This is a genomic window from Paraburkholderia sp. CNPSo 3076 (assembly GCF_026343935.1).
In the GTDB taxonomy this organism is placed as follows: Bacteria; Pseudomonadota; Gammaproteobacteria; order Burkholderiales; family Burkholderiaceae; genus Paraburkholderia; species Paraburkholderia nodosa.
Window position 1 is genome coordinate 115,344 of the sequence record NZ_JAPMAL010000021.1, and the last position, 46,024, is coordinate 161,367.

The 46,024-nt window shown below is 67.7% G+C and carries 38 protein-coding genes and 1 pseudogene (1 of these 39 running past the window's edge); 23 read left to right on the top strand and 16 right to left on the bottom strand.

What is annotated here, in order from left to right:
• Both M3A49_RS24570 and M3A49_RS24575 read left to right on the top strand, forming a co-directional pair.
• Nucleotides 1–745 carry the 3' portion of an MmgE/PrpD family protein gene (locus tag M3A49_RS24570; RefSeq protein WP_266231403.1) on the top strand. Its footprint begins 635 nt before the window's first position, so 745 of the gene's 1,380 nt are visible here — the last part of the coding sequence; its start codon lies off the left edge, out of view; its stop codon occupies nt 743–745.
• The gene (locus M3A49_RS24575) at nt 742–1,545 is read left to right on the top strand and encodes an HpcH/HpaI aldolase/citrate lyase family protein (RefSeq protein ID WP_266231404.1); all 804 of its coding nucleotides are present in this window, start codon (nt 742–744) and stop codon (nt 1,543–1,545) included. The genes M3A49_RS24570 and M3A49_RS24575 overlap by 4 nt, the downstream gene beginning before the upstream one ends.
• Nucleotides 1,546–1,649: 104 nt before the next feature.
• Here M3A49_RS24575 and M3A49_RS24580 read toward each other — a convergent pair whose 3' ends face one another.
• The 3 genes from M3A49_RS24580 to M3A49_RS24590 form a co-directional block, all read right to left on the bottom strand.
• The gene (locus M3A49_RS24580; RefSeq protein WP_266231405.1) at nt 1,650–2,585 is read right to left on the bottom strand and encodes an electron transfer flavoprotein subunit alpha/FixB family protein; all 936 of its coding nucleotides are present in this window, start codon (nt 2,583–2,585) and stop codon (nt 1,650–1,652) included.
• Between the two features lie 15 nt (nt 2,586–2,600).
• Nucleotides 2,601–3,350 (bottom strand): electron transfer flavoprotein subunit beta/FixA family protein, encoded by a 750-nt coding sequence (locus M3A49_RS24585; protein WP_266231406.1) that lies wholly within the window; start codon nt 3,348–3,350, stop codon nt 2,601–2,603.
• 224 nt (nt 3,351–3,574) lie between these two features.
• The gene (locus M3A49_RS24590; protein ID WP_266231407.1) at nt 3,575–4,567 is read right to left on the bottom strand and encodes a ferritin-like domain-containing protein; all 993 of its coding nucleotides are present in this window, start codon (nt 4,565–4,567) and stop codon (nt 3,575–3,577) included.
• A 467-nt stretch (nt 4,568–5,034) separates the two neighbouring features.
• On the opposite strand from M3A49_RS24590, the gene wecB reads away from it, so the two are divergent.
• From wecB to M3A49_RS24615, 5 genes are all read left to right on the top strand, one after another.
• Complete coding sequence (wecB, locus tag M3A49_RS24595; RefSeq protein WP_416339002.1) at nt 5,035–6,258, top strand: non-hydrolyzing UDP-N-acetylglucosamine 2-epimerase; 1,224 nt, start codon at nt 5,035–5,037, stop codon at nt 6,256–6,258.
• 127 nt (nt 6,259–6,385) lie between these two features.
• Nucleotides 6,386–8,689, top strand: coding sequence for a cellulose biosynthesis cyclic di-GMP-binding regulatory protein BcsB (locus M3A49_RS24600; RefSeq protein WP_266231408.1), 2,304 nt, complete (start codon nt 6,386–6,388; stop codon nt 8,687–8,689).
• On the top strand, nt 8,686–10,839 hold the full coding sequence (locus M3A49_RS24605) for a glycosyl transferase family protein (RefSeq protein WP_266231409.1): 2,154 nt from the start codon (nt 8,686–8,688) through the stop codon (nt 10,837–10,839). Before M3A49_RS24600 ends, M3A49_RS24605 begins: the two co-directional genes overlap by 4 nt.
• A 74-nt stretch (nt 10,840–10,913) precedes the next feature.
• Nucleotides 10,914–13,412, top strand: coding sequence for an NfrA family protein (locus tag M3A49_RS24610; RefSeq protein WP_266231410.1), 2,499 nt, complete (start codon nt 10,914–10,916; stop codon nt 13,410–13,412).
• 9 nt (nt 13,413–13,421) lie between these two features.
• Complete coding sequence (locus M3A49_RS24615) at nt 13,422–14,354, top strand: hypothetical protein (protein WP_266231411.1); 933 nt, start codon at nt 13,422–13,424, stop codon at nt 14,352–14,354.
• A 66-nt stretch (nt 14,355–14,420) separates the two neighbouring features.
• On the opposite strand, the gene M3A49_RS24620 is transcribed toward M3A49_RS24615, so the two are convergent.
• Nucleotides 14,421–15,038, bottom strand: a complete 618-nt coding sequence (locus M3A49_RS24620; protein ID WP_266231412.1) for a LysE/ArgO family amino acid transporter — start codon at nt 15,036–15,038, stop codon at nt 14,421–14,423.
• Nucleotides 15,039–15,181: 143 nt separating this feature from the next.
• On the opposite strand from M3A49_RS24620, the gene M3A49_RS24625 reads away from it, so the two are divergent.
• Both M3A49_RS24625 and M3A49_RS24630 read left to right on the top strand, forming a co-directional pair.
• Nucleotides 15,182–16,090: a LysR family transcriptional regulator ArgP gene (locus M3A49_RS24625; RefSeq protein ID WP_028208323.1), complete on the top strand. Its 909-nt coding sequence runs from the start codon at nt 15,182–15,184 to the stop codon at nt 16,088–16,090.
• A 761-nt stretch (nt 16,091–16,851) separates the two neighbouring features.
• Nucleotides 16,852–17,325 (top strand): DUF3331 domain-containing protein, encoded by a 474-nt coding sequence (locus M3A49_RS24630; RefSeq protein WP_051482004.1) that lies wholly within the window; start codon nt 16,852–16,854, stop codon nt 17,323–17,325.
• 214 nt (nt 17,326–17,539) lie between these two features.
• Here the strand turns inward: M3A49_RS24630 and M3A49_RS24635 are convergent, their stop codons facing one another.
• Together M3A49_RS24635 and M3A49_RS24640 are read right to left on the bottom strand one after the other, a co-directional pair.
• Nucleotides 17,540–18,793 (bottom strand): MFS transporter, encoded by a 1,254-nt coding sequence (locus tag M3A49_RS24635; protein ID WP_266231413.1) that lies wholly within the window; start codon nt 18,791–18,793, stop codon nt 17,540–17,542.
• A gap of 11 nt (nt 18,794–18,804) precedes the next feature.
• Nucleotides 18,805–19,836 carry a PRC-barrel domain-containing protein gene (locus M3A49_RS24640; RefSeq protein ID WP_266231414.1) on the bottom strand — a complete coding sequence of 344 codons (1,032 nt, stop codon included), beginning with the start codon at nt 19,834–19,836 and terminating at the stop codon, nt 18,805–18,807.
• 558 nt (nt 19,837–20,394) lie between these two features.
• Between M3A49_RS24640 and M3A49_RS24645 the strand changes: the two genes are divergently transcribed.
• Complete coding sequence (locus M3A49_RS24645; RefSeq protein WP_266231415.1) at nt 20,395–21,798, top strand: NCS2 family permease; 1,404 nt, start codon at nt 20,395–20,397, stop codon at nt 21,796–21,798.
• 119 nt (nt 21,799–21,917) lie between these two features.
• Here M3A49_RS24645 and M3A49_RS24650 read toward each other — a convergent pair whose 3' ends face one another.
• Nucleotides 21,918–22,313 (bottom strand): hypothetical protein, encoded by a 396-nt coding sequence (locus tag M3A49_RS24650; RefSeq protein WP_266231416.1) that lies wholly within the window; start codon nt 22,311–22,313, stop codon nt 21,918–21,920.
• A 140-nt stretch (nt 22,314–22,453) separates the two neighbouring features.
• Between M3A49_RS24650 and M3A49_RS24655 the strand changes: the two genes are divergently transcribed.
• Genes M3A49_RS24655 through M3A49_RS24665 form a run of 3 tightly spaced genes read left to right on the top strand, consistent with a single transcriptional unit; the run spans nt 22,454 to nt 24,020 of the window.
• Nucleotides 22,454–22,906: an ArsR/SmtB family transcription factor gene (locus M3A49_RS24655; protein WP_266231417.1), complete on the top strand. Its 453-nt coding sequence runs from the start codon at nt 22,454–22,456 to the stop codon at nt 22,904–22,906.
• Nucleotides 22,789–23,244: an SRPBCC family protein gene (locus tag M3A49_RS24660; RefSeq protein ID WP_266231433.1), complete on the top strand. Its 456-nt coding sequence runs from the start codon at nt 22,789–22,791 to the stop codon at nt 23,242–23,244. The genes M3A49_RS24655 and M3A49_RS24660 overlap by 118 nt, the downstream gene beginning before the upstream one ends.
• A gap of 35 nt (nt 23,245–23,279) precedes the next feature.
• The gene (locus M3A49_RS24665; RefSeq protein WP_266231418.1) at nt 23,280–24,020 is read left to right on the top strand and encodes a DUF899 domain-containing protein; all 741 of its coding nucleotides are present in this window, start codon (nt 23,280–23,282) and stop codon (nt 24,018–24,020) included.
• A gap of 75 nt (nt 24,021–24,095) precedes the next feature.
• On the opposite strand, the gene M3A49_RS24670 is transcribed toward M3A49_RS24665, so the two are convergent.
• Both M3A49_RS24670 and M3A49_RS24675 read right to left on the bottom strand, forming a co-directional pair.
• On the bottom strand, nt 24,096–24,278 hold the full coding sequence (locus tag M3A49_RS24670) for a hypothetical protein (protein ID WP_028208331.1): 183 nt from the start codon (nt 24,276–24,278) through the stop codon (nt 24,096–24,098).
• A 106-nt stretch (nt 24,279–24,384) separates the two neighbouring features.
• Complete coding sequence (locus M3A49_RS24675; protein WP_266231419.1) at nt 24,385–25,299, bottom strand: NAD-dependent epimerase/dehydratase family protein; 915 nt, start codon at nt 25,297–25,299, stop codon at nt 24,385–24,387.
• 115 nt (nt 25,300–25,414) lie between these two features.
• On the opposite strand from M3A49_RS24675, the gene M3A49_RS24680 reads away from it, so the two are divergent.
• From M3A49_RS24680 to M3A49_RS24695, 4 genes are all read left to right on the top strand, one after another.
• The gene (locus tag M3A49_RS24680; protein ID WP_254356143.1) at nt 25,415–26,347 is read left to right on the top strand and encodes a LysR family transcriptional regulator; all 933 of its coding nucleotides are present in this window, start codon (nt 25,415–25,417) and stop codon (nt 26,345–26,347) included.
• Nucleotides 26,348–26,471: 124 nt separating this feature from the next.
• A complete protein-coding gene (gene hutH, locus M3A49_RS24685; protein WP_266231420.1) occupies nt 26,472–28,007 on the top strand; it encodes a histidine ammonia-lyase in 1,536 nt (511 codons plus the stop codon).
• A gap of 60 nt (nt 28,008–28,067) precedes the next feature.
• Complete coding sequence (gene hutC, locus M3A49_RS24690) at nt 28,068–28,763, top strand: histidine utilization repressor (protein ID WP_028206866.1); 696 nt, start codon at nt 28,068–28,070, stop codon at nt 28,761–28,763.
• Between the two features lie 247 nt (nt 28,764–29,010).
• Nucleotides 29,011–29,661, top strand: coding sequence for a hypothetical protein (locus M3A49_RS24695; protein WP_028206865.1), 651 nt, complete (start codon nt 29,011–29,013; stop codon nt 29,659–29,661).
• Nucleotides 29,662–29,703: 42 nt separating this feature from the next.
• Here M3A49_RS24695 and M3A49_RS24700 read toward each other — a convergent pair whose 3' ends face one another.
• A complete protein-coding gene (locus M3A49_RS24700) occupies nt 29,704–30,582 on the bottom strand; it encodes a LysR substrate-binding domain-containing protein (RefSeq protein WP_233881884.1) in 879 nt (292 codons plus the stop codon).
• A 153-nt stretch (nt 30,583–30,735) separates the two neighbouring features.
• Between M3A49_RS24700 and M3A49_RS24705 the strand changes: the two genes are divergently transcribed.
• From M3A49_RS24705 to M3A49_RS24715, 3 genes are all read left to right on the top strand, one after another.
• Nucleotides 30,736–31,986: an aminotransferase class I/II-fold pyridoxal phosphate-dependent enzyme gene (locus M3A49_RS24705; protein WP_266231421.1), complete on the top strand. Its 1,251-nt coding sequence runs from the start codon at nt 30,736–30,738 to the stop codon at nt 31,984–31,986.
• An 89-nt stretch (nt 31,987–32,075) separates the two neighbouring features.
• A complete protein-coding gene (locus tag M3A49_RS24710; RefSeq protein ID WP_266231422.1) occupies nt 32,076–33,062 on the top strand; it encodes a helix-turn-helix domain-containing protein in 987 nt (328 codons plus the stop codon).
• 7 nt (nt 33,063–33,069) lie between these two features.
• Nucleotides 33,070–35,058 carry a DUF3857 domain-containing transglutaminase family protein gene (locus M3A49_RS24715; RefSeq protein ID WP_416339003.1) on the top strand — a complete coding sequence of 663 codons (1,989 nt, stop codon included), beginning with the start codon at nt 33,070–33,072 and terminating at the stop codon, nt 35,056–35,058.
• Nucleotides 35,059–35,065: 7 nt separating this feature from the next.
• On the opposite strand, the gene M3A49_RS24720 is transcribed toward M3A49_RS24715, so the two are convergent.
• The 5 genes from M3A49_RS24720 to glgC all read right to left on the bottom strand — a co-directional run bounded on the left by M3A49_RS24720 (nt 35,066) and on the right by glgC (nt 41,135).
• Nucleotides 35,066–36,250: a branched-chain amino acid ABC transporter substrate-binding protein gene (locus M3A49_RS24720; protein WP_416339004.1), complete on the bottom strand. Its 1,185-nt coding sequence runs from the start codon at nt 36,248–36,250 to the stop codon at nt 35,066–35,068.
• Between the two features lie 406 nt (nt 36,251–36,656).
• A complete protein-coding gene (locus M3A49_RS24725) occupies nt 36,657–37,118 on the bottom strand; it encodes a hypothetical protein (protein ID WP_266231424.1) in 462 nt (153 codons plus the stop codon).
• Nucleotides 37,119–37,241: 123 nt separating this feature from the next.
• Entirely contained in the window at nt 37,242–38,114 is an 873-nt protein-coding gene (gene pdxY, locus M3A49_RS24730) for a pyridoxal kinase PdxY (RefSeq protein ID WP_266231425.1), read from the bottom strand.
• 171 nt (nt 38,115–38,285) lie between these two features.
• The gene (gene glgA, locus M3A49_RS24735; RefSeq protein ID WP_266231426.1) at nt 38,286–39,776 is read right to left on the bottom strand and encodes a glycogen synthase GlgA; all 1,491 of its coding nucleotides are present in this window, start codon (nt 39,774–39,776) and stop codon (nt 38,286–38,288) included.
• Nucleotides 39,777–39,869: 93 nt separating this feature from the next.
• Nucleotides 39,870–41,135 carry a glucose-1-phosphate adenylyltransferase gene (gene glgC / locus M3A49_RS24740; protein WP_254356152.1) on the bottom strand — a complete coding sequence of 422 codons (1,266 nt, stop codon included), beginning with the start codon at nt 41,133–41,135 and terminating at the stop codon, nt 39,870–39,872.
• Nucleotides 41,136–41,464: 329 nt separating this feature from the next.
• Between glgC and M3A49_RS24745 the strand changes: the two genes are divergently transcribed.
• A complete protein-coding gene (locus M3A49_RS24745; RefSeq protein ID WP_266231427.1) occupies nt 41,465–42,583 on the top strand; it encodes an alpha/beta fold hydrolase in 1,119 nt (372 codons plus the stop codon).
• Between the two features lie 60 nt (nt 42,584–42,643).
• Here M3A49_RS24745 and M3A49_RS24750 read toward each other — a convergent pair whose 3' ends face one another.
• The gene (locus M3A49_RS24750) at nt 42,644–43,648 is read right to left on the bottom strand and encodes an LLM class flavin-dependent oxidoreductase (protein ID WP_266231428.1); all 1,005 of its coding nucleotides are present in this window, start codon (nt 43,646–43,648) and stop codon (nt 42,644–42,646) included.
• Between the two features lie 702 nt (nt 43,649–44,350).
• Here M3A49_RS24750 and hpnI point away from each other — a divergent pair.
• Together hpnI and M3A49_RS24760 are read left to right on the top strand one after the other, a co-directional pair.
• Nucleotides 44,351–45,640 carry a bacteriohopanetetrol glucosamine biosynthesis glycosyltransferase HpnI gene (gene hpnI, locus M3A49_RS24755; RefSeq protein ID WP_266231429.1) on the top strand — a complete coding sequence of 430 codons (1,290 nt, stop codon included), beginning with the start codon at nt 44,351–44,353 and terminating at the stop codon, nt 45,638–45,640.
• An 86-nt stretch (nt 45,641–45,726) separates the two neighbouring features.
• Nucleotides 45,727–46,024 (top strand): annotated as a pseudogene (locus M3A49_RS24760) (hopanoid biosynthesis associated radical SAM protein HpnJ); the annotation flags it as partial.

Here is a 46,024-nt window from a genome sequence, read left to right on the forward strand (position 1 = left end):
GGCGGCTGCGAACGGCTTGATGGCCGCCCAGCTCGCAGCGGCCGGACTTCGTGGCGCGCAGCGCATTCTCGAAGGCGCGCAGGGCATGGCGGCCGGCATGTCGAGCGACGCCGATCCCACGAAGCTGGTCGATCGCCTGGGCGAGCGTTGGGCCACGGTCGAAACGTCGTTCAAGTATCACGCGGCGTGCCGTCACACGCATCCGGCCGCCGACGCGCTGCTGTCCGTGATCGACGCGCACGGCCTGAGTCCCGACGATATCGCGAGCGTAACGGCGCACGTGCATCAAGGCGCCATCGACGTGCTCGGCAGCGTGGTCGTGCCGAGCACCGTTCATCAGGCGAAATTCAACATGGGGACGGTGCTGGGCCTCGTCGCATACCGCGGCTATGCGGGCGTGAACGAGTTCGAGCGCGACTACTCGGCGGCCGATATCGCGGCGTTTCGCGAACGCGTGACGATGGCGCTCGACGAGGAAGTGGACCGCGCGTATCCCGCGCGCTGGATCGGCAAGGTGAGCGTGACGACGCGCGACGGCCGCACGTTGCAGGGCCGCGTGGACGAGCCGAAGGGCGACCCGGGCAATACGCTCTCGCGCGAGGAGATCGCAGCGAAGTTCGTGCGACTCGCGGCATTCTCGGGCGCCGCGAGCGAGAGCGAAGCGCAGCGCCTGCTCGACGCGGCGTGGGGCATTGCCGAAGCGCAGCGCGTGAGCACGCTGTTCGGCGAAGGGGCGAGTGTATGAGCGCCGCGCTTTCCCGCTCGTATCTCTTCGTGCCGGGCAACCGGCCCGAGCGCTTCGAGAAGGCGCGCGGCGCAGGGGCGGACGCCGTGATCCTCGATCTGGAAGATGCGGTTCCGCCTACGGAAAAGGGCGCGGCGCGCGACGCCGTGCTTGCGGCGCTGGACGCCGCGCGCCCCGTGTGGGTGCGCGTGAACGGCACCGACACACCCTGGTTCGCCGATGACGCCGCCGCGCTCGCGGGGCATGCAGGCGTGGCCGGCATCATGTTGCCGAAGGCGGAGAGCGCGGAGCAGGCCGCGGCGGTGCGCTCGGGTGCGCACGGCACGCTGCACGTGTTGCCGATCGTGGAAACCGCGCGCGGCATCGCGGGCCTGAATGCGCTGTGTAACGCGCAAGGCGTGCTGCGCGTGGCGTTCGGCACGCTCGATTTTCAGGTGGATATGGGCATCGACGGCGACGGCGAGGAACTCGACGCGTTTCGCTCGCAGATCGTGCTGGCCTCGCGGCTTGCGGGCATTGCGGCGCCCGTGGACGGCGTTTCGACCGTCTTCGACGATGCCGATGGGCTCGAGCGTGAAGCGCGGCGCGGGCGGCGCTTCGGCTACGGCGGCAAGCTATGCATTCATCCGAAGCAGATCGAGCCCGTGCATCGCGCCTACGCATGGACCGAGGCGGAGCGCGCATGGGCGCAGCGCGTGCTCGATGCAGTGCAGGCGAGTGGCGGGGCGGCAGTGGCGCTCGACGGCAAGATGGTGGACATGCCGGTGATCCTCAAAGCGCAGCGGATTCTGGGTGTTTAAACGCTGGCCGAGGTCGTTGTAACTGCTGCGAAGAAGTCGATAGAGGAGGCGCCTTTGTTTACACGAAGGCGCCTTTCGTTTTTGCTGCTAGCCAGCGGACGCCCTTAGCCGATTGCGCCAGCGAGTTCGGGCACGGCCGTGAACAGGTCGCCCACGAGGCCGTAGTCGGCGACGCTGAAGATCGGCGCTTCTTCGTCCTTGTTGATCGCGACGATGACCTTCGAGTCCTTCATGCCCGCAAGGTGCTGGATCGCACCGGAGATGCCGACCGCCACATAGAGTTGCGGCGCGACGATCTTGCCGGTCTGACCGACCTGATAGTCGTTCGGCACGTAGCCGGCGTCCACGGCTGCGCGCGAGGCGCCGAGTGCGGCGTTGAGCTTGTCCGCGAGCGGCTCCAGAACCCTCGTGTAGTTCTCGCCGCTGCCCAGACCCCGGCCACCCGAAACGATGATCTTCGCGCTCGTGAGTTCCGGCCGGTCGAGCTTCGTGACTTCGCGACTCACGAATTGTGAAAGACCGCCGTCTGCTGCGGCTTCGATCTTGTCGATCGCCGCGCTGCCGCCAACGGCTGCGACTGCATCGAACGCCGTCGTACGCACAGTGATGACCTTGATCGCATCGTGAGATTGCACCGTCGCGATCGCATTGCCCGCGTAGATCGGACGCTCGAATGTGTCCGCGCTGTGCACGGCGGTGATGTCGCTGATCTGGGCGACGTCGAGCTTCGCGGCAACGCGCGGCGCGACGTTCTTGCCCGCTGCCGTTGCGGGCGCAAGGATGTGCGAGTAGTTTTTCGCAATGCCCAGCACCGTTGCTTCGACGTTCTCAGCAAGGCTGTGCTCAAGTTGCGGCGCGTCGGCCAGCAGTACCTTCGCCACGCCTGCGATCTTCGCGGCTGCATCCGCTGCGGCCTGGGCGTTGTGGCCCGCGATCAGCACGTGCACGTCGCCGCCAATTTTCTGTGCTGCGGCGACCGTGTTCAACGTTGCAGCCTTGATCGACTGATTGTCGTGTTCGGCAATAACCAGATTCGTCATTTTCAAATCGCTCCCTTACAGCACCTTGGCTTCGGTTTTCAGCTTCTCGATCAGCGCGGCAACGTCCGGCACCTTCACACCTGCCGAACGCTTCGGCGGCTCGGCAACTTTCAGCGTCTTCAGGCGGGGCGCGACGTCGACACCCAGATCGGAAGGCCGGATCGTCTCCAGCGGCTTCTTCTTCGCCTTCATGATGTTCGGCAGCGTGACGTAGCGCGGTTCGTTCAGGCGCAAATCGGTCGTCACAACGGCGGGCAGTTTCAACGACAGCGTCTCCGCGCCGCCATCCACTTCGCGCGAAACCGTGGCCTTGCCGTCTGCGACGACGACCTTCGAAGCACACGTGGCTTGCGGCAGATTCGCCAGCGCAGCGAGCATCTGCCCAGTCTGATTCGAATCGTCGTCAATGGCCTGCTTGCCGAGAATGACCAGCGACGGCTGTTCCTTGTCGACGAGCGCTTTCAAAAGCTTCGCCACCGCGAGCGGCTGCAGATCGTCGTTCGACTCGATCAGCACGGCGCGATCCGCACCGATGGCCAGCGCCGTGCGCAGCGTTTCCTGGGCCTGCGAGACACCGCACGAAACGGCAATGACCTCGGTCGCCACGCCGGCTTCCTTCAGACGCACTGCTTCTTCAACGGCAATTTCATCGAACGGGTTCATCGAAAACTTCACGTTGGCGATATCCACCCCCGTGCCATCCGACTTCACTCGGACCTTCACGTTGTAATCGACCACGCGCTTGACGGGCACCAGAATTTTCAAGCTCTTTCTCCTCGATAGGGGCAATGCTTTCGTCGCTGACGAAGACCTTCGTCACTGTGACAGACGCGTGGGCTGCGCGGAATTCAGCTTTGTGGAAGGCGTGCTTCGAGCGTGCTAAAGCAGCGCCGCGCAGCCTGCATGGGCGCGAAGCGTCGCACGAATGTGGCGCGCGCCGCAATCGTCCGTTCGAACGAAGCGGCGCGCGTGCCACCGGGAGGGGAGCGTCAGTTCTTCTTGTCGCGCACGAAACGCAGTGCGAAGCGCACGAGCCGCGGCATGGTTTCCGGCCGCAGCAGACGCTTGTCGTAGCCCGCAAAGCGCCGCTCGTTTTCGGCGAGACACAGGCGCATGAGATCCGGCACGCTGATGTCCACGTCCGTCACCTGCTGCGCACCGTTCATCGTGAAGTTGTTGTCGTGCCGGTGTTCGTTGCCATCGGCATCCATGGCGCGCGCGAGACCGACGCGTTCCCACGCCAGAAAAGCCCAGACGCCGGCCACCTTCAGCTCGAAGCGAATGCGTTGCCACCCGCTGAGCCGGGCGCGGTGCCAGGCCACCCAGTTCGCGAACAGCAGGATATGGCGGCATTCTTCCTGCATGACGGGCTCGAACGTGTCGATCAGTTCGGGCGGAAAGAGGCCCGAGCGATGCGCCACTTCGAAGAGGCCGAACGCGAAGAAGCTGTCCACGCATTCGCTGTAGCCCGTCACGAGGTAGGCCCATTCGGCGTCCTTGGGGTACACGTAGGGCGGTTCGCTCGCGAGCTTGATGCCGTACGCCGCCACCATGCGCGAGAGGACTTCCTTGTGGCGGTTCTCCTCCCACGCGTTCAATGCGAGCGCATCGCGCATCACGGCGTCGTCGAGCGAGGCGGCATAGGCGGCCATGCGCAGGCGCGCGCGGCCTTCCGTTTGCACGGCAATGTCCCAGATGGGCAGATCGGTAATGCGCTTGAGCGCCGCGGGTTCGAGCTGCGGCCAATCGAGTACCGAGGGCCGGTAAGGATTGAAGGTCTCGCGGAACATGCGGCACATCTCGTCGCGATGAACGTCGGAGCCGGGCGTGAGCGCACCGGTGACACGGCTCGTCCAGTGGCGAGTGTTGCGCTCGGCGGCGTCGAGCGTCTCGCGGTCCGGGCGCTCGACGGGCAACGCCGGCGCGTCGAAGCCGGGAATCAGTTGCGACGCATCGAAGGCGTCGAGTATCAGGTCGTCCATCTCGCTGTTCTTTTGCCGGTGGCTAACGCACGCGATGCTTTCACGGTTGCCAGGATGCATAAGAGACTGCAGTCGTCGCAAGAGCTTACTTCGAACCGGCGTAACGCGCGACGAGCGCGGCGTTCGATCGGATCGTTAGCTATCGTTCATCCGTCGCGCATGCACGCCGAGCGCAGCTTCAATATTCAATCCGTCTTGTTCGACGCAATAATGGCCCGATCCATGTCGAATCCTTGAACAATCGCGGCGCGAACGCTCGAGTCTGAGCATTGCGGTGCGGCACGCATGCGCGCAATTGTCTAATTAAGCAGGTAGAGTACTGCTGACTGGCCTGCTGTTGCGCCGCCTCAATTCAGGCGGCGCAACGGGGGCCGGCGGCAACGGCATGAAGACAGTCGGTCAAGGGGGGCGTCGCATGCGGGCAACGCCGCGGCGCCTGGACACTCCAGCTAACCGGAAACCTGCCTGTGCGCATCCTGTCGATCTTCGGTACGCGGCCCGAAGCCATCAAGATGGCGCCGCTCGTCAAACGTCTCGAAGCGCAACCCGGCGTGCAGTCCGTCGTCTGCGTGACGGGGCAACATCAGACCATGCTGCAGCAGGTCCTCGACCTGTTCGGCATCGTGCCCGCGCACAACCTCGGCGCGATGACCGCGAACCAGACGCTCAACGGGCTTGCCGGGCGCCTGTTCGCCGGCCTTGACGACGTGCTCGCCGCCGAGCAGCCCGAGCGAGTGCTCGTGCACGGCGACACGCTGACGAGCATGGCGGGCGCGATTGCCGCCTTTCATCGGCGCATACCGGTTGGGCACGTGGAGGCCGGGCTGCGCACCGGCAATCTGTTCGAACCGTGGCCCGAGGAAATGAACCGGCGCGTAGTGGATGTCGTGAGCGATCTGCTCTTCGCGCCCACGGCAAGCTCGCAGGCGAACCTCGAAGCGGAGGCCTTGAGCGGGCGCGTGGTCGTGACGGGCAATACCGTGATCGATGCGCTGCATCTCATGTGCGAGCGGCTCGACAACGACGCGGCGCTGCGCGCGCGCCTCGACGCGCAATTCCCGTTTCTCGAACCCGCCGACACCGGCCGCCCGTTGCTGCTCGTGACCGGTCATCGGCGCGAGAGTTTCGGCGAGGGCTTCGAGCATATCTGCGCGGCGCTCGCCACGCTCGCGCATTCGGGCAAGATGCAGATCGTCTATCCCGTGCATCTGAATCCCAACGTCCGCGGCCCCGTGCTCGCCACGCTCGGCAACGCGCCCAACGTTCATCTCACCGATCCGCTCGACTACCCCGAGTTCGTGCGCCTCATGCAGCGCGCGGCGATCGTGCTGACCGATTCGGGCGGCGTGCAGGAGGAGGCGCCTGCGCTCGGCAAGCCGGTGCTCGTGATGCGCGACGTAACCGAGCGCCCCGAAGCGCTTGCCGCGGGCACCGTGAAGCTCATCGGCACCGACCGGACGGCGATCGTGCGCGCGGTGCTCGAACTCGTCGAGAACGAAGACGAGCGGCGCGCCTACGCGAGGCGCGTCAATCCGTACGGCGACGGGCACGCTTCGGAGCGCATCGTCGCGGCGCTCACCGGCCAGCCGTTCGAGCCGTTCCCGAGCCGCGAGTTGCCGGGCTACCGGCATCCCGCGGTCGCCATGCGGCCGGAGCCCGGCGAGACCGACGAGGCCGACGCCGCGCCTTGACGGCGGGCTCGATGCCTACGTATCAGTTGCATCGCAGTGCCAGGCAATCAGTGCATTCCAAAGGCGGGATGGCAGGGACCGCCACGCGGCGGATGCGCCGCCGCGCCGACACCATGAGGCATGACACGTGAGATTCGATCCGATCGGGCAGGTGCGCGCAGCGGGGCGCAAGGGCGTGGGCGCGCCGTATTGCGCCTATGTGGCCGCAGCGTTTCTCGCGGCGCTGTGCCGCTGTGCGTACGCAGCGCCTGGCGACCTGGCCGGTGCGTTCGCGCAGCTCGGCGCCGGGCGCGTGGAATCGCGAACCGTGTCGCTGGCCGATCTCGGCGTGCGCGATCCGGTCGTGCTGCGCGCGCCCGATGCGACTCAGGAGCTCTATCTGCCGGTGCCCGCGGGCTTGCCGATCAGCAACGCGACGCTGCAGCTCGACGCGAGCTATCTGCGCGGCAACGGCGGGCGCACGACCTTCCTGCTCTCGCTCGACGGCTCGCCCGTGCAGGCGCGCAACGTCACGGACGCGCAGGGCGACGGCTCGCTCAGCATCGGCGTGGATGGTGCGCCACGCCCCTCGGGCTTCGTGCGCGTGGGGCTGCAATGGTCGTCGGTGCTCAATGAAAACGTCTGCACGGACCAGACGGCGATCGGCAACGTCTGGAAGGTCGCGCCCACCACGCGCCTCACGTTTCAGTTCGACACCTCGGCCGTGAACGACCTGCGCACCGCGTGGAGCGCGCTGCCTGCGAAACCCGTGGTCCTCGTGAGCGGCGGCAAGCTCGATGGCGCGGCTTACGACGTGGCGTGGCGGCTCGAAGCCCTGTTGATGCGCGGCGGCGCGACGCCCGTCACGACGCGCATGCCCGCGGTGAGCGACACCGTGAATCTCGGCACCGTGCAGGTGCCGGCCGCGCTGCAGTCGGTGCCCGCTTTCGCGGCGCTGGCAGCGGGCGGCTCGCACAAGATCGCGAATCCAGCGGAACTAGGCGCGCTGATCGCGCTCGCGCCGGCGGGCACCTTCGCGCCCAACGTCGTGGTCGCCGACGACGCGCTGCGCGCGCAAGCGGGCGCAGCGCTCGACGCGTTGCGCGGCGAGGTGCTGGCCGCTTCCGCCGATGCCGCGAGCGCCTTCGATGCGTGGCGCGCGCATTCCGGCGGCGCGCTTGCCGCGCCGTTCGAGAAGGGCGAATTGCGCCTCGCGCATCTGGGCGGCCTGCCCACCGTGGTAGTCGGCGACGACACCGGCGTGAGTGCGCTTTCGCGCACGTGGAGCGGCATCGACGTGTCGCGCCGGCTGGTCGTGCACGAACTGGCCGCGTCGCCGAATCTGAGCGCAGGGGGTTCGAGCGACCGCATCGCGCTTTCGCTGATCGGCGGCACCCCTCGAACGTTAGAGGTGCTGACTAGTGCGGCATGGGAGGCCAACTTCGATCTCGCGGCCGTCTCGGGCGATGGGCGCATTCCGCGCCGCGTGGTGCTCGATCTGGCTGCCGCGCCTGCAGCAGACCGCAACGGCCAGACGGCATCGATCTTCTTCAACGGCGTGCTGATCGGCTCGCACCTGCTGGATACCGACGGCCACGCGCAACGCGTGAGCGCGGATATCCCCGTCTATGCGCTCGGCACCACCAACGCGCTGCGCGTGCTGTTCCAGCGCCAGCCGGCGGGCGGCTGCCGCCCGCGCGAGCAGGGTTATCCGGCGGCCGTGCTGCCGGGCAGTCATCTGGTCGTCGGCCATGGACCGCTCGGCGAAAACTTCACGGGCATGGTGGCGCGTTTCTCGCGCACGGCGAGCGTGCTCGTGCCCGACGGCTATCTGGCCGATCCGGTAACGACGCTGCCGCGCGTGGCGCGGCTCGCCAATGCGGCGGGCGTGGCGCCCACGCGCGCGACGCTCCAGGTGGTGCCGAACGGCCAGAGCGCGCAGCCGAAAGACGCGTTCCTCGCCGCCGATGTCGCGCTCGACAGCGAGGCGGCCCACGCGAGCTTCGCGGACGGCCGCCTCACGCTCAAGGGGCGCGGCGGCTCGATGCTCGCCGACATGTCGGGTCTCGCGAATCTCGGCCTGATCCAGGTAGTGCGCTCGGGCACGACGCCTGGCATCGTCTACCGCAGCGTGGGCGATGCCCCCGTTCTGCCGGCCGGGATGCAGTTGCAGCAGGGCGACGTGGCCATCGTCGATGCGAGCGGCGTGCTCAAGACCTTCGACACTCAGTATCCCGGCGGCGTGCCGCCGACGGACGACCAGCGCGCGTGGCTCACGCGCCACTGGGCGGGCTGGGGCGTGCCGAGCATCGCCATCGCGGTGATGGTGTTGCTGCTGCTCGCAGCGGGCTTCGCGCGCAAGCGGGCCCGGGCGAGGACGGCGGCCGCCGCCGCGGCGCGCGCGGCGCAGGAGAGCGCCGAAAACCCGGACAACCAGCAGAGCGGATCGTGAGCGCGCACGCCATCGACTGGTGGCTCAACTATTACGCCGGCCGCTACTACGAGGGCATGGAGTATCTCGCGGCGGTGGTGGCGGTGGTGATCCTGCTATCGAGCATCGACGATCTCTTTATCGACGCGTGGTACTGGGTCCGCCGGATCATCCGCCACTACACGATCGAGCGCCGCTACGAGCCGTTGCGCGCCGAGCAGCTCTACACGCGTGAGCAGCAGCCGCTGGCGATCATGGTGCCCGCGTGGCGCGAGGAAGATGTGATCGCCTCGATGGTCGCCGACCTCGTGCGCGTACTCGACTACAAGAACTATGTCGTGTTCGCCGGCACCTACCAGAACGATGCGGCGACCATTGCCGAAGTCGAGCGCATGCGGCGGCGCTACAAGCAGCTCCACCGCGTGGAGGTGCCGCACGACGGCCCCACCTGCAAGGCCGATTGTCTGAACTGGATCGTGCAGGCGATCTTTCGCATGGAGAAAGAAACCGGCATCGAATTCGCAGGCGTGATCCTGCACGACAGCGAGGACGTGCTGCATCCGCTCGAGTTGCGCTTCTTCAACTACCTGTTGCCGCGCAAGGACATGATCCAGTTGCCGGTGGCGTCGCTCGAGCGCGAATGGTACGAACTCGTCGCGGGCACGTACATGGACGAGTTCGCCGAATGGCATGCGAAGGATCTCGTGGTGCGCGAGAGCCTTGCCGGCACGGTGCCGTCGGCCGGCGTGGGCACGTGCTTTTCGCGCCGCGCGTTGGCCGGGCTCGCGGAGGAAACGCAGAATCAGCCCTTCAACACGGAGACGCTGACCGAAGACTACGATGTGGGCGAGCGCCTCGGCCGCATGGGCATGCATTCGATTTTTGCGCGCTTTCCCGTGGAGTTCGCCACGCGGCGCAAGTCGTGGTTCGGCTTCGGGCCCGAGCGAGACGTCACGCTGACCATGCCGCTGTGCGTGCGCGAGTTCTTTCCCGATACGTTTCGGACCGCTTACCGTCAGCGCGCGCGCTGGACGCTCGGCATCGGCCTGCAAGGCTGGGAGCAGACGGGCTGGGTCGGCACGATCGCCAACCGGTATCTGCTCGCGCGCGACCGCAAGGGCATCGTCACGGCGTTCGTCGGCATCATTGCCTACGTGCTGCTCGCGCAATTCCTGCTCTTTGCGTACGCCGAGTTTCTCGGCATTCGGCCGGAGCTGGTCGCCTCGCCGTTCGCCAACTCCCGCTTTCTCACCATCGTGCTGTGGGCCAACGGTGTTGCGTTGCTGCTGCGCGTGATCCAGCGCGTCTACTTCGTCTCGCGGCTCTACGGCTGGGAGCATGGCGTGCTTTCGGTGCCGCGCATGGTGATCGGCAACTTCGTGAATTTCATGGCTGTCTCGCGCGCATGGAAGATGTATCTCGCGTATCTGGTCACCGGCAAGCGGCTCGTGTGGGACAAGACCATGCACGACTTCCCCTCGTCGGACGGCTTCACGGACCGCCGGCAACGTCTCGGGGAACTGCTGCTTTCGTGGCAGGCGATCGGACCGAAGGAACTGGAGCAGGCGCTGGCCCAGGAGCATGCGCAGGAAGCACCGCTCGGGCGCGTGCTGATGGCGCAGGGCTGGCTCGACGAGGAAACGCTCGCGGAGGCCATCGCGTTCCAGGCGGACCTGCCGCGCGGCTGGCTCGATCGCGAACGGCTCACGCGTTACGCGAGCGATCTGCCGATCGAACTCGCGGTGCGCTACCGCGTGCTGCCGCAAGGCGACGACGGCAAGGGGCACGAGGTGCTGCTGTGCGCAAGCCCGCTCGCGGAACCCGCGCTCGCAGCGTTGCAGGCCCAATGCGCGTTGCCGATCGTGCAGCGCATCGTGCGCGAGGGCGAGGTGGCGGACGGCTTGCGCCTGTTGCGCGGCGTGCCGCCGGTGCAGGTGCGCGAAGCGCAGGGCGCCGCCACGCAGGGCGTGCCGCTGCTGGGCGATCTGCTGATCGAACGCGGCGCGGTCAAGCGCGCCGCGTTCGAAGGGGCGTTGCAACGCTATCGGCCCGCCGAGCACGGACGCATCGGCGATTTCATGGTGGAGCAGGGCGTGCTCACACGCGATGCGCTGGCCACGGCGATTGCGGAGCAGGAGCGTCTGCGCGCTGAAGGTGCATCCGCGTCATGAGACGGACTCCGAAGCGTTTTTCGTCCACGCGATCTTCATCCGGTTGGGGCGCAGCTGCGCCGTGTCGTGCGACGATGCCGCGTGCGCTCCTGCTCGCCGCGTTGTGGGCGGCGCTCGCGGGCGCGGGGCGCGCTCAGGCCCAGGCGCTGCCTCAGGGCACGCAGCCGTTGCCGTTGAGCGGCGCGGCGTATCGCGTCGCCCAGCAAGGCTACGACGCGTATGCGCGCCGCGACTACGCGGCGGCCGAGCGCTATGCGCGCGAGGCGATCCGGCAACGGCCCGATCTCGCCACGCTACGCCTGTTGCTCGCGAATTCCCAGGCGGCGCGCGGGCAGTGGCGCGAGGCGAGCCGCACGCTCTCCGACGCTATCGCGCAGATCGGTCCCGACGCGGCGCTCGCGGCACGGCGGCGCGAGGTCGATGCGCAGGTGGCGGCGCTGGCGCGGCCGGGCGCGCCAACTGGGGGCGGCCGCACGGCGCGCGCCGCACCGCCGCCGGGTTCTGGTCCGCCCGACTATCTGACCGGCCGCGCATGGCAGCTTGCTCAGGATGCCTACAAATCGTACGGCGCGAAGCAATACGATACCGCCTGGCGCGAGGCGGGCACCGTGATCGCATTGCGGCCCGACATCTTGCGTCTGCAGCTGCTCGCCATCGACGCCGCCGCGGCGGGCGGCCACGACCGCGAAGCCTGGCAGGCCGCGCAGGACGCGCAGCGGCGTTTCGGCGACAGCCAGGCGCTGCGCGAGCGCCGCACGCAGATCGGCGCGCGGCTCGCGCCCGCAGCGGTGCAAGCGGCTCAGGCGGCGCGCGCGCGCGGCGACACCGCGCAGGCTATCGCGCGCATGCACGAGGCGATCGGCTACGCGCCGTCGCATCTCGGCAACCGGCTGCTGCTCTGCGAGATGCTGCTCGAACAGAACGACATGGCGGGCCTCGAAGCCGCGGCGGGCGATGCGATTGCGTCGGGCGCCACGCCGACGCTCATGCCGTACGTGTTGCGCGGCTATGCACGCGCAGCTCAGGGCAGGTCGGCACAGGCCAACGAGGATTTTGCGCAGGCGCTGCTGAGCGAGGGCGCTTCCGTGCGCGACGAGCGGGTGGCGCACGCGATCATCGCCGATGTGTGGACGGCCGAAGGCCAGCCGCAGCGCGCGCTCGACCTGCTTGCCACGCTGCCGCCCGTCGGCGACGACACCGACGCCCTGATCGCCATGCGCCGCTACTACGCGCGCGCGGCGCTCGCGCAGTCCGCTGCGCCGACCACGCCTGCTACGCCAGGCGAGCGGGTGGCCACGACGGCGCGCCCGGTGCTCGACTGCACGGTGGACCGCTACGGCAGCGCCTGCGACATCTATGCGGCCGATCCCGGCTTCGCGCAGCGGCGCGCCGCGATCGTCGCTTCGCAGCGCGGCGATCAGGCGGCCGCGCTCGACGCGCAGCGCCGGGCTGTCGCCGCGGACCCGCGCAATCCGCAGCATCGGCTCGAACTGATCGACGCGCTCACTGCCGCCGGCGATACCGTTGGCGCGCAGCGCGAAGCGCGTGCCATGGCCGACGCGGGCCTGCTCGATGCGCTGCCGCCGCTTTCCGCCGCGTACGTCGCGCAGCGCGCGGGAGACGACCGCCGCGCTGCCACGTACTTCGCGCAGGCGGACGAAGCCGGCCAGCTGCCGCCACAGGCCACTGGCGATGCAGGCTACAGCGCGTACCGCGCGACGTTTGACGCGCTGGCCGCAAGCTATTTCAGGCGCGCGATCGATTACGGCACCTCGCCGCCGCCAGGCGTTGCACCTGCCACGCTGGTGCAGCTGCAAGACCTGCGCAATGCACACGCCGACGTCACGCGCGACTGGGGCGCGATCGCCTTGGTCAACTATCGCGGCTCAGGCCTGCAGCCCGGCGTGTCGACCGGTCAAGTGCCCGGCTCGTACAACAACTGGCAGATGGGCGTCGAAGGATACTGGCGGCCGTTCGGCACGCTCGGCGACCGCAACTTCGAGGTCTATGCGCGCGTCTATCAGGACGTCGGGGCAAAGGGCGACGCGCCGAGCGGCATCTCCACGGCGCTCGGGGCCATCGGCGCGCGCGCGAAGCCGTTCGAATCGATCAACGCGGTAGTGGCGTTCGAGCGGCTCATCCCCATTGGATCGCGCGCGCCTTCCGACTGGCTGCTGCGCCTCGCCTACTCGGGCGGCATCGGCACCGAGCGGCGGCTCGACGTGCCGTCGTGGTGGACGGTGCAGGACTATGGCGAAGTCGGCCACTACGTGAGCAACGGCTGGAACTACGGCACGGGCTATATCGAGGCGGGCCGCACGTGGCGGCTCGACACCATCAGCCCGAAGCTCACGGTCTTTCCGTACGCGGTGGCCGGCGTGGACTACGATTCGAGCATCAACCACAGCGTGCCGGTCGGGATGGGCGTGGGAGTCTCGACGCGCTACTGGTTCCGCGACAGCTTCTACGACGCGCCGCGCTCCTATGTCGACGTGACGGTGCAGTACCGCTGGCACATCACGGGCGACGACCGGGCAGGCGGTGTGTTCTTCGGCGCCGTGCTCTCTTATTGAGGAAACCTGATGATCGTGCGCAGAAAGGCTCAAGGCATCGCGGGCGAGGCAGAGGAGGCCGGGCGAACTCGCTTGCGCGCCCGGCCGCGATACGCGCGCCTGGCATGCGCGGGGCTGTGCGCGCTCGCTGCCGCCGGTTGCACGTTACAGGTGCCCGCGCACGCGGACGCGCTCGCGCAAGGCATCTTCTGGCAGCCCGACAACGACCATCTCGACTTGCGCGGCGACTGGGACCGGTTGGGCGTCAACGAGCTGCTGGTGCAATGGATCGCCGTGGACGACGTCGCGTTCATGGCGGGCGCGGGCATTCCCGCGCCGCGCGTGCCCGACTGGGTGCGCATTGGCAACGAACCGTGGGCGCGCGGCGTGATCGTCGGCCTCGCGGGCTATTCGGACGAGAAGAAAGCGCGCGAGAACCTCGAAACGCTTGTCGACCGTTCGCTCAAGCTCGCGGCCGTGCGGCCGCCCGTGCACATCACGGGCTGGTATTTTCCGGTCGAAGTCGATCCCACCTGGACCGACGCGTCCCGCATGGCGCCGCTGCTGGAGAAGCTGCCGCATCCGCTGTGGATCAGCGTGTACGACACCAGCAACATCGGCGGCGAGGCGCTCGCGAAATGGCTCGACGGCTGGCTGCCGCGCGATGTCGGCGTGTTGCTGCAGGACGGCTGCGGCGTCTATGCGCGCGGCCCGGCGGCGGCGCGCGCATATGCAGATGCCTTGTCCGCGCGTTTGGGCCACAAGCGCGTACGCATCATCGCGGAGGCGTTCCGTCCCAAACAGGGCGGGGGCTTTCGCGCCGCCACGGCCGCCGAGCTGGCGCCGCAGCTCGAGGCGTATCACGGTTATCGCGTGTATCTCTTCGACGGGCCGCACTACATGTCGCCGGAACTCGTCGAGGGCCTGCTGCAGCAGCAGAAGGCGAGGGGCGCGGCGCAGTAGCGGGTCATATGGAAAACGCGGCGAAAGCGCCACCCGCGCCACCCGCGCGCGACGCTTTCGCGGACCTCAGCGCAATTGCGCAAAGGCGATCAACAGCACCATGCCGCCGATGGCGCCGTCGAGCACGCGCCACGCACTCGCGCGCCGGAACAGCGGCGCGAGCGCACGCGCGCCGTAGCCTAGCGCGACGAACCACACCGCGCTCACCGACATCGCGCCGAGCGCGAAAGCGAGGCGGCTGCCCTGCGGTTCTCGCGCGCCGGCCGTGCCGATCAGCAGGAAGGTGTCGAGATACACGTGCGGATTGAGCCAGGTGAACGCGAGCGTCATGAGGATGATCGGCCACGCGCGCTGCTCAGGCGCATCCGCCGCGGCCTGGCTCTCCAGCACCGCGTGCGAAGGACGCACCGCACGGCGCAGCGCGCCGATGCCGAACCACACGAGCCAGGCGAGCCCCACGTACAGCACGATGTGCACGAAGGTCGGATAGCGTTCGACGAGCGCCGAGGCGCCGCCCACCCCCGCGCCGATCAGCACGAAGTCGGACAGCGCGCAGAGCAGGACGATCTTGCCGACGTGCGAGCGCAGGATGCCCTGACGCAGCACAAACGCATTTTGTGCGCCGATCGTGACAATGAGCGAGGCGCAGAGCGCCGCGCCGTGAGTGAAAGCGAGCCAGTTCATGACGGTTGCGGACAAGGTAGGAACGCGGGCGGCGCGGTGCGCGGCACCTGCGGTCATTGGACATCGACAGGGAATGGCGCTAGTCTGCCGCCAGGAGTCGCATAAGCAAAGCTCATTTTCATTAACCGGATTAAGGAACGCTAATGCTCGACTATGCCTTGCTCGATGCGCTCGCCGCCGTCGTGCGGCATGGCTCGTTCGATCGCGCCGCGGGCGCGCTCAACGTTACGCCGTCGGCGGTTTCGCAGCGCGTGAAGCTGCTGGAGGAGCGCGTGGGCACCGTGCTCGTGAAGCGCGGCCAGCCTTGCGTCGCGACGGCTTCCGGCGCGCTGCTGTGTCGTCACACGGAGCGCGTGCAGTTGCTCGAGGCGGAGCTGGGCGGGGCGATGCCGACCTTCACGAGCGCGCTGGGCGCGGCGCGGCCGACGCTGCGGGTGGCCGTCAACGACGACAGCGTGGGCACCTGGTTCATCGACGCCGTGGCGGGCTTCTGCGTCGAGCGCGGCATTCTGCTCGACCTCGTGATCGACGACCAGGATCACACCGCGCAACGCATGCGCGACGGCAGCGTGCAGGGCGCCGTCACGACGCAGGCCGAGCCCGTGCAGGGCTGCCGCTCGACCCGGCTCGGTCGCATGCGCTACCTCGCCGTGTGCTCGCCTGCGTTCTTCGAGCGGCATTTCGCGCAAGGCGTGACGCGCGACACGCTGCGCCACGCGCCGTGCGTCGAGTTCAATCCCAAGGATCAATTGCAAAAGCGCTTCATTCGCCGCATCACGCGCGCGCAGATCGACGCGCCGCTGCACTGGATTCCCCATGTGGCGGGGTTTCTGCGCTGTTGCCTGAACGGCCTGGGCTGGGGCATGTGCCCCGAGCGCATGATCGCGCCGCATCTCGCGCGCGGCGAACTCGTCGAACTCACGCCCGGGCGGGCGCTCGACGTCGACCTCTACTGGCAGAGCTGGCGGCTTTCCATCGGCTGGCTCGACGACTTCGGCGCCATGCTCAAGGTGCGCGCCGGCGAATTTCTCGATCAGGGCCGCGGCACGTAAGACGCGAGCCGCGCGATATCTTCATTCTTTTGTCTTTATCCGCGGATTCAATAGTGGTTTAGTGTGCATACTTTCGGTGCGGATCATAGTGCTTGTAACATCACCGTTTTGTTGCTATTCGTCTCGTGCGAGTTGCACAATGGCCGCATTGGCGCGCGCCAAAGCGTTAAAGCAATATCTGGAATCCATTAATTGCTTTTCGAATAGTGGAATGCCTCGATATTCCAGGGGTGTGGACTATGCAAGCTTCGTGCGAGAATTGCGCGTCCAATAGACTGACGTTTAGTATGTGATATGTCTGATGCACCTATGTCGAATAGGTGCGTTGCGTTTCATTGATCGGTCACATCCCGTATGTAAGAGTGGAGACGTCGCGATGCCGGTAAAGACCGCGAGACGGGCCATGGGCGGGCATTCAGGGCTTTATGTATGCACGGGGCGCAGCGGGCGCTGTAACAATTCAGTTATGTGGAAAAGTCGCACGACTAGTGACATCCCGACGGAAACCGGTTATTTTTTCCGCGATGAGATTGTTAAGTATCATCAAATCGGCAAAAAAGTTCACGGATGTAAAGAAACCAACATTGGAGGCATACAGTCGGAACTGAAAGCTCTGCCATCTCGTTTTTTGCGTTTAGCATTATCGTGTGAAAATTGCGTTTTTCCTGTGGATTGCGAGTTGGACACGCTATAATCCGGACGTGGCAGAGTGCATATTCGACCGGCATATTTGAATCGTTTCCACGTGCACGAGGTGCATTATGACGAAATTAGATACCGGCAGCGTTTGGCAACAAACCATTGACCTTCTGTCCGCGGCTTCCGAGCCGCTAAGCCTGGACAGCGAATTCGAAGGCGGCAGAAGCTGCAAACCGGTACCCATCACACGCGGCGCATCGGAGGCGGCCAACCGGCGGCGCGCCACCGTCCGTTCGTGGGATGCGCAGGGCATCACCTTGATCCGGCGGCATGATCCGGACAGCATCACCGTTTGCTGGAGCGACGCCACCTATGGCCGCTACTCCGACCAGTTGTGGCGCGTCTGCACGGCGCGCCGCAGCGCCGTTTGCGCGCTGACCGGCGAGAAGATCCGCCGCGGCGACGCGGTGTTCCGGCCGAGCCCGAATCGCCGTCATCGCCCGGCCAATGCCGACGCGATGATCCTCGCGAGCAAGCTCGACAATCTGCCCAACGCCGTGGTCGCGGCGCGTCTGGACGAGGCGCTGGCCGCCTGAGTGGCGTCCCCGGGCGCACCGGCCGCCCGCGCGGGTAGGCCACCCGCCGCTCACATGTCGCGGCTGGTCACACCTCGTCATTCCCATGTCATAAAGCTGCACAAGAACAAAACGGCGCCCCGAGGGGCGCCGTTGTTCGTTGGCAGGGAGAAAGGCGGGTCGCCACCGTGCGCCGGGGCAGGCGCAACCGGCGCCCGCCCCGGCGGCGCACCCCTCAGACGGTGGCGTCGCGGGCGTTTTCCTCTTCGAGCGCGTCGCGCGTCTCGGGCATCGCCAGCCAAACCATCAGCACCGCCGCGGCGCCCGCGCTCGCGAGCGCGAGGAAGCTCACCGTATTGCCCAGGTGATCGGCGATAAAGCCGGCAAGCGCAGTCGAAAGCGTCGCCCCGATCCCCGCGGAAAGTCCGAAGAGCCCGATACAGAGGTTGTAGCGGCCTTTGCCGCCCGCCACGTCGGCGGCGATGAGCGGCAGCATCACGCCGAACACGGCGGCCGAAAGGCCGTCGAGCATCTGCACCGGCACGAGGAAGTACGGGTTGCCGACGGCGGCGAATAGCAGCGCCCGCAGCGGCAGCGCGCAAAAGCCCAGAATCAGCACAGGGCGGCGCCCCCAGGCCTGCGCGGTGCGGCCTACCCAGGGCGACATCAACGCGACGATCGCTTGAGGCACGATGATGCACGCCGCGATTACGAGCTGAACGTTGTCGCCCATGCCGGCCGTCACTTCGCCGGCGGCCAGGTTGAGCATCGCGGCGTTCGAGAGATGGAACAGCACCACACAGGCCGCGAAGGTCAGCATGCGCCGGTCGCGCAGCAGGTCGAAGATCGTTTCGCGAGATTCGCCTGAGCCCGCGGCCGCGCCGGCCGCGCCGGGCTTGGCTGCGGGTTTGGCGTAGGCGGCGTTCTGGTCGTATTTGATCATCGCGAGCGCGACGAGCGCGGGCAACGCGAGCGCGGCCGTCAGCCAGAACACGGAGCGCGGCGACCAGTACTCGCCGCACAAGCCCATCAGGCCGGCGGCCACCGCGCTGCCGATCGAGGCCCAGCGCGCGTTGCGGCCGAGCCGGTCGCCCAGGTTCTGGCGGCCCACCAGCGCGAGCGCGAGCGCCGCCATGGCCGGCACGAGCATGCAACTGGCGAAGCCGTGGAAAATCTCGGCGGCCATCACCGCCACGACGGTCGGGCTCGAGGCGAGCAGCACGGCCGAGATGATGATCGCGATGATCGCCCACGCGGCGGCGGCCTTCTTGTTGCGCAGGGCGTCCACAGCCGCGCCGCCCGGCACCTGGCTCACCATCGCGCTGATCGTGCCGACTGACAGCGCGAGGCCGATCTCGCCCTGGGTCCACTTGTGCGACGCCAGATACGAGGCAATGAACGGCCCGAAGCCCGTTTGCACGTTCGCGACGAAGAAGTTCAGCCAGTCGAGCGCGCGCACGCTGCGCTGGTCTGGATTGGGCTGTTGCATGGTGCCGTCCGTCATTTGGCACCGTGGGCATTGGCTGCGGAGGCGACGGGCGAGGCAGCGGGCGCGGCCTGCGCAGCCGGGGCGGCGGCCGGGGCCGGGGCCGGCGGCGGGGCAGCAGGCGTCACCGCGTGCACCGGCTGGTCGGGCGCGTAGGGCGGCGAGGCGTCCACCTGCTGATCGCTCATTTCGAGCTGCGCTTCGAGCGTGTTGTTCTTCGTGACGAAGTGCAGTGCCGACCAGTCGGCCGCGATCGTATGGCGTTTCTCGAGCGTGCCGCTCACGTCGAGCACGACGGCCTGCGGGGCGGCACTGCCGTCGAGCAGCACGTCCACCACGCGGCCCACCTTGCCGCCGTTGGCGCGTTCTACGTCCGCGTCGAGCATGGGCAGCCGCGTCGCGCTCGCCTCGGGGTTGCCGGGCTGCGGCGCACCGGCCTTGGGCCGGTCGGGGACCTGCAGCTGGTTCGCCGGCAGGGCGAGCGTGATGGCGGGCGTCTTCGCCTGGGTATTCACGCGCACGCCGCTCCACGGGAAGTTGGCCTTGCGGTCGCCAATGCCCATGAAGCCCTGCAGGTTCACCACGACGTCGACGGGCTTGCCGCCGGGGCCCGTGACCATGTCGACGGCGCGGCCCACGACCTTGCCGTCGGTCTTTTGCACTTCGCTGTCGAGCAGCGTGCGGAAAGTGCCGCGCTCGAGCGTGCGCACCTGCACGATGGGCGCCGGGGGCGGCGCCGGCGGGGCGCTTGCGGGCGCGGGCGGCAGCGGCGCCGGACGGCGGCGGTGCACCGGCGCGGGGCGCGGCTTCTTCGGTGCCGGCTTCGTTGTACTCTCCGTCTCCGGCTCGCTCGCCGCCTCGGGCGCGGACGCGGCCTCGGGCTCGCTCGCGGCCGGCTCGGGCTCCGTGGCCACGGGCGCTTCCGGCTCGGGCGGCGGGGCCGGCCGGAACAGGCTGCAACCCGAAAGCGTGAGCAGCATCAGCAGCGTCAGGGCGTACGGAAAGTGAAAAGCAGGACGTGTGGAACGCAAGAAGCCGCGTCTCATCTACTGAAACTCCTTGGAGCGGCCGGCGCGACGCGCGCGCGGCAGGGGGAAACCAGGTCGGGATGCGTGAGTGTAACCCGCGCACCGGCCTGATCCGCTTAATGACGGCGTGGGCGACCAGCGTGGGCGACCGGCGTGGGCGACCGGCCTGGGCGACCGGCGTGGGCGACGCACCGCAAGCGCCGCGCCGGGCAACCGGCTGCCCGCGCGAGCCGGAACGATCGCGCTTCGTCATACGAAACCGGCCCCGGTCCGCGTGGCAACGGCCCGCTTTGCAGCCAGGTGTAAACGCGGGGCCGCCCCGCGCGCCGTGCCCTGTACACGGGCATATAAGCATCGCGGCATGAACTCAATGCGACTCGTGCGATGGGAGCGCAAATCGTGTTCGCCTAACCTTCGCTCCATCCATAAAGAGATGTCAAAACGATGAGCGCCGGGAAGTTCAAAAAGGCGCCGGCAACGCGTCGACACGACTAATTCAATTCGAGACGAACCTGATGACGGATCGGCTGGTGAGCCGTGAACCGTTTCAGCGTGCTGATAAAGGAGGCACTCACCATGATCGAACCCCACGCGCAGCCGCTCGCCGGTGCGACCGCCGCCGAAGTCGAGTCCACAGATACATTGGGCCCGGCCTCGGGATTCATCGACCGTTATTTCGACATTGCCGCGCGCGGCAGCTCGCTGCGTCAGGAGGCGATTGCGGGCGTCACGACCTTCCTCGCGATGGTCTATTCCGTGTTCGTCGTGCCGGGCATGCTCGGCAAGGCGGGCTTCGACACCAGCGCCGTGTTCGTGGCCGTGTGCCTGACCACGGCGTTCGGCTCGCTGCTGATGGGCCTGTGGGCGCGGCTGCCGATCGCCATCGGCTGCGCCATTTCACTGACGGCGTTCACCGCCTTCGGCCTCGTGCTCGGCAAGGGGCTGAAGCCCGAAGTGGCGCTCGGCGCGGTGTTCCTCATGGGCCTCGTGTTCACGGGCATTTCGGTGACGGGCGTGCGCTCGTGGATCCTGCGCAACCTGCCGCACGGCATCGCGCATGGGACGGGCATCGGCATCGGCCTGTTCCTGCTGCTGATCGCCGCCAATGACGTCGGCCTCGTCGTCAAGAATCCGGGCGCGGGCCTGCCGGTCTCGCTCGGCCATATCACCTCGCTGCCCGTGATCCTCTCCGTGGTCGGCCTCGCCGCGATCTTCGGCCTCGTGCGCCGCCGCGTGCCGGGCTCGATCCTGATCGTGATCGTCGCGATCTCGGTGCTCGGTCTCGCCATCGATCCGGCCGTGAGCTTTCATGGCGTGTTCGCGTGGCCTTCGCTGTCGGCGCCGGGCCATGCCTCGCTGATTGGCGCGATGGACATCAAGGGCGCGCTCTCGCTCGCCGTGCTGCCGAGCGTGCTCGCGCTCGTGATGACGGCCGTGTTCGACGCCACCGGCACGATCCGCGCCGTGGCGGGGCAGGCGGGCCAGCTCGACGCGAACGGGCGCATAGTCAACGGCGGGCGCGCGCTCACGGCCGACTCGGTCAGCTCGATCTTCTCGGGCTTTCTTGGCGGCGCGCCGGCGGCGGCCTATATCGAGTCGACAGTGGGGGTGGCCGCGGGCGCGAAGACGGGCCTCGCTGCCGCCACGGTGGGCGTGCTGTTCCTCGCGGTGATGTTCTTCGCGCCGCTCGCGGGCCTCGTGCCCTCGTATGCAACGGCGCCCGCGCTGATGTACGTCGGCCTCATGATGCTCTCGAGCGTGAGCCGCCTCGACATGGCCGATATGGTCGACGCGATGTCGGGCCTCGTGTGCGCCGTGTTCATCGTGCTCACGGCGAACATCGTCACGGGCATCATGCTGGGCTTCTGCACGCTCGTGATCGGCCGCGTGGTGAGCGGCGAGATCCGCAAGCTGAACGTGGGCACGGTGGTGATCGCCGGCGTGCTGGCCACGTTCTACCTGGGCGGCTGGGCCATCTGATAACCGGATGACCCGGTCATTCGCCCGGCGGCCACGGCGGCCGCCCGGGCGGCTGCACGGCCCGCGTCGCTTAACGGCGGCCCGGGCCGTGTGGCTTTTGCGCGCTACGTTCTGGCGCGTTACTCGGGCAGCACGCTGTTGCGGGCCTTGCCCGCTTTGCGCGGCTTGCGTGGCTTGGGCTCCACGCCGATGCGCGGGTCGCGCGCGAGGACGAGCGCGCTCAACTGCGCGGCCGTATCTTCGAACGCCGCATCGGCTTGCGGCACATAGAGCCATTTGCCGAGCACGGGGTGCGCGCGCAATGCCGGCATCGCTTCGATGAGCGACGCATGGCGCTCCCGCGACGTGCAGACCAGCACGCCGTTGAACGGCGGGTCGCGGTCGGCGGCCACGAGACACAGCAGGCCATCCAGATACGCGGCGTCACAGCCGAACATGGGCTTGCGGATATAGCCGGCCTCGCGCTCGAAGGCGTCGAAGATCCAGAGCAGCGAATTGCGGACTTTGGACGGCATGGCGTGACGTGGCAGAAATAGGAGGGCGCGGCGCGCAGAAATCGCCATTCTAGTGGCGGCGATGCCGCCATGCGCGCCGCTGCTCGCGAATGACTCACGCATGCCTTGACATCGCTCGCTCGTCGCCTATGCTAAACCACATGGTTAAGTATGAAGACGATATCCTCGACCGCACCTTCGCGGCGCTCGCCGATCCCACGCGGCGCGCGCTGCTCGCACGCCTCGCGCAGCACGACGAACTCTCGGTGAGCGCGCTCGCGCAGCCGTTCGCGATGTCGCTGCCCGCGGTCATGAAGCATCTGGACGTTCTCGCTCAGGCGGGCCTCGTCACGCGCGCGAAAACCGGGCGCACCGTGGCGTGCCGGCTCGCCGCGGGGCCGATGGAGGACGCGATGCAGTGGCTCGCGCACTATCAACGCTTCTGGAGTGAAACGCTCGATCGACTCGCTGCCTTCGTGGAGGAAGATGCATGTCTATCCAAGCCGCAGCTGAACCCGGCGCTGCCCATCAAGCTCCCAGCCTCACCATCCGCCGACGCCTCAACGCCACGGCCGCGAAGGTCTACGCCGCGTGGACCCAGCCGTCGCAACTGATGCGCTGGATGCAGCCGCTCGACACCACCTGCATTCACGCCGAAGCGGACGTGCGCGTGGGCGGGCGCTTTCGCGTGATCCTGCGCGCCGCGAACGGCGAGGACCACGACGTGAGCGGCACCTATCTCGAAGTCGTGCCCGATGAAAAGCTCGTATTCACGTGGGCGTGGCGCAGCACACCGGAGCGCGAGTCGCTCGTCACGGTGACGCTGCGCGCCGACGGGGCCGCCACTGACCTCACGCTCAAGCACGAACGCTTCTTCGACGAAGCGGCGCGCGACTCGCACAACGAGGGCTGGACGAGTTCAATCGATCAACTGGTGGCGCTGTTCGACTGAGCGGTGCTCATTCAAGCGCAAGGAGGAATCGAAAGATGGAATCGCACAAGATCGTTTCGCAGACCGAATGGCTGGAGGCCCGCAAGACGCTTCTCGCCGAAGAGCACGCTTTCACGCACGCACGGGACGCGCTAGTGGCGAAGCGCCAGGCGCTGCCGTGGGTGAAGGTCGACAAGACTTATACGTTCGAGACACCGCAAGGTCCGCGCACGCTTGCGCAGCTATTCGGGCCGCGCAGCCAGCTGATCGTTTATCACTTCATGCTCGGGCCGGATTGGGAAGAGGGGTGCCCAGGCTGCTCGTTCCTGTCCGACCACGTGGACGGCATGCTGCCGCATCTGGAGCATCACGACGTGACTTACGTGGCCGTTTCGCGCGCGCCGCTCGCGAAGATCGAGGCATTCAGGCAACGCATGGGCTGGCGTTTTCCGTGGGTATCGTCGCATGCGAGCGACTTCAACTTCGACTATCACGTGTCGTTCAGCGAGGCCGACAAGGCGCGCGGCAAGGCGATCTACAACTACGCCGAGCAGGACTACATGAGCGACGAGCTGCCCGGCGTCAGTGCGTTTTATCGCGATGAAGCGGGCAACGTGTACCACACGTATTCGACGTACGCGCGCGGCGGGGAGATGCTGATCGGCACGTATGCGATGCTCGAGCTGACCGCAAAGGGACGCAACGAAGAGAAGGACATGCGCGAGTGGATGCGCCACCACGATCGCTATGAAGACGCACCCGCGCCGTCGTCGTGCTGTGCGCACGAGAACCCGTAGTTGCGTTGGGCGGACAGTTGTTAGCGCAACGAAAGAAAGCTGCGCCGGTCGCGAAAGAATCGTGAAAAAAGCGCGCTAGAGCGACATCTCGAACGCAGGGCGCAGCAGCACTTCGATTGCCATCACGATGAGTCCCATCGCGCCGGCGGCGAGCGTCAGCGTGCCGTATTCATCGTAGCGCGTGTCGTAGAGGCACGCGACGATGAACAGGACGGCCAGCAGATTGGTCAGCCAGTAGAAGTTCAGCGCGAGTAGCATCGGCGTATCCGGTGCCGGCGCGCAACGCGCCGGCGGCTAGTGCAAGACGCTCGAATTCTAGCCGGGGGACCTTACGGATACGCAACAATTACGTGCGCTACAACACTTATTTTTGCGCGATCGGCACTTTCGGCATTTCTGCGCGGATCCAGTCCGTGACCGAGGTGCGCTGCGGCTGCCAGCCGAGCAGTGTGCGGGCGCGCTCGCCGCGCACGCGGCTGTTCGAGCCGAGGCCGTACGACGCCATTTCGTAGCCCCATTCCTCGATCGCGGCTTCGAGCGGCCAGTCCTGCGGCGCGCCCAAACCCATCACATCGGCGAGCGCCGTGGTCATGTCGCGGAAGTTCGCTTCGCCGCTTTCCACGAAGTAGAACGTGCCCGCCGGCGTGTTTTCGAGCGCGAGGCGATAGAGTTCGGCCACGTCGTCGACATGCACATTCGACCAGATGTTCAGGCCGCGCCCCACGTGACGCATCACGCCGCTCTTCTGCGCCTGGCGGATGAGCCGCGGCAGCTGCACGCTCGCCGCTCCCGGCACCGCGCCCACGCCATAGATCAGCGTGTTGCAGAGCACGGCGCTCTTCACGCTGCGCGCCGCGGCCGCGAGCACGAGATTGTCGATGGCCACGCGTGGCGCCTTGTCGGCGGTCGGTTCGGGCAGGGCGTCCTCGCGATAGATGCGCTCGGTCGCCTCGCCGCCCGACGCGTCGCCCACGATGCTCGAGCCGCTCGTGTGCAGGAGCGGCTTGCCGGAGCCTTCGAGCGCGTCGATCAGCGCCTCGACCGCGCCGCGGTGGTCGCTGCTCGCGGCGTTGATCACGGCGTCGGCGGCGCGCGCTTCTGCCATCAGCGTCGCGCGGTCGTCGAGATCGCCCTGCACGGGCGTGATGCCGAGCTTCTCGAGGTCGGCGAACTGCTCGGGCCGGCGCACGAGGCCGCGCACCGTGTGGCCCGCGCGCACGAGATGCGCCGCGATCGAGCCGCCGATAAATCCGCCTGCGCCTGTCACGAATACTTTCATGGGTGGCTCCTGGTCCTGTCTTGATTGCGATGGAAGCCAGTATCGGGGTATCCGGCTTTTGCAAAAACCGTGTTAGTCTCAAATGAATATTGACTGCGGATCAAGAATAGCCACGATGAAGACGTCGACCGACGAACTGCTCGTATTCGTCACCGTGATCGACGCGGGGTCGATCACCGCCGCGGCCGAAAAGCTCGAGCAGACCGTCTCGGGCGTGAGCCGCGCGCTGACGCGGCTCGAAAAGCAGCTGGGCGTCGCGCTGATCCTGCGCACCACGCGGCGCCTGCAACTCACCGAAGAGGGCGAACTGTTCCTCGATCGCGCCCGCGCCATTCTCGCGGCGTTAGCCGATGCCGAGGAGGCCGTGACACGCCATCGCGAGCGCCCCTCCGGGCGGTTGCGCGTGGATGCGGCCACGCCGTTCATGCTTCACTGCATCGTGCCGCACGTCGCGGCGTTCGCCGACGCTTATCCCGAGATCGAACTCGAACTCACGAACAACGAGCGCATCGTCGATTTGCTGGAGCAGCGCGTGGATATCGCCATTCGCATCGGCACGCTGCAGGACTCCACGCTGCACGCACGCTCGCTCGGCACGAGCCGTTTGCGCATTGTCGCGAGCCCCGGCTATCTCGCGGCGCACGGCACGCCGCGCAGTGTTGCCGCGTTGCGCGAGCATCGGCTGATCGGCTTTACGGCGCCCGCGCATCTGAACGGCTGGCCGCTGCGGGTGGCTGGCGGCGACGCGACGCGCGCGGCCGCAAAGACCCCGGAGACCGAATCCGGCTACACGATCGCGCCCGCGCTTTTGGCGTCGAGCGGCGAGACGATACGCCAGCTCGCGCTTGCCGGCAGCGGTATTGCGTGCCTGTCCGACTTCCTCACCACGGCCGACCGCGAGGCGGCCCGCCTCGTCACCGTGCTCGACGACGCGCTGATCGAATCGCGCCAGCCGATCCACGCTGTCTACTACCGCAGCGCGGCGCTTGCGGCGCGCGTGCAATGCTTTCTCGCGTTTATTGGGGGCAGGCTGCAACTCGACGCGTGACGGGCGCTTGCGGCGCTCTCGTGGATAGTCCCAGGCTACAGGGGCCGCAAAGGGGAGTTGTATAGACAGGCGCGCCAGGCTAGACTTCGGCCACTTTCGCGACTTGTATAGACAGGATTCGACCATGCTCCCGACCCTTCGCCTTACGCCCGGCCATCTGACCCTGCCCCAACTGCGCCAGATCGCGCGCGAGGCAGTGTGGCTCGAGCTCGATCCGGCCAGCTTCGCGGCCATCGACGCGGGCGCGCGCGCCGTCGCCGAGATCACGGCGAAGGGCGAGCCCGCCTACGGCATCAATACGGGCTTCGGGCGTCTGGCGAGCACGCATATCCCGAACGACCAGCTCGAACTCCTGCAACGCAATCTGGTGCTCTCGCACGCCGTGGGCGTGGGTGCGCCGATGTCGCGTCCCGTCGTGCGTCTGCTCATGGCGCTGAAGCTGTCGAGCCTGGGCCGCGGCTATTCGGGCATCCGCCGCGAAGTGATGGACGCGCTCATCACGCTGTTCAATGCCGACGTGCTGCCGCTCATTCCCGTGAAGGGCTCGGTGGGCGCCTCGGGCGACCTCGCGCCGCTCGCGCATATGTCGGCGGTGCTGCTCGGCATCGGCGAGGTGTTCATCCGCGGCGAGCGTGCCAGCGCCGAAGCCGGTCTCGCGGCTGCGGGCCTCAAGCCGCTCGCGCTGCAGGCGAAGGAGGGTCTCGCGCTGCTCAACGGCACGCAGGCTTCCGCCGCGCTCGCGATCTACAACATGTTCGCGATCGAAGACCTCTACCGCACGGCGCTCGTCTCGGGCGCACTCTGCGTGGATGCAGCGGCAGGTTCGGTCAAGCCGTTCGATGCGCGCATTCACGAACTGCGCGGCCATCGCGGCCAGATCGAGGCGGCCGCGGCCTATCGCACGCTGCTCGAAGGCTCGGCGATCAATCTCTCGCACCGCGACTGCGGCAAGGTTCAGGATCCGTACTCGCTGCGCTGCCAGCCGCAGGTGATGGGCGCGTGCCTCGACCAGATGCGCCACGCGGCGCAGGTGCTGCTGATCGAGGCGAACGCGGTGTCGGACAATCCGCTGATCTTCCCGGAAACGAACGAAGTGCTATCGGGCGGCAATTTCCACGCGGAGCCGGTGGCCTTCGCCGCCGACAACCTCGCGCTGGCCGCAGCCGAAATCGGCGCACTGGCCGAGCGCCGCATCGCGCTGCTCATCGACGCGACGCTCTCGGGCCTGCCGCCTTTCCTCGTGAAGGACGGCGGCGTGAACTCGGGCTTCATGATCGCGCACGTCACGGCGGCTGCACTGGCATCGGAAAACAAGACACTCGCGCATCCGGCCTCGGTCGATTCGCTGCCGACCTCGGCAAACCAGGAAGACCACGTTTCGATGGCGACGTTCGCGGCGCGCAAGCTCGCCGACATTGCCGACAACACGGCCAACATCCTCGCGATCGAACTGCTCGCTGCGGCCCAGGGCGTGGACCTGCGCGCGCCGCATCACACGAGCCCGGCGCTCGCGCATGTGATGCAGTCGGTGCGCGCCGAGGTGCCGCATTACGACCTCGACCGCTACTTCGCGCCGGATATCGAAGCGATTACGCGTCTCGTGCAGAACGGCGCCATCGCTTCGCACAGCCCGTTCGCGTTCGAGTCCGAGGCGCAATAACACGCCATTACGCCCACTCACGCGCAAGCAGGCGCCACGTCAAAGCAAGGGCCCAACGCGATGAACGCTCCCGCATACCAGGGCATCAAGGACTTCATCCTCGCGCGCATTCACGCAGGTGAATGGAGCGAGGGCGACCAGGTGCCTTCGGAGAACGAATTGGCGCGCGAGTTCAAGGTCGCGCGCATGACCGTGAACCGGGCGCTGCGCGAACTCACCGCGGAACAGGTACTCACGCGCGTGCAGGGCGCGGGCACCTTCGTCGCGCGACCCAAGTACGAATCGACGCTCGTCGCTATTCGCAGCATCTCCGACGAAATCCTCGCGCGCGGGCACCGCTACCGCGCCGAGGTGCTCGAGATCGGCGTGCATCGCGCCGACGAGGCGCTCGCGGTCGAAATGGGGCTCGCCGCCAACGACCAGGTGTTCAACTCGCGCGTGCTCCACTTCGAGAACGACGAGCCCGTGCAGCTCGAAGAGCGCTGGGTCAATCCCGCCATCGCGCCCGATTACGCGGCGCAGGACTTCACGCACATCACGCCGAACCAGTACCTCGTGCATGTCGCGCCGTTGCAGGGCGTGGAGTACCGCATCGAGGCGCTCGCCCCCGAGGCGCAAACGCGCGCGCACCTCGCCATGGGCGAAGCCGAACCGTGCCTCGTGCTGCACCGGCGCACCCGCTCGCGCGGGCTCGTCGCTTCGGTCGCCAATCTCTGGCATCCGGGCAGTCGTTATCGCTTCACGGGGCATTTCTAAGGGCCGCGTAGGTGGGCCCGCCCAGGTCGGGCCGCGCAGGTCCCTCGGCGCCGCTCGCCGCCATTTCCTCAGTCTTTTCTCTGTGCATGGCCGACTGTCGTCGGCATGCGTCTTGCTCCCTTTACAGATGGCTGACCCTATTGCCAATTGGGGCGCGCGCATGGGGCCAGACGGCCCGGGAAAGCGCGCATGGTGCGCCGCAGCCCGTATCATTGGCAGATGACGCGAACGAAGGAGGAGCTCCGCAATGGACGATGCCAACGCCACGCTCATGCCGATGTGGCGGGCCAATCTGGCGCTGCTCACGCGCGAGGTCGGGTCGGCCACCCGGCTCGCGCGCATGATGACGTTTTCCGCGAGCTACATGAAGCTGATCGTGTCGGGCGAGCGCGACTTCAGCGCGGAGTTCGTGCGCGGCGTGGAAGCCGTCACGGGCCTGCCCGAAGGCTGGATGGACGTGAAGCACGATAGCGCCGACGTGCCCGACGAGACACGCGAGGCGATCGCGAGCGAGACGCCGCGCGCGCGCTTTCGCGGCACCGCGCATCCGGTGCGCAAGGCGCCCGTGCTGCGCGTGGAGCCGATCTTCGGCCAGGGCGCGAAGCGCGAGGAAGTGACGGCGACGCCCGAGGCGCACCGGCGTCTCGCGGGCACGCGCAAGATCCGCGATCTCGCCGCGCAGGACGTGCGCAAGCTCGAGCGCTACCTGAGCGTGCCACCGGTCGAGCCGGCGGTGCTGCGCTCGCGTATCGAAGACGTGATCAACTACGCCGACCCCGACGATCGCGTGCGCGCCGATCTCGAAGGCCGCCTCGAGCAGATCGAGAAGCATCGCGAGATGTTGCTGCGGCATGTCTCGCGCCTCTACGCGCTGCTTTCGCGGCTGGGCGACGACTGATTCGTTGCCCGAATCATCGTCTGCCGAATCATCGTCGGGAAATCAGCGCTCCTGAACGCGCAGCTCCGCGAGTATCTGGTCGGCGAGAAAGTCGCACGGCGGGCGGTTCGAGCGCGCGCTGCGCGCGAGCACCACTTCCAGCTCCGGGAGTGCCGGGAGGCCATGCTGGCGGCCAAGCGTGACGAACGTCTCGGGCACCGCGCAGCGCGCGAGCGGCGCGATGGCGAGACCCGCGGCCACCATGCTGCACAGGCCCATCAGGCTCGGGCTTTCATAGGATGTGCGATACGCGATCTTTGCGCGCTCCAGCGCCTGGATCGCGTTCGTGTGCGCGACGCTGCCGCCGCCGAACAGGGCGACCGGCAACGGCCGCTCGCGCCAGATCTCGCGCCCGCTCGCCGCGCTCACCGCCGCGGGGGGCGCTGCCCACACCATCGGCTCGAAGCGGATGAACTCGCCCGCCAGCCCGTGCGTGCGCGTGATGCAGGCGAGGTCGATTTTGTTGTCCTTCAGGAGCGGCATGAGCGCGCTGCTCGGCAGCCCGATCACCTGGATTTCCACCTTCGGCCAGTTCGCCGAGAACTTGCGCAGTACCGGCGGCATGAGCGAGGACGCATAGTCGTCGGGCACGCCGATCGATACGCGGCCCGTCACCTCCGGGTGCGCGAGCGAGGCCCACGCTTCGTCGCGCAACGCGAGCATGCGCCGCGCGTAGGCGATGAGCGTCTGGCCGTCGGGTGTGGGCGTGACGCTGCGCGGCGCGCGGATAAAGAGCGGCTTGCCGATGGATTCCTCGAGCGCGCGAATCTGCATGCTGAGCGCGGCCTGCGAGCGATGCACGAGCGCGGCGCCGCGCACGAAACTGCCGGCGTCGGCGACGGCCACCACCATGGCGAGCACGTCGAGGTCGAGGGTCTTCATTGGTATAAGAAAAATTGATCGAAGGCTTCAATATAACGCGTTTGTCTGAACGCGTGGACGCGCCGATACTGGGGCCGTACCGACCCTTCGCGTTGTTCTTCGCGCAGTTATCTGCGAAGAATTTCGCATCGTCCTTCGCTCCCGGAGAAGCCCATGTTGATGTCGCCGCCCGTCGATTTGACCTACGAACGATTCCAGCAACTGCACATGCGGCTCGACATGTCGCGCGGCAAGCCTTCGCCTGAACAGCTCGATCTCTCGCAGGCGCTCATCGACGAAGCCGGGCAGGCGGGCTATCTCGCGCGCGACGGCTTCGATTGCCGCAACTACGGTCTGGCGAGCGGCTTGCCCGAGGCGCGCGAACTGGGCGCCGGGTTGCTCGGCGTGCCTGGCGCGCAGGTGATCGCGGCGGGCAATTCGAGCCTCGAATTGATGCACGACGCGCTGACCTTCGCGCTGCTGCATGGCGTGCCGGTGGGCGAGGGCGCGGACGTTGGCGCGCCGTGGCGAGCGCAAGGCGAGATCGCGTTCCTGTGCCCGGTGCCGGGCTACGACCGCCACTTCGCGATCTGCGAGGCGCTGGGCGTGCGCATGATCGCCGTGCCGATGCGCGAGGACGGCCCCGACATCGACCGTGTGGAAGCGCTCGTGCGCGACGATCCGTCGATCAAGGGGATGTGGTGCGTGCCGCTCTACAGCAACCCGACGGGCGCGATCTGGTCCGACGAGGTGATCCGGCGTCTCGCCGCCATGCCCGCCGCGCCCGACTTCCGGCTCTTCTGGGACGACGCCTACCGCTTCCACCACCTGAGCGACGAAGCGCACACGACGCTCGACGTATTCGAGGCCTGCGCGGCGGCAGGCCACGCCGGGCGCGCGCTGATGTTCGCTTCGCTCTCGAAGGTGACGTTCGGCGGCGGGGCGTTCGCGTGGCTCGCCGCCGCGCCGCGCAATGTGGCCTGGTGGCAGAAGCACTCGGCCGTGCGCACCATCGGGCCGGACAAGCTCAACCAGTTGCGCCACGTGCGCTTCCTGCCCGATCGCGCGACGCTCACCGGGTTGATGGCGCGCCATCGTGCGCTGCTCAAGCCGAAGTTCGATGCGGTCGACGAGGTGTTCCGCGCGCGCCTGACCGACGTGCCCGGCGTGAGCTGGAACGTGCCGTGCGGCGGCTATTTCATCAGCCTTTATGCGCCCGAGGGTTGCGCGCGCCGCACCGTCGAACTCGCGGCGGCGGCGGGACTCGTCCTCACGCCCGCGGGCGCGGCGTTCCCGTATGGCGTCGATCCGCACGACAGTCATCTACGGATTGCGCCGTCGTTTCCGGCGCTCGACGAGGTGCGCCTTGCCGCCGAGGGCATCGCGCTGTCGCTGCTGCGCGCCATCGACGAACGGCGGGCATAGCGGCCAGGGCGGCTCCGGCGGCGCTCGCGTCGATGTGCTACAACGGCAGGCGTAGCCCACGAACGTAGCCAACTTCCCGCGAGGTTGCCGTGCAAGGTCTCGCCGTTTCATTGCAACGCGCGCTCGCCCAGCGCGAGCGCGAAGGCCGCGCCGATAGCGGCCGTGCGCCCACGGCGCGCCCGCTCGCGGCGGGCGCCGGCTGGTCGGTCGACGATGTCGTCTGCACGCTCGGGCCCGGCGACCGGCCCTACGAGGAGCGCCACACGAGCGCGTGCCTCGCCGTCGTGGCGGCAGGCGTGTTCGGCTACCTCAGCGGCAACGCGCGGGCGCTGATGACGCCCGGCGCGCTCATGCTCGGGGAAACCGGCGCCTGCTTCGAATGCGGCCACCGTCACGCGGCGGGCGACCGCTGCCTCGCGTTTCATTACGACCCCGCCTGGCTCGACGAGCAGGCCGCGGCCGCGGGCCTCGCGCCCGGTGCGCGCCGCTGGCGGGCTGCGCGGGTGCCGCCGGTGCGCGCGCTCGCGCCGCTCGTGGCGCACGCTTGCGCCGACGCGCTCGCGCAAGAGCGGCATCACGCGCCCGGCTTGGGCGCCGCCGCCTGGGATGAATTGGCACTGGAACTCGCGCTCACGACCTTGCGTGTGGTCGCGAGCGGCAAGGACGCGGCGACCCCTGCCGCGCCGGGCGCCGCCGCGGCGGCACGCGTGGTCGCGACGCTGCGCCTGATCGACGAAACGCCCGACGATGCGCATACGCTCACCAGCCTCGCGAGCGCGGCGGGCGTGAGTGAGTTCTATTTTCTGCGCACCTTCTCGGCGGTGGCGGGTGTGACGCCGCATCAATATCTGCTGCGCGCACGATTGCGCGCCGCTGCGCTGCGTCTTGCCGCCGACGACGAAGCGAAGATCGTCGACGTTGCGCTGGCGAGCGGCTTCAACGATCTGTCGAACTTCAACGCGGCGTTTCGCACGGAGTTCGGCGCGAGTCCCCGCGCATGGCGTGCCGCGCAGCGCGAGCGCCATCTCGCGCAGACCTCATGGCCGAACGCCGCGCAAGCGGCGCCGCGCGCCTGAACCGCTCATGACGCGAGGCGAGGGGTTCAGGCGCGCCGCCCGGAGCGTCGCGCCGCGCCTTGCGTGGAGCCTGGCGTTGACCCTTGCGTTGACCCTGACAATCGCGAGCGGCCACGCCCGCGCCCAGGTGAGCGACCGAAGCCCCGACAGCGCGGCGCGCGTCGAGATCGCTGATAGCGCCGCGCAAACCGACATCCCGCCGTACACGCTCGAGCGCGACGTGCATCTGTTCGTCGTGCAGCAGGACGGCTCGGTGGTCGAGGACGACGACACCGTGCTGCGCGCCAACACCACCGCCGGCGTGGACGAGATCGCCCAGCGCTATGTCTGGTTCAATAAGGATATCGAAACGATTACGCAGCTCTCGGCCGAAACCTTCGACCCGGACGGCACCGCGCACGCGGTTGGCGCGAGCGGCATTCGCGACGTGCAGGAGCCGCGCTCGGCGGGCGCGCCCACGTTCGAGGACGGTGTGCTGCGCACGGTGATCTTTCCGGGCGTCCAGGTCGGATCGCGCGTGCATCTGCATTTCGCCAAACGCCGCGCGAAGGCGCTCGACGCGGGCACGTTCTCGTACTTCGTCGAGCCGACCGGCGAACCCGTCGAGTTTCAGCGCCTCATCTTCGATTTGCCCGCCAACGTGCCGCTCCACGCCGACGCGCGCGGCTACACGGCGCTTGCCGCCGAGACGGCGAACGGCCGTACCCGCTACGCGTTCGACTACCGGCACGGCCCCTATGCGCCGCTCGAAGCGGGGGCGGTGGCCTACGTGAACTGGGGCGACCGGCTGATGGTGTCGACGGTGCCCGACTTCGCCGCATTCGCCGCGCGCTACCGTGAAGCCGCCGCCGATCCCACCTCGACCGATCCGGCCATCGCGTCGCTTGCACAGGCGCTCACGGCGGGCGTGAGCGACCCGCGCGAAAAGGCGCGCCGCATTTACGACTGGATGCGCTTCAATATCCGCTACGTCGCGCTCTTTCTTGGCGAGACCGCGGCCGTGCCGCATCGCGCGACCGACATCCTGCGCAACCGCTACGGCGACTGCAAGGACCACGTGGCGCTCTTCAGCGCGCTGCTCGCGGCAGTCGGCATACGCGCCGAGCCCGTGCTGCTCAATCTCGGCCCCGTCTATACGCTGCCCGACGTGCCGGGCTATGGCGCGCATGCGATCAACCATGCGATCGCGTGGCTGCCCGACCTTGGCGTGTACGCGGACACCTCCTCGGGCGGCTACGCGTTCGGCTACCTGCCGCCGGGCGTGATGGACCGGCCCGTGCTGCTCGTCGACGACGGCGCGCTCTCGCGCACGCCCGCGACCGAGCGGCGCGAGCGCACGGCGCGGCTGTCGCTCGAGGTGGGCGCGACCGGTGATGCTGCCTACAGCTACTACGTGGAAGACGAAGGCGCGGGCGCGGAGCCCGAGCGCAACTCGTTTCGCCGTGCGACGCACGCGCAGGCGCAGCAACTCGCGGCGCAGCGCCTGCGGCTTACCGGACTCGCCGGCACCGCGCACGTGAGCACGGGCGCGACCCAGGCAACCGACGGACCGTTTTCGGTACTGATGGAAGGCACGCTCGATCACGTCGTCTGGCGCGACGGCACGACGGCAATCCCCACCACGAGCAGCTTCACGGGCGGCATTGCCACGCAGATCGACAGCTGGCTCGCGCAGCCGCGCCGCACGCAGCCGTGGGCGTGCATCGGCGGGGAATTTACAGAGAGCGCGCAGATCGCGCTGCCCGCGTTCGCGCGCGTGACCGACGTGCCGCAAGACACGCAGGTGAGCGATGCGTTTCTCGACTACACGTCGCACTACGTGTTCGACGCGCGTTCGCGCACGCTGCAGATCGAGCGGCGGCTAGCGGCGCGTTTTGGCCACCAGATGTGCACGGCCGACGAATTCGCGCAGATGCGCGACGCGCTCGTGCGCATCGAGCGCGACACGCACGCGCAGATCGTCGTGCGGGCCGCGGGCGCGCCGCAGCAACCTTGAAGGGCGCTCAGCCGCCGCGCGTCGTCACCGGCACCCACACGCCGTTCTTCACCTGCCAGAGCGTGGAGGCGCCGTTCTTGAGCGAGCCGTCCGGCTCGAAGGCGATGCGGCCCGTCACGCCGTCGAAGGCGAGCGCCTTGAGCGCGCTGCGGTAGCCGTCGGGTTGCGCCGATTTCGCATTGACCATCGCGTGGATCGCGGCCCATGCCGCGTCGTAGCCGAACGGCGCGTAAGCGAGCACGTTGGTGCCGAAGCGGGTTTTATAGGCCTGCTCGAAACGCGGGCCCTCCGGCAGCTGCGCGGGCGGGCGGCCGTACTCCCAGGCCATCGCGCCTTCGGCGGCTGCCCCCGCGCCCTGGGTGAAGTCGGCGTTCGCCACGCCGCCGCCGCCCACGAACTGCGCGTTCATGCTGCGCGCCTTCATCTGCTTCGCGAGCGCCGCGCCCTGGTGCGCGAGGCCGCCGAAGTAGAGCAGATCGGCATCGGCGGCCTTGATTTTCGCGAGCTGCGGGCCGAAGTCGCTCGCGATGCTTTCCGCGAACTCGCGCGCGACCACGTGGCCGCCATGCTCGCGCACCGCGCGCTCGAATACATCGGCTTCGCCCTGACCGAACGCGGTGCGGTCGTCGATGATGGCCACGCGTTTGGCCTTCATCACGTCCACGGCCCACGCGCCGGCGATGCCTGCGTTCTGCGCGTCGTTTGCAATCACCATGAAGGTGTTGGCGAAGCCTTGCGACGTGATGACGGGATTGGTGGCCGCGGGGCTGATCATCGGAATGCCGGCGCTCTCGTAGATGCGCGAGGCCGGAATGGCCGAGCCAGAATTGAAGTGGCCGACTACGGCGTTCACCCCCTGATTCGCCAGCGTCGCGGCGGCCTGCACGCCGAGGCGCGGGTCGCTGCGATCGTCGATGGGCACCAGTTCGAAGTGCGCCGTCTGCTCGCCGATCTTGAGGTTTTGCGCGTTCGCTTCGTCGAGGGCGAGCTGCACGCCGTTTTGCAGATCGCGGCCGTAATTGGCGTAGTCGCCCGAGAGCGGCGAAACGAAACCGATGCGTACATTGAGCGGGCCGGCGGCCAGAGCGTCGTGGCTGGCGCAGAGTGCCGCAACTGTGACCATCGCACCAATCAGGAGCCCAGCCGCGAGCTTGCCGACCGGGCGGCGCTTACGGCACGCACGGCACGGCATGGCGAATGTGCAGACGCTAGCGGTTTTGAGCGCGGCGGCGAGACTCATCGTGACTCCTTGCGCGACAGCGGCGCGGTGTTCTTGTGTGCGTTTTGTCCGGGTACGCCGCGTCGCGCGCTGGCCGTGGCGCGGAGGCGGGGCGTCTCGTCTTCAGGTCTTGCTTCTTGCTGTATGCGACTGCGACTTGCCGGGACGTGCTGTGCGCCGGCTGCGCGCGTGGGTGGGGTGTCTCAGCTGGCTCGGCCGGCTGGGCGCGCGCCTTCGTGAGGCGGCGGATGGCGAGCAATATAGCAGGCCGCCGGGTCAGTCGCTCAGTCAGTCGCTCAGTCAGTCGCTCATTCGGTCGCTCAGTCGGTCGCTCAGTCGGTCGCTCAGTCAGGCGCTCAAGCGGTGTCGCGAGGGTGGGCTACTCGCCCCTTTGCAGCTCGAAGAGCGCGTCACGCAGTTGCACGAGCGGCGCCATCGTGTCGGCGCTCGCCCATCCTTCGAGGTCGTCGAGCGCGCGGTTGCAGCCGTCGAGCACCACGTCGAGATCGACGGGAACGCCATTGGCGAGCGCGAAGCGAATCGTCGCTTCGAAGCGTTCGCATTCGTCGTCGCTGTACGAGATGTCGAGCGTCTCGGCAATGGTCTGGGCGATGTCGCTGCGTACGCGGTCGCTCTCGTCGACGAAGTCGATGATGCCGCGCGCGACATCGGGCGCATGGTAAAGCGCGATGTCGAGCCACACAGTGGCGTCGAAATCGCTTGCGTGGCTTTGTTCCTCGAAGTATTCGATCGCTTCCTGCTCGTGAGTCTCGCCGGCATCGACGGCGAGGCAAAGCTGTTCGAAATACTCTTCCTGTTCGCTACGGATTGAATCGGACATCGGTCATTCTCGAAAGACGGTGGGCGCCGCGGCCGTGTTTCGCCGCCGCGAGTCATGCGGACGGCATTATAGGCCGTGCGCGCACCTGTTCAGTTTAGGACCTGTTGCCCGCGCGAACAGGCCCTAAGCCGCTTCCACCGCCCAGGCGTCGAACCATTCGCGCGGACGCGCGATCTGGTCTTGCGCCGCGACGATTTCCAGTTCGTAACGGCCTGCGTCGTAAGTCGCCTTCACCACGGCGTTCACGGCCGCGAGCGTGTGTTCGAACGCGCGGCGCAGCGAGTCGCCGAGCATCAGGCGCGCGACGAACACCGCGCTCGTCACGTCGCCCACGCCCACTGGCTGGCGCGCGAACGGGTAGAGCGGGCGCTGGCCGAGCCAAGCTTCATGCTCGGTCACGACGAGCATGTTGAAGCGGTCGGCAGGGCTGTTGCGGTCGAGCAGATGCTTCACGAGGATCAGCTTCGGGCCGCGGCGCAACAGTTCGCGGCACGCGAGCACGCCTTCTTCCGCAGTCTCGATCTCGCGGCCTACGAGCCGTTGCAGCTCGGTGTGATTGGGCATCATCGCGTCGGCGACCTCGGGCATGTTGCGCACGAGGAATTCCTGAACGCCGGGCTCGACGCGGCAGCCGTTCTCGGCGTTGAGCGTGCCCATCACCGGGTCGCAAAAGTAGCGCGCCTGCGGGTTGGCGGCCTTCACGGCGCGCACCACGTCGATCACGCCCTGGGCCTGCTCGGGTGTGCCGAGGTAGCCCGATAGCACCGCATCGCAGCGCGGCAGCACGCCGATCGCGCCAATGCCTTCGACGAGATCCACGACCTCGTCCGAGCCGATGGCGGCGCCGGTCCAGTGGCCGTATTGCGTGTGATTCGAGAACTGCACCGTGTTGAGCGGCCAGACGTTCACGCCGAGGCGGCGCATGGGAAACACCGCGGCGCTGTTGCCCGCGTGACCGAACACGACGTGCGACTGGATGCTCAAAACGTTTTTCATGGCCGGTCCAGATTTCGTTATGGCTTGCGGCGCTTCGAGCAGCGCGCCTTTGCGCAGGTGCAGCAACGATAACCGAATTCGCTGCGCCCAGTCGATGGATGCGTGGGCGCGGTGTTGCGTGTGCGCCCGCGCAAGCGACCGTGATTTGCGTGGATTTTGTGGGGCGAGCCCTTAGGCCGTTGCGTTTTGACCGGCCAGCTCGCGATAAAGCGTCATGTAGCGTTGCGCCGACGCCGCCCAGCCGAAGTCCTGCTGCATTGCACGCGAGCGCGTCTCGCGCCAGTCGCGGCTGCGTCCATAGAGCGCAAAGGCGCGGCGGATCGCGGCCGTGAGCGCGTCGGGCTCGAAGCGCTCGAACACGAAGCCGGTGGCGAGACCATCGGCGAGATTTTCCAGCGAGGCGTCGACCACCGTATCGGCGAGTCCGCCCACGCGGTGCACGAGCGGCAGCGCGCCATAAGCGAGCGCATAGAGCTGCGTGAGGCCGCACGGCTCGAAGCGCGAGGGGACCATCATCACGTCGGCGCCCGCGACGATCTCGTGCGCGAGCGTCTCGTCGAAACCCAGCTCCACGGCCACCGCTTCGGGATGCTGGTGCGCGGCGCGCGTGTAGCCCTGTTCGAGGCTGGCGTCGCCGGTGCCGAGCACGACGAGCTGCCCGCCGCGCGCGACGATCTCGGGCAGCGCCGCAAGCAGCAGGTCGAGGCCCTTTTGCTCGGTGAGCCGGCTCACCACGCCGAACACCGGCGCGTCGTGCTTCTGCGCGAGCTTCAAGCGCGCCTGCAGCGCCGCCTTGCAGCGCATCTTGCCGCTCTGGCGCGTGGCCGAATAGCGCGTCGCGATGGCCGCGTCGCTCGACGGATTCCAGACGGCGTAGTCCACGCCATTGAGAATGCCGACGAGATCGTGCGTGCGTCCACGCAGCAGCGCCTCGAGGCCCCCGCCCTGGGCGACCGTCTGAATCTCGCGCGCGTAGGTCGGGCTCACCGTCGTGATCTTGTCGGCGAAATAGAGGCCGGCTTTCAGAAACGAAAGCTGGCCGTAGAACTCCACGCCATGCATGTCGAAGAAGTCGCGCGGCAGGCCGAGAGCGTCGAACTGCTGGGCGGGGAAGATACCCTGGTAAGCGAGGTTGTGAATCGTGAAGATCGAGCGCGCGCCGCCTGGCGCCATGCTCGTGCCGCGCTCGCGCGCCGCCGCGCGCAGATAGGCCGGCGCGAGCCCCGCGTGCCAGTCGTGCGCCTGCACGATGGCGGGCGCCCAGTCGGGATCGAGGTGCAGCGCGAGCTGCGCGGCCGACCAGCCGAGCAGCGCGAAACGTTGCGCGTTGTCGCCATAGGGCACGTGTTCGGCGTCGAGGTAGGGGTTGCCGGGGCGCGCGTAGAACGCGTCGGCACGGATCATGTAGACGGCAAGCTCGCTGCCGGGCAGACGCCCGAGGTCCAGCGTCGCCTCGGGCGCGCCGAAGGTGCGCGCGAGGCGCGCGACGGGGCGCAGGTCCTCGAGGCCCGCCGCGACGGGCGCGAAGCCCGGCAGCAGCAGGCGGGCGTCGGCGCCTTGTTCGATCAGCGCGGCGGGCAGGGCGGCCGTGACGTCGGCGAGGCCGCCGGTCTTCAGGAGCGGATACAGCTCGCTGGCTACATGCAGGACGCGAATGGTCATCGGGAGTCAGTCCTCTCGGTGCTCGGGTTGCTTGCGGGTTGGCGCGTCCTGGAGCGAAGCGGATCCGCCGGATCCGCTTCGCGAGGCGCACAGCTAGCCAGGCAGCTTCGCCAGCGCCTCGCCCGTGACCAGCACGACGCCGCTCTCGGTGCGATAAAAGCGCTCGGCGTCGCGCGTGGCGTCTTCGCCTATCACGGTGCCGTTGGGAATCGTGCAGCCGCGGTCCACGACGACCTTGCGCAGCCGGCAACTCGTGCCCACCGTCACCTGTGGCAACAAGACTGCCTCGGCAATGTTGCAGAACGACTGCACGACGACATTCGACGAGAGCACCGAGCGCGAGATCTGCGAACCCGAGATCACACTGCCGCCGCACACGATCAGGTTGGTGCCCGAGCCCTGCAGGCCGTTGAGGTCGCGCACGAACTTGGCGGGCGCCAACTGTTCCTGGTAGGTCCAGATCGGCCAGTTGCGGTCGTAGAGATCGAGCGCGGGGATGGTCGAGGCGAGGTCGAGGTTGGCGGACCAGTAGGCGTCGACCGTGCCCACGTCGCGCCAGTAGGGTTCGGCGGCCGGGTCCGACGACACGCAGGACATGCTGAACGGATGCGCGATCGCATGGCCGTCGCTCACCACGCGCGGAATGATGTCCTTGCCGAAGTCGTGGTCGGTGGCCGAGCGCGCGATGTTCTCTTCGAGCAGATGGACGAGGTAGTGGGTGTCGAACACATAGATGCCCATGCTCGCGAGCGCGATGTCGGGGCGCCCGGGCATGGCGGGCGGGTCGTCGGGCTTTTCGACGAAGCCGGTCACGCGGCGCGCCTCGTCCACGGCCATCACGCCGAACGCGCACGCTTCCATGCGCGGCACCTCGATGCAGCCGACCGTGCAGTCGGCGCCGCTCGCGGCATGGTCGGCGATCATGCGCGTGTAGTCCATCTTGTAGATGTGGTCGCCGGCCAGCACCACGACGTATTTCGGGCTGATAGAACGGATGATGTCGATGTTCTGGTACACGGCGTCGGCGGTGCCCCGATACCAGTGCGCGCCTTCTACGCGCTGCTGCGCGGGCCACAGGTCGAGGAACTCGTTAAATTCGCCGCGCAGGAAGCCCCAGCCACGCTGCAGATGGCGCAAGAGCGAGTGCGCCTTGTACTGCGTGACGACCGCAATGCGGCGGATGCCCGAATTCAGGCAGTTCGAGAGGGCGAAATCGATGATGCGGTACTTGCCGCCGAAGTACACGGCCGGCTTCACGCGCTTGTTGGTGAGCGGCCCGAGGCGTGTGCCGCGACCGCCAGCGAGCACGATGGCGAGGGTGGTGCGTTGCAGATCGTTGAGGCTTGCCGGAGTTTCCATGGTCGTCTCCTTGTTGTGCCCCCGGTACGGCCGCCGCGGCCCGCCTCGTCGTGCCCGGGCCGGTGCGGTCCTTTTCTTTCGTGCCTGGCGCGTCCCTGATGCGGCGCGTCTCGCGGTGCAACACGCGTGCGTCTCTCGCGTCGCGGACGTCTCGTGCGTCCTGTATTGACTGTTCTAGCACCGAATGCAGCGTAGCGCGAATTGCCGTGCCCTGGTTCGCCGGGCGAGAAAGCCGGCACGAGCGGGGCGGGGCCGCTAGAATCGCTGGCTGTACCGGCGCCATTTCGCCGTCCTGTTTTCTGTCCGACCTTTCGCCCGATCTCCCGTCGATGAGAGCCATCCTGAACCACACGCTTGCCCGCTTTGCCTCCTTCACTCCCTTCGTCGTCGCGCTGAGTGCGGCCGCGCTCTGTCACGCCGCCCTCGCTGCCGACCCTGAGGCGAGCGGGGCCGCGCCGTCGGCGGCGTCGTCAGCGCAAGCCGCGACCCAGACGCCCGACGGCCCCGCGTATGGTCCCGAGCTGCAGGGCTTCGAGTATCCGCATCCCGTGCATGACTTTGCGTTCGTTTCGCAGGGCCAAACGCTGCATATGGCGTACATGGACGTGCAGCCCGCAAAACCGAACGGACGCACCGTGGTCCTGCTGCATGGCAAGAACTTTTGCTCGGCGACGTGGGACGCCAGCATCCGCGAGCTGCACGCCGCGGGCTACCGCGTGATCGCGCCGGACCAGATCGGCTTTTGCAAATCGAGCAAGCCCGCTGCGTACCAGTTCAGCTTCCAGCAGCTCGCGCGCAACACGCATGCGCTGCTCGCGGCGCTCGGCGTGCACGACGCGACGATCGTCGGCCATTCGACGGGCGGCATGCTGGCGGTGCGCTACGCGCTCATGTATCCGCGCGAAACGGAGCAGCTCGTGCTCGTGAACCCGATCGGGCTGGAAGACTGGAAGGCGAAGGGCGTGCCGTCGATTGCGGTGGACGACTGGTACACGCGCGAACTCAAGACGAACGCCGACGGCATTCGCCGCTACGAGCAGGCCACCTATTACGCGGGCCAGTGGCGGCCGGCCTACGAGCCGTGGGTGCAGATGCTGGCGGGCATGTATCGCGGGCCGGGCAAGACGCAGGTGGCGTGGGACTCCGCGCTGATCTACGACATGATCTACACGCAGCCGGTGATCTACGAGTTCGGCCAGTTGCAGATGCCGACACTGCTGCTCATCGGCGACAAAGATACGACCGCCATCGGCAAGGATCTCGCGCCGCCCGAGGTGCGTGCGCAGCTCGGCCACTATCCGGTGCTAGCCAAAGCCGCGCAGCACGCCATTCCCCACGCGACGCTCGTGGAGTTCGCCGATCTCGGGCACGCGCCGCAGATGCAGGATCCGCGGGCGTTTCATGCCGCGCTGCTCAAGGGCCTCGACACGTTGAACACCTCGCACTGAGGGCGCGGTCGAGAGCAGGCTAGGTTGCGACGCCGCGCGCGAGGCAAACCTCGCGCCGTGTTACCGTCCCGCGGCGGCTTCCTTCAATTCCTCGCGCGCTTGCGCCGCCATCTCGAACGAGCGCAGGCGCGCCGCGTGGTCGTAGATCTGCGCGGTGACGATGAGTTCGTCCGCGCCGGTCTGCTCGATCACCGAGGCGAGGCCTGCACGCACGGTTTCCTGGTCGCCCACCACGGAGCAGGCGAGCGAGTGCGACACACCGGCGAGTTCGAACTCGTTCGCTGCGATCTGCTCGACCGGCGGCGGCAACTGCCCCGGCGTGCCGCGCCGTAGATTCACGAACTGCTGCTGCAGCGAGGTGAAGAGAAAGCGCGCTTCTTCGCTGGTGGGCGCGCCGAATACGTTCACGCCGACCATCGCATGGGGCCTCGCGAGCACCGCCGACGGACGGAACTGCGAGCGGTAGAGACGCAGCGCCGTGAGCAGATGGTCGGGCGCGAAGTGCGAGGCGAACGCGAACGGCAGACCCATGGCCGCCGCAAGCTGTGCACCGTAGAGGCTCGAGCCGAGGATATAGAGCGGTACGTTCAGGCCCGCGCCGGGCACCGCGCGCACGCGCTGGCCTTCCACGGGCGCAGCGAAATAGCGCTGTAGCTCGGCCACGTCGTCGGGGAAGCTGTCGGCGCTGCCCTGCAGGTCGCGGCGCAGCGCGCGCGCCGTGGTCTGGTCGGTGCCGGGCGCGCGCCCGAGGCCGAGGTCGATGCGGCCGGGGTAGAGCGCTTCGAGCGTGCCGAACTGCTCGGCAATCACGAGCGGAGCGTGGTTCGGCAGCATGATCCCGCCCGAGCCCACGCGGATGGTTTGCGTGCCGCCCGCCACGTAGCCGATCACCACCGAAGTCGCCGCGCTGGCGATACCCGTCATGTTGTGATGCTCGGCCAGCCAGAAGCGGTGGTAGCCGAGGCGCTCGGCGTGCCGGGCGAGATCGAGCGTGTTGCGCAGCGCGGCGCCGGCATGGGAGCCCGCCGGGATGGGCGAGAGATCGAGTACGGAGAAGAGGGTCATGGGCTAGCGTGGGGCCTGGTATGGAGAGCGCGATGCGCGTGCCGCGCGCCGGTTGCTCGACGCGAGGCCGCAAGGCAGTCGCAAGGTGCGGCCATTGTGCCAAACCACTTTCGTTCGTGCTGGCGGCCTCCGGGAACCCATGCCGCCCGCGTGGTTTCAGAGACGGCTGATTGCCTTTACGCCCAGTCGATTTGAATATGAACGAGAACTACTCCTGTTTATATGCAAAAGGCGCACTTTTAATTCAAAATTATTAAAGAATCGTTTCTATATGCTTACCGAATTTTTTCGGGGCGGAAAAGCTCTGGAAGGCAGCTGTTTAATCGCTGAAATAGTTACGCTTTTACAGTTTTAGCAACGCATTTTCCCGCGTCCGTCGGAAGCAACTGACAGAGCTTGCTGATACAATTTTCCGCGTCGAATCGGGGATCGACCATGTCCAGCGGCTTCATACGATGGCTTATCTCCATTCGTTGTTGGTTCAATTGCCCTGCATCATGCAAACCGGCATCCATTGTCGGGTTTCTAGCCTCAAATGTGCAATGCGGCTACGATGCGCGGCTTATTTCTGGATTTTCAGGGCAGGGAAATGGTACGTGGTGAAACGCGAATTCCGGTCGGGGCGCCGCAGGAGCTTCTCCCCTTGCGCGCAGCCCGCGGCGAGCGCGGCGTGGCCCACGTGACCCGACAAGGCGGCGCGTCATGACGGTGGCGCAGGTTGTCACCATCCCGGCGCCCTGGCCCGTGCTCGTCTGGGTCGTGGTCGTGCTGTGCGGCGTGGCCGCTTTCTACGGCCTCGTCGCCGCGCTGACGATGCCGCGCCTCGGTTCGGCCGCGCTCGTGCGCGAAGCCGCGCGCCGCGCGCGCCGTGCGCAACCGCAGCCCGTGAGCGTGCTCAAGCCCCTGTGCGGCGCCGAGCCGCGCCTCTACGAAAATCTCGCGACCTTCTGCGAACAGCGGCATCCGCGTTTTCAGTTGCTGTTCGGCGTGTCCTCGCCGGCGGATCCGGCCATTGCCGTGGTGCGCCGGTTGCAGGCGGCGTATCCCGGCCATGACATCGAGCTCGTGATCGACCCGCGCGTGCACGGCAGCAATCTCAAGGTGAGCAACCTCATCAATCTGGCTGCTCGCGCGCGCTACGACGCGATCGTCGTGGCCGACAGCGACATCGCCGTCGAGCCCGACTATCTGGAGATCGTCACCGCGCCGCTCGCCGACCCGGACGTGGGCGTCGTGACCTGCCTCTACGGCGCCCGCAGCATCGGCGGTTTCTGGCCCCGCGTGGGCGCGCTGTTCATCAACGAGTGGTTCGCGCCTTCGGTGCGCGTGGCGCATTCCACGGGCTCGCGCGCATTCGGTTTTGGCGCGACGCTCGCGCTTTCCCGTGCGACGCTCGAGCGCAGCGGCGGTTTCGCCGCACTCAAGGACTGCCTCGCCGACGACTATCTGCTCGCCCGCTACGCGCGCGATCACGGCCTGGCCACGGTGCTGGCGCCCGTGGTGGTCGCCACCGACGTGATCGAGCCGACCTTCGGCTCGCTCTGGCTGCGCGAGACGCGCTGGCTGCGCACCATCCGCTCGGTGAATCCGGCGGGCTTCGCTTCGCTGTTCATTACGTTTCCCACGCCGTGGCTCGTGCTGGGCGCGCTGTTTTACGGCCTGCTCGCGGCGGGCGGGGGCATCGGCGCGTGCGCGACGACGCGCGCGGCGCTGGCCGGGCTCGCCACGGCCACGATGGCGGGTATGATTGCGCGTTTGATACTGCACGCGCGAGCGAGCGCAAGCTGGGGCGCGTTCTGGCGCGATTTGCCGCTCGTGCCGCTGCGCGACGTGCTGCTGGCTCTGCAGTGGCTTTCCGCCGCGTTCGGCTCGCACGTGATCTGGCGCGGCGTGCGCGTGAGCGTCGCCAATCCCGAGGCCGATGCGCCCTCCGCCATGGCCAGGCCCGCGAGCGCGCGGCGGCCTGCCGTCGAAGGATCGGACGCTCGCTGAGCGCGTCGCTTTTATGCCGCGCTTTTAACCGAATTGTCACCTCAATCATCACCCGGCACAGTACGGGTACCCGGAGCACTCATCGCATGAAAACGCTGTTTCTGCAGGCCCCGTCGTATGACGGCTTCGACGGTGGCGCGGGCTCGCGCTACCAGGCAAAGCGCGAGATCCGCTCGTTCTGGTATCCCACCTGGCTCGCGCAGCCCGCGGCCCTCGTGCCCGACAGCCGCGTGCTCGACGCGCCGGCCGACGGCCTCTCCGTCGAAGAGACGCTGAAGATTGCAGCCGCATACGACCTCGTCATCATCCACACGAGCACGCCGTCGTTTCCGACCGACGCGCTGTTCTGCGAAGACCTCAAGAAGCGCAAGCCGTCGATCGTCA

Coding starts and splice junctions, on each gene's coding strand:
- M3A49_RS24575 (WP_266231404.1), top strand. CDS start 742: ATGAGCGCCGCGCTTTCCCGCTCGTATCTCTTCGTGCCGGGCAACCGG.
- M3A49_RS24580 (WP_266231405.1), bottom strand. CDS start 2,585: ATGACGAATCTGGTTATTGCCGAACACGACAATCAGTCGATCAAGGCT.
- M3A49_RS24590 (WP_266231407.1), bottom strand. CDS start 4,567: ATGGACGACCTGATACTCGACGCCTTCGATGCGTCGCAACTGATTCCC.
- M3A49_RS24610 (WP_266231410.1), top strand. CDS start 10,914: ATGCCGCGTGCGCTCCTGCTCGCCGCGTTGTGGGCGGCGCTCGCGGGC.
- M3A49_RS24615 (WP_266231411.1), top strand. CDS start 13,422: ATGATCGTGCGCAGAAAGGCTCAAGGCATCGCGGGCGAGGCAGAGGAG.
- M3A49_RS24620 (WP_266231412.1), bottom strand. CDS start 15,038: ATGAACTGGCTCGCTTTCACTCACGGCGCGGCGCTCTGCGCCTCGCTC.
- M3A49_RS24625 (WP_028208323.1), top strand. CDS start 15,182: ATGCTCGACTATGCCTTGCTCGATGCGCTCGCCGCCGTCGTGCGGCAT.
- M3A49_RS24630 (WP_051482004.1), top strand. CDS start 16,852: ATGACGAAATTAGATACCGGCAGCGTTTGGCAACAAACCATTGACCTT.
- M3A49_RS24635 (WP_266231413.1), bottom strand. CDS start 18,793: ATGCAACAGCCCAATCCAGACCAGCGCAGCGTGCGCGCGCTCGACTGG.
- M3A49_RS24640 (WP_266231414.1), bottom strand. CDS start 19,836: ATGAGACGCGGCTTCTTGCGTTCCACACGTCCTGCTTTTCACTTTCCG.
- M3A49_RS24645 (WP_266231415.1), top strand. CDS start 20,395: ATGATCGAACCCCACGCGCAGCCGCTCGCCGGTGCGACCGCCGCCGAA.
- M3A49_RS24650 (WP_266231416.1), bottom strand. CDS start 22,313: ATGCCGTCCAAAGTCCGCAATTCGCTGCTCTGGATCTTCGACGCCTTC.
- M3A49_RS24655 (WP_266231417.1), top strand. CDS start 22,454: ATGGTTAAGTATGAAGACGATATCCTCGACCGCACCTTCGCGGCGCTC.
- M3A49_RS24665 (WP_266231418.1), top strand. CDS start 23,280: ATGGAATCGCACAAGATCGTTTCGCAGACCGAATGGCTGGAGGCCCGC.
- M3A49_RS24670 (WP_028208331.1), bottom strand. CDS start 24,278: ATGCTACTCGCGCTGAACTTCTACTGGCTGACCAATCTGCTGGCCGTC.
- M3A49_RS24675 (WP_266231419.1), bottom strand. CDS start 25,299: ATGAAAGTATTCGTGACAGGCGCAGGCGGATTTATCGGCGGCTCGATC.
- M3A49_RS24680 (WP_254356143.1), top strand. CDS start 25,415: ATGAAGACGTCGACCGACGAACTGCTCGTATTCGTCACCGTGATCGAC.
- hutH (WP_266231420.1), top strand. CDS start 26,472: ATGCTCCCGACCCTTCGCCTTACGCCCGGCCATCTGACCCTGCCCCAA.
- hutC (WP_028206866.1), top strand. CDS start 28,068: ATGAACGCTCCCGCATACCAGGGCATCAAGGACTTCATCCTCGCGCGC.
- M3A49_RS24695 (WP_028206865.1), top strand. CDS start 29,011: ATGGACGATGCCAACGCCACGCTCATGCCGATGTGGCGGGCCAATCTG.
- M3A49_RS24700 (WP_233881884.1), bottom strand. CDS start 30,582: ATGAAGACCCTCGACCTCGACGTGCTCGCCATGGTGGTGGCCGTCGCC.
- M3A49_RS24705 (WP_266231421.1), top strand. CDS start 30,736: ATGTTGATGTCGCCGCCCGTCGATTTGACCTACGAACGATTCCAGCAA.
- M3A49_RS24715 (WP_416339003.1), top strand. CDS start 33,070: ATGACGCGAGGCGAGGGGTTCAGGCGCGCCGCCCGGAGCGTCGCGCCG.
- M3A49_RS24720 (WP_416339004.1), bottom strand. CDS start 36,250: ATGCCGTGCCGTGCGTGCCGTAAGCGCCGCCCGGTCGGCAAGCTCGCG.
- M3A49_RS24725 (WP_266231424.1), bottom strand. CDS start 37,118: ATGTCCGATTCAATCCGTAGCGAACAGGAAGAGTATTTCGAACAGCTT.
- pdxY (WP_266231425.1), bottom strand. CDS start 38,114: ATGAAAAACGTTTTGAGCATCCAGTCGCACGTCGTGTTCGGTCACGCG.
- glgA (WP_266231426.1), bottom strand. CDS start 39,776: ATGACCATTCGCGTCCTGCATGTAGCCAGCGAGCTGTATCCGCTCCTG.
- glgC (WP_254356152.1), bottom strand. CDS start 41,135: ATGGAAACTCCGGCAAGCCTCAACGATCTGCAACGCACCACCCTCGCC.
- M3A49_RS24745 (WP_266231427.1), top strand. CDS start 41,465: ATGAGAGCCATCCTGAACCACACGCTTGCCCGCTTTGCCTCCTTCACT.
- M3A49_RS24750 (WP_266231428.1), bottom strand. CDS start 43,648: ATGACCCTCTTCTCCGTACTCGATCTCTCGCCCATCCCGGCGGGCTCC.
- hpnI (WP_266231429.1), top strand. CDS start 44,351: ATGACGGTGGCGCAGGTTGTCACCATCCCGGCGCCCTGGCCCGTGCTC.